Source organism: Fictibacillus halophilus, from assembly GCF_042680145.1.
GTDB classification, from domain to species: domain Bacteria; phylum Bacillota; class Bacilli; order Bacillales; family Fictibacillaceae; genus Fictibacillus; species Fictibacillus halophilus_A.
Genome location: NZ_JBHTNQ010000001.1, coordinates 1,892,848 through 1,950,259, shown reverse-complemented (window position 1 = coordinate 1,950,259; position 57,412 = coordinate 1,892,848). Strand labels below are relative to the sequence as shown.

General features: G+C 38.5%; 62 protein-coding genes (2 of these 62 running past the window's edge). 53 read left to right on the top strand and 9 right to left on the bottom strand.

The features are described 5' to 3' along the window. A protein-coding gene (locus ACFQ4X_RS10120; RefSeq protein ID WP_379834861.1) for a DNA internalization-related competence protein ComEC/Rec2 crosses the window boundary here: on the top strand, positions 1-297 show its final stretch. It extends 1,992 nt beyond the left edge of the window; only the last 297 of its 2,289 coding nucleotides appear in the window; its start codon lies beyond the left edge, outside the window; its stop codon occupies positions 295-297. A 39-nt stretch (positions 298-336) separates the two neighbouring features. Here ACFQ4X_RS10120 and ACFQ4X_RS10115 read toward each other — a convergent pair whose 3' ends face one another. After that, positions 337-468: a YqzM family protein gene (locus ACFQ4X_RS10115; RefSeq protein ID WP_379834860.1), complete on the bottom strand. Its 132-nt coding sequence runs from the start codon at positions 466-468 to the stop codon at positions 337-339. 283 nt (positions 469-751) lie between these two features. Here ACFQ4X_RS10115 and holA point away from each other — a divergent pair, with 283 nt between their 5' ends. Beyond that, the gene (gene holA / locus ACFQ4X_RS10110; protein ID WP_379834858.1) at positions 752-1,795 is read left to right on the top strand and encodes a DNA polymerase III subunit delta; all 1,044 of its coding nucleotides are present in this window, start codon (positions 752-754) and stop codon (positions 1,793-1,795) included. Positions 1,796-2,106: 311 nt separating this feature from the next. Here holA and rpsT read toward each other — a convergent pair whose 3' ends face one another. Then, positions 2,107-2,373: a 30S ribosomal protein S20 gene (gene rpsT / locus ACFQ4X_RS10105; protein ID WP_066291124.1), complete on the bottom strand. Its 267-nt coding sequence runs from the start codon at positions 2,371-2,373 to the stop codon at positions 2,107-2,109. A gap of 158 nt (positions 2,374-2,531) precedes the next feature. Here rpsT and gpr point away from each other — a divergent pair, with 158 nt between their 5' ends. From gpr to ACFQ4X_RS09920, 37 genes are all read left to right on the top strand, one after another. After that, the gene (gene gpr, locus ACFQ4X_RS10100; RefSeq protein WP_379834857.1) at positions 2,532-3,641 is read left to right on the top strand and encodes a GPR endopeptidase; all 1,110 of its coding nucleotides are present in this window, start codon (positions 2,532-2,534) and stop codon (positions 3,639-3,641) included. Between the two features lie 195 nt (positions 3,642-3,836). After that, complete coding sequence (locus ACFQ4X_RS10095) at positions 3,837-4,184, top strand: DUF3679 domain-containing protein (protein WP_379834855.1); 348 nt, start codon at positions 3,837-3,839, stop codon at positions 4,182-4,184. Between the two features lie 138 nt (positions 4,185-4,322). Continuing rightward, the gene (gene lepA / locus ACFQ4X_RS10090) at positions 4,323-6,158 is read left to right on the top strand and encodes a translation elongation factor 4 (protein WP_066291112.1); all 1,836 of its coding nucleotides are present in this window, start codon (positions 4,323-4,325) and stop codon (positions 6,156-6,158) included. Positions 6,159-6,231: 73 nt separating this feature from the next. Next, positions 6,232-7,377 (top strand): radical SAM family heme chaperone HemW, encoded by a 1,146-nt coding sequence (gene hemW, locus ACFQ4X_RS10085; RefSeq protein ID WP_379834853.1) that lies wholly within the window; start codon positions 6,232-6,234, stop codon positions 7,375-7,377. An 80-nt stretch (positions 7,378-7,457) separates the two neighbouring features. Then, positions 7,458-8,483, top strand: a complete 1,026-nt coding sequence (gene hrcA, locus ACFQ4X_RS10080) for a heat-inducible transcriptional repressor HrcA (RefSeq protein ID WP_077359110.1) — start codon at positions 7,458-7,460, stop codon at positions 8,481-8,483. A 22-nt stretch (positions 8,484-8,505) separates the two neighbouring features. Continuing rightward, positions 8,506-9,090: a nucleotide exchange factor GrpE gene (gene grpE / locus ACFQ4X_RS10075; protein WP_379834851.1), complete on the top strand. Its 585-nt coding sequence runs from the start codon at positions 8,506-8,508 to the stop codon at positions 9,088-9,090. Positions 9,091-9,120: 30 nt separating this feature from the next. Beyond that, on the top strand, positions 9,121-10,944 hold the full coding sequence (gene dnaK / locus ACFQ4X_RS10070) for a molecular chaperone DnaK (RefSeq protein WP_379834849.1): 1,824 nt from the start codon (positions 9,121-9,123) through the stop codon (positions 10,942-10,944). Between the two features lie 402 nt (positions 10,945-11,346). Beyond that, a complete protein-coding gene (gene dnaJ, locus ACFQ4X_RS10065) occupies positions 11,347-12,459 on the top strand; it encodes a molecular chaperone DnaJ (protein WP_379834848.1) in 1,113 nt (370 codons plus the stop codon). Between the two features lie 36 nt (positions 12,460-12,495). Beyond that, on the top strand, positions 12,496-13,437 hold the full coding sequence (gene prmA, locus ACFQ4X_RS10060) for a 50S ribosomal protein L11 methyltransferase (RefSeq protein ID WP_379837126.1): 942 nt from the start codon (positions 12,496-12,498) through the stop codon (positions 13,435-13,437). A gap of 18 nt (positions 13,438-13,455) precedes the next feature. Beyond that, positions 13,456-14,208, top strand: a complete 753-nt coding sequence (locus ACFQ4X_RS10055) for a 16S rRNA (uracil(1498)-N(3))-methyltransferase (RefSeq protein ID WP_379834846.1) — start codon at positions 13,456-13,458, stop codon at positions 14,206-14,208. 5 nt (positions 14,209-14,213) lie between these two features. Then, on the top strand, positions 14,214-15,566 hold the full coding sequence (gene mtaB, locus ACFQ4X_RS10050; RefSeq protein WP_379834845.1) for a tRNA (N(6)-L-threonylcarbamoyladenosine(37)-C(2))-methylthiotransferase MtaB: 1,353 nt from the start codon (positions 14,214-14,216) through the stop codon (positions 15,564-15,566). Positions 15,567-15,676: 110 nt separating this feature from the next. Further along, positions 15,677-16,351: a deoxyribose-phosphate aldolase gene (deoC, locus tag ACFQ4X_RS10045; RefSeq protein WP_379834843.1), complete on the top strand. Its 675-nt coding sequence runs from the start codon at positions 15,677-15,679 to the stop codon at positions 16,349-16,351. A 145-nt stretch (positions 16,352-16,496) separates the two neighbouring features. Continuing rightward, positions 16,497-16,670, top strand: a complete 174-nt coding sequence (rpsU, locus tag ACFQ4X_RS10040) for a 30S ribosomal protein S21 (protein WP_066237650.1) — start codon at positions 16,497-16,499, stop codon at positions 16,668-16,670. Positions 16,671-16,687: 17 nt separating this feature from the next. Continuing rightward, positions 16,688-17,131 carry a GatB/YqeY domain-containing protein gene (locus ACFQ4X_RS10035; protein ID WP_379834842.1) on the top strand — a complete coding sequence of 148 codons (444 nt, stop codon included), beginning with the start codon at positions 16,688-16,690 and terminating at the stop codon, positions 17,129-17,131. A 96-nt stretch (positions 17,132-17,227) separates the two neighbouring features. Continuing rightward, entirely contained in the window at positions 17,228-18,562 is a 1,335-nt protein-coding gene (locus ACFQ4X_RS10030) for an NfeD family protein (protein WP_379837124.1), read from the top strand. 16 nt (positions 18,563-18,578) lie between these two features. Continuing rightward, a complete protein-coding gene (gene floA, locus ACFQ4X_RS10025) occupies positions 18,579-19,586 on the top strand; it encodes a flotillin-like protein FloA (RefSeq protein WP_066291082.1) in 1,008 nt (335 codons plus the stop codon). Between the two features lie 2 nt (positions 19,587-19,588). Next, positions 19,589-20,011 (top strand): hypothetical protein, encoded by a 423-nt coding sequence (locus tag ACFQ4X_RS10020; protein ID WP_379834840.1) that lies wholly within the window; start codon positions 19,589-19,591, stop codon positions 20,009-20,011. Positions 20,012-20,084: 73 nt separating this feature from the next. Beyond that, positions 20,085-20,366, top strand: a complete 282-nt coding sequence (gene yqfC / locus ACFQ4X_RS10015) for a sporulation protein YqfC (protein WP_379834838.1) — start codon at positions 20,085-20,087, stop codon at positions 20,364-20,366. Positions 20,367-20,392: 26 nt separating this feature from the next. After that, the gene (yqfD, locus tag ACFQ4X_RS10010; protein ID WP_379834836.1) at positions 20,393-21,586 is read left to right on the top strand and encodes a sporulation protein YqfD; all 1,194 of its coding nucleotides are present in this window, start codon (positions 20,393-20,395) and stop codon (positions 21,584-21,586) included. Positions 21,587-21,591: 5 nt separating this feature from the next. Further along, positions 21,592-22,554 carry a PhoH family protein gene (locus ACFQ4X_RS10005; protein WP_379834835.1) on the top strand — a complete coding sequence of 321 codons (963 nt, stop codon included), beginning with the start codon at positions 21,592-21,594 and terminating at the stop codon, positions 22,552-22,554. A 103-nt stretch (positions 22,555-22,657) separates the two neighbouring features. Then, positions 22,658-24,778 carry an HD family phosphohydrolase gene (locus tag ACFQ4X_RS10000; RefSeq protein WP_379834833.1) on the top strand — a complete coding sequence of 707 codons (2,121 nt, stop codon included), beginning with the start codon at positions 22,658-22,660 and terminating at the stop codon, positions 24,776-24,778. Next, entirely contained in the window at positions 24,775-25,242 is a 468-nt protein-coding gene (gene ybeY, locus ACFQ4X_RS09995; RefSeq protein ID WP_379834831.1) for an rRNA maturation RNase YbeY, read from the top strand. Before ACFQ4X_RS10000 ends, ybeY begins: the two co-directional genes overlap by 4 nt. Then, positions 25,239-25,610 (top strand): diacylglycerol kinase family protein, encoded by a 372-nt coding sequence (locus tag ACFQ4X_RS09990; RefSeq protein ID WP_379834830.1) that lies wholly within the window; start codon positions 25,239-25,241, stop codon positions 25,608-25,610. Before ybeY ends, ACFQ4X_RS09990 begins: the two co-directional genes overlap by 4 nt. A 16-nt stretch (positions 25,611-25,626) precedes the next feature. Then, positions 25,627-26,025 (top strand): cytidine deaminase, encoded by a 399-nt coding sequence (locus ACFQ4X_RS09985; RefSeq protein WP_379834828.1) that lies wholly within the window; start codon positions 25,627-25,629, stop codon positions 26,023-26,025. Further along, complete coding sequence (gene era / locus ACFQ4X_RS09980; protein WP_379834826.1) at positions 26,018-26,926, top strand: GTPase Era; 909 nt, start codon at positions 26,018-26,020, stop codon at positions 26,924-26,926. The genes ACFQ4X_RS09985 and era overlap by 8 nt, the downstream gene beginning before the upstream one ends. Before the next feature lie 98 nt (positions 26,927-27,024). Continuing rightward, positions 27,025-27,168 carry a YqzL family protein gene (locus ACFQ4X_RS09975; RefSeq protein ID WP_379834825.1) on the top strand — a complete coding sequence of 48 codons (144 nt, stop codon included), beginning with the start codon at positions 27,025-27,027 and terminating at the stop codon, positions 27,166-27,168. Between the two features lie 40 nt (positions 27,169-27,208). Next, positions 27,209-27,952: a DNA repair protein RecO gene (recO, locus tag ACFQ4X_RS09970; RefSeq protein ID WP_379834823.1), complete on the top strand. Its 744-nt coding sequence runs from the start codon at positions 27,209-27,211 to the stop codon at positions 27,950-27,952. Positions 27,953-28,054: 102 nt separating this feature from the next. Beyond that, the gene (locus ACFQ4X_RS09965; RefSeq protein WP_066291053.1) at positions 28,055-28,702 is read left to right on the top strand and encodes a helix-turn-helix transcriptional regulator; all 648 of its coding nucleotides are present in this window, start codon (positions 28,055-28,057) and stop codon (positions 28,700-28,702) included. A 17-nt stretch (positions 28,703-28,719) separates the two neighbouring features. After that, positions 28,720-29,535 carry a pyruvate, water dikinase regulatory protein gene (locus ACFQ4X_RS09960; RefSeq protein ID WP_379834821.1) on the top strand — a complete coding sequence of 272 codons (816 nt, stop codon included), beginning with the start codon at positions 28,720-28,722 and terminating at the stop codon, positions 29,533-29,535. A gap of 187 nt (positions 29,536-29,722) precedes the next feature. Then, positions 29,723-30,190, top strand: a complete 468-nt coding sequence (locus ACFQ4X_RS09955) for a YaiI/YqxD family protein (protein ID WP_379834820.1) — start codon at positions 29,723-29,725, stop codon at positions 30,188-30,190. Between the two features lie 58 nt (positions 30,191-30,248). After that, positions 30,249-32,057 carry a DNA primase gene (dnaG, locus tag ACFQ4X_RS09950; protein ID WP_379834818.1) on the top strand — a complete coding sequence of 603 codons (1,809 nt, stop codon included), beginning with the start codon at positions 30,249-30,251 and terminating at the stop codon, positions 32,055-32,057. Between the two features lie 42 nt (positions 32,058-32,099). Next, on the top strand, positions 32,100-33,230 hold the full coding sequence (rpoD, locus tag ACFQ4X_RS09945; RefSeq protein WP_066291044.1) for an RNA polymerase sigma factor RpoD: 1,131 nt from the start codon (positions 32,100-32,102) through the stop codon (positions 33,228-33,230). Between the two features lie 252 nt (positions 33,231-33,482). Then, positions 33,483-34,622 carry an acyl-CoA dehydrogenase family protein gene (locus ACFQ4X_RS09940; protein ID WP_379834816.1) on the top strand — a complete coding sequence of 380 codons (1,140 nt, stop codon included), beginning with the start codon at positions 33,483-33,485 and terminating at the stop codon, positions 34,620-34,622. Between the two features lie 30 nt (positions 34,623-34,652). After that, positions 34,653-36,269, top strand: coding sequence for an AMP-binding protein (locus tag ACFQ4X_RS09935; protein WP_379834814.1), 1,617 nt, complete (start codon positions 34,653-34,655; stop codon positions 36,267-36,269). Between the two features lie 300 nt (positions 36,270-36,569). Beyond that, positions 36,570-36,914: a cytochrome c550 gene (gene cccA, locus ACFQ4X_RS09930; RefSeq protein WP_066291035.1), complete on the top strand. Its 345-nt coding sequence runs from the start codon at positions 36,570-36,572 to the stop codon at positions 36,912-36,914. Positions 36,915-37,027: 113 nt separating this feature from the next. Further along, a complete protein-coding gene (locus tag ACFQ4X_RS09925; protein ID WP_379834812.1) occupies positions 37,028-37,732 on the top strand; it encodes a tRNA (adenine(22)-N(1))-methyltransferase in 705 nt (234 codons plus the stop codon). After that, positions 37,729-38,850, top strand: coding sequence for a Nif3-like dinuclear metal center hexameric protein (locus tag ACFQ4X_RS09920; protein ID WP_379834810.1), 1,122 nt, complete (start codon positions 37,729-37,731; stop codon positions 38,848-38,850). The genes ACFQ4X_RS09925 and ACFQ4X_RS09920 overlap by 4 nt, the downstream gene beginning before the upstream one ends. Before the next feature lie 324 nt (positions 38,851-39,174). Here ACFQ4X_RS09920 and ACFQ4X_RS09915 read toward each other — a convergent pair whose 3' ends face one another. Together ACFQ4X_RS09915 and vrrA are read right to left on the bottom strand one after the other, a co-directional pair. Further along, on the bottom strand, positions 39,175-40,119 hold the full coding sequence (locus ACFQ4X_RS09915; protein ID WP_379834809.1) for a 4-hydroxy-3-methylbut-2-enyl diphosphate reductase: 945 nt from the start codon (positions 40,117-40,119) through the stop codon (positions 39,175-39,177). 117 nt (positions 40,120-40,236) lie between these two features. Then, positions 40,237-40,839 (bottom strand): VrrA/YqfQ family protein, encoded by a 603-nt coding sequence (gene vrrA, locus ACFQ4X_RS09910; protein ID WP_379834807.1) that lies wholly within the window; start codon positions 40,837-40,839, stop codon positions 40,237-40,239. A gap of 179 nt (positions 40,840-41,018) precedes the next feature. Between vrrA and ACFQ4X_RS09905 the strand changes: the two genes are divergently transcribed. Both ACFQ4X_RS09905 and ACFQ4X_RS09900 read left to right on the top strand, forming a co-directional pair. After that, complete coding sequence (locus ACFQ4X_RS09905; protein ID WP_379834805.1) at positions 41,019-42,302, top strand: DEAD/DEAH box helicase; 1,284 nt, start codon at positions 41,019-41,021, stop codon at positions 42,300-42,302. A 29-nt stretch (positions 42,303-42,331) separates the two neighbouring features. Next, positions 42,332-43,225, top strand: a complete 894-nt coding sequence (locus tag ACFQ4X_RS09900; RefSeq protein WP_379834804.1) for a deoxyribonuclease IV — start codon at positions 42,332-42,334, stop codon at positions 43,223-43,225. 459 nt (positions 43,226-43,684) lie between these two features. Here ACFQ4X_RS09900 and ACFQ4X_RS09895 read toward each other — a convergent pair whose 3' ends face one another. After that, positions 43,685-43,945, bottom strand: a complete 261-nt coding sequence (locus ACFQ4X_RS09895) for a DUF2624 family protein (protein ID WP_379834802.1) — start codon at positions 43,943-43,945, stop codon at positions 43,685-43,687. A 98-nt stretch (positions 43,946-44,043) separates the two neighbouring features. Beyond that, positions 44,044-45,303 (bottom strand): NCS2 family permease, encoded by a 1,260-nt coding sequence (locus tag ACFQ4X_RS09890; protein WP_379834800.1) that lies wholly within the window; start codon positions 45,301-45,303, stop codon positions 44,044-44,046. 293 nt (positions 45,304-45,596) lie between these two features. Here ACFQ4X_RS09890 and ACFQ4X_RS09885 point away from each other — a divergent pair, with 293 nt between their 5' ends. The 9 genes from ACFQ4X_RS09885 (at position 45,597) to ACFQ4X_RS09845 (ending at position 51,896) form a co-directional block, all read left to right on the top strand. Continuing rightward, positions 45,597-46,346, top strand: a complete 750-nt coding sequence (locus ACFQ4X_RS09885; protein WP_379834798.1) for a metal ABC transporter ATP-binding protein — start codon at positions 45,597-45,599, stop codon at positions 46,344-46,346. Then, entirely contained in the window at positions 46,343-47,212 is an 870-nt protein-coding gene (locus ACFQ4X_RS09880) for a metal ABC transporter permease (protein ID WP_379834796.1), read from the top strand. The genes ACFQ4X_RS09885 and ACFQ4X_RS09880 overlap by 4 nt, the downstream gene beginning before the upstream one ends. 15 nt (positions 47,213-47,227) lie before the next feature. Beyond that, entirely contained in the window at positions 47,228-48,148 is a 921-nt protein-coding gene (locus ACFQ4X_RS09875) for a metal ABC transporter substrate-binding protein (protein ID WP_379834795.1), read from the top strand. Between the two features lie 127 nt (positions 48,149-48,275). Further along, positions 48,276-48,935, top strand: a complete 660-nt coding sequence (locus tag ACFQ4X_RS09870) for an HAD family hydrolase (RefSeq protein ID WP_379834793.1) — start codon at positions 48,276-48,278, stop codon at positions 48,933-48,935. Between the two features lie 132 nt (positions 48,936-49,067). After that, positions 49,068-49,844 carry a metal ABC transporter ATP-binding protein gene (locus tag ACFQ4X_RS09865; protein ID WP_379834791.1) on the top strand — a complete coding sequence of 259 codons (777 nt, stop codon included), beginning with the start codon at positions 49,068-49,070 and terminating at the stop codon, positions 49,842-49,844. A 12-nt stretch (positions 49,845-49,856) separates the two neighbouring features. Continuing rightward, a complete protein-coding gene (locus ACFQ4X_RS09860; RefSeq protein WP_379834789.1) occupies positions 49,857-50,699 on the top strand; it encodes a metal ABC transporter permease in 843 nt (280 codons plus the stop codon). Positions 50,700-50,731: 32 nt separating this feature from the next. Beyond that, complete coding sequence (locus tag ACFQ4X_RS09855; protein WP_379837122.1) at positions 50,732-51,127, top strand: Fur family transcriptional regulator; 396 nt, start codon at positions 50,732-50,734, stop codon at positions 51,125-51,127. A gap of 67 nt (positions 51,128-51,194) precedes the next feature. Further along, entirely contained in the window at positions 51,195-51,407 is a 213-nt protein-coding gene (locus tag ACFQ4X_RS09850; protein WP_379834787.1) for a DUF1540 domain-containing protein, read from the top strand. Positions 51,408-51,530: 123 nt separating this feature from the next. Then, positions 51,531-51,896 carry a DUF4190 domain-containing protein gene (locus ACFQ4X_RS09845; RefSeq protein ID WP_379834785.1) on the top strand — a complete coding sequence of 122 codons (366 nt, stop codon included), beginning with the start codon at positions 51,531-51,533 and terminating at the stop codon, positions 51,894-51,896. A 234-nt stretch (positions 51,897-52,130) separates the two neighbouring features. Here the strand turns inward: ACFQ4X_RS09845 and ispG are convergent, their stop codons facing one another. Together ispG and ACFQ4X_RS09835 are read right to left on the bottom strand one after the other, a co-directional pair. Then, complete coding sequence (gene ispG / locus ACFQ4X_RS09840; protein WP_379834783.1) at positions 52,131-53,231, bottom strand: flavodoxin-dependent (E)-4-hydroxy-3-methylbut-2-enyl-diphosphate synthase; 1,101 nt, start codon at positions 53,229-53,231, stop codon at positions 52,131-52,133. 93 nt (positions 53,232-53,324) lie between these two features. Then, entirely contained in the window at positions 53,325-53,645 is a 321-nt protein-coding gene (locus ACFQ4X_RS09835; RefSeq protein WP_379834781.1) for a hypothetical protein, read from the bottom strand. 168 nt (positions 53,646-53,813) lie between these two features. Here ACFQ4X_RS09835 and ACFQ4X_RS09830 point away from each other — a divergent pair, with 168 nt between their 5' ends. Then, positions 53,814-54,689 carry a DUF1002 domain-containing protein gene (locus ACFQ4X_RS09830; RefSeq protein ID WP_379834779.1) on the top strand — a complete coding sequence of 292 codons (876 nt, stop codon included), beginning with the start codon at positions 53,814-53,816 and terminating at the stop codon, positions 54,687-54,689. 31 nt (positions 54,690-54,720) lie between these two features. Here the strand turns inward: ACFQ4X_RS09830 and ACFQ4X_RS09825 are convergent, their stop codons facing one another. Further along, on the bottom strand, positions 54,721-55,260 hold the full coding sequence (locus tag ACFQ4X_RS09825) for a DUF1189 family protein (RefSeq protein WP_379834777.1): 540 nt from the start codon (positions 55,258-55,260) through the stop codon (positions 54,721-54,723). A gap of 187 nt (positions 55,261-55,447) precedes the next feature. Between ACFQ4X_RS09825 and ACFQ4X_RS09820 the strand changes: the two genes are divergently transcribed. Further along, the gene (locus tag ACFQ4X_RS09820) at positions 55,448-57,052 is read left to right on the top strand and encodes a Na/Pi cotransporter family protein (RefSeq protein WP_379837120.1); all 1,605 of its coding nucleotides are present in this window, start codon (positions 55,448-55,450) and stop codon (positions 57,050-57,052) included. Positions 57,053-57,120: 68 nt separating this feature from the next. Continuing rightward, positions 57,121-57,412 carry the 5' portion of a DUF456 domain-containing protein gene (locus tag ACFQ4X_RS09815; RefSeq protein ID WP_379834775.1) on the top strand. It continues 191 nt past the right edge of the window, so 292 of the gene's 483 nt are visible here — the first part of the coding sequence; the start codon lies at positions 57,121-57,123; its stop codon lies off the right edge, out of view.

Genomic DNA, 57,412 nt, shown 5'->3' with positions numbered 1-57,412 from the left:
GACATAGAAAAGGAAGCAGAACACGAAATCATTAATAATTTTTCGCAGCTAAAAGCTGACGTGTTGAAAGTTGCACATCATGGAAGCGGTACTTCTACAACGGAACAATTTTTAGAGCTTGCAGCGCCTGAATTTGCAGTCATAAGCTCTGGGAGAAATAACATTTATGGACATCCTGCAAAAGATGTTATTACCAGATTAAAAGAGAAAAAAGTGACTATTTACAGGACAGATAAAAACGGAGATATTATTTTTGAAGCTGCAAAAAGAGGTTTGAAGATAACTACAGTTCAATAAAAAAGAGCCGAATACGAGTATTTGGCTCTTTTTTATGTATTATGCAATAGCTTTAAGAATGACTCCGATGGCAAAAATAACTGTAAAAAATCCAAACGCTACAACAAAGCCAACTCCGGAATCTATAAGGTCGTTACGCTTGCTCTGTACATCTTTTTCGAAATGGTTCATGTGACAACCCTCCTAATCCATCCTTAGTATACGTTATCATTTTCAAAAAATCCATACTGAAAATGCTTTCTTTCACTCTTTTATCAAAAACATGCCAGGGTTGCTATTCGCTGTAACCAATAAAAATTTTGCGCATAGGATATCCTAATTAAAGCCGGCTCGTGAGCTGTAAAAGTTCAGGTGTTGGTGTTTATCATAAATGAAGGAACGGGCTTGTGCTCTGTTCCTTCTTTTGCTTGCAAAACACTTCTATTCACCATAGGATTAAAGGGAGGTGAAAAAGGTGCTTACAGTCGATGCATTGAAAAAAAACATAAAAAATAAAAACACATCTCCTATTTACTTAATATGGGGAACCGAACTTTACTTAGCTGAGGAAGCCATACAAGCGATTTCTTCCTTGTTGGCTCCAGATGAAAGAGACTTCAATCTAAGTATACATAATCTGGATGAAATTTCGGTGCAGGAGGTTATGGAAGACGCCGAGACGATGCCTTTTTTAGGTGACCGCCGGATTGTTGTCATGAAAAATGCTGCTTTTCTTACAGCGGCTAAAGATAAGGCTAAATTAGAACATGATTATAAAGTGTTCGAACAATACATACAAAATCCAGCAGAATATACAACGCTTGTGATCGTTGTCCCTTATGAAAAACTTGATGAACGAAAAAAAATAGTCAAACAATTAAAATCACAGGCTGAAATCATTCAAGTATCTCAATTAAGCAATGAGACTGCAGAAAAGTGGCTCTTTAAGGAAGCTCAATCCTTGAATGTTTCAATTGAAACGGATGCAATTGAACTTCTTCTTTCAAGATTGGGCACGAAAATGTCTGTTTTAGCAAAAGAAATTGAGAAAATGGCCTTGTTTGTCGGGGTGAACGGTAACATTACAAAAGAAACTGTGGATGAGCTAGTTGTTAGAACTTTAGAAGATGATGTTTTCGGGCTCGTGGATCACGTTGTACATAAACGTACAGAGCATGCGTTAAGAAGTTTTTATGATCTAATGAAACAAAATCAGGAACCTATTCAAATACATGCTTTAATTACGCGTCAGTTCCGAATAATCAATGGAGTGAAAGAGCTTCAAAAAAAGGGTTATGGAGAGAAGCAGATTGCTTCTGCACTCAAACTGCATCCATACGCAGTAAAATTAGCAGGTAAGCATGCCAGTCAATTTGATGAAAGATTTTTAAGAAATTGCCTCGATGATTTTGCAGAAACAGATTATAAGATGAAAACAGGACAAATGGATAAGACACTGCTGTTAGAAATGGAAATTATCAAACTCTCACAAGCGCAAAAAACCAGCTCCCTCGTGTAAGGGGGCTGGTTTTTTGTACTTAATATAAAATAAAAGGCTCTTTTCTAAAAGGTTGTTGCTATTAATTATTTTGTTACTTTTCCTCATTGATAAGTTGATTGGAGCGCAAGGTGCGAGACTCCTTCGGGACAAGCGGTCAGGTGAGACCCCGCAGGCTCATGAGCCGAGGAGGCTCACCGCCTGCCCCGCGGAAAGCGAGCATCCTGGAGCGGAAATCAACCACTTACAAAAACATCAAAGGTTTCGAAAAAAAGCCAAATAAAAAAACGACCTATTGGTGTAAGGCCGTTTTTCAGGTTTCATCCTTAAATTTATGCGTTAACACCGTTTAAAGCCTTCGCTAGACGAGACTTTTGGCGAGAAGCTGCATTTTTGTGGATAAGTCCTTTGTTTGCTGCTTTGTCAATCTTCTTAGAAGCAGTAACAAATGCCGCTTGAGCACCTTCTGCATTGTTTGAAGCTGCAAGTGCTTCAAAGTTTTTGATCGCAGTACGCATGCCAGACTTTAGTGAAGCGTTGTGAGCACGACGCTTTTCGTTTGTTTTTACACGTTTAATCGCTGATTTAATATTAGCCAATCCATTCACCTCCCTAAATGAACCATGATGCAACAAAATTGCTATCCGTTGCAAAAAATAGGACACAAAGTATTCTATCAAAATCGTGATTTAAATGCAATACAAGAATGAAAAGGAACAGTTGCGGCAAAAATAAGAGAAAAGGACGGTGGCAGATTATGGGTAAAGATTTAGATCTTCAGGCTTATTCAGTACGTACGGATTTAGCTATTGAAGCACACGATATGTTATTAAAAGAAGATGAAGTTGTAAATAAAAGTACTCTTGAAGGTGTCATTATAAATGAAACAAACAAAGATGGAATTAAGTGTGTGAGAGTAGAAATCAATGAAAAAGGCGCAGAAACTACAGGGAAAAAACCAGGATTATATTTAACTTTTGAAGTTCAGGGAATCCGTGAAAAAGACTCAAAACTTCAGCAGCAAGTACAGGAAGTATTCGCAAGAGATTTTCATCAATTTTTAAAAGAAGAAGGCGTGAAACAGGACGATACATGTTTAGTAGTTGGATTAGGAAACTGGAATGTAACGCCGGATTCACTTGGACCGCTCGTGGTAGAAAACTTAACGATTACTAAGCATCTTTTCGAGCTGGCGCCTGAGAATGTTGAAGAAGGTTTCAGGCCAGTCTGTGCAATCTCTCCGGGTGTTATGGGAATCACAGGAATCGAAACTAGTGATATCATCGACGGGATTGTAAAAAGGGTTAATCCAGACTTTGTAATTGCAATTGACGCATTAGCTTCGCGGTCAATTGAAAGAGTGAATGCAACGATTCAAGTATCGAATACTGGTATTCACCCAGGTTCCGGAGTCGGAAATAAGCGTAAAGAATTGAGTAAAGAGACTCTCGGTATCCCTGTGATTTCAATTGGAATCCCTACGGTTGTTGATGCGGCTACCATTACAAGTGATACAATCGATTTTATTTTAAAGCACTTTGGCCGGGAAATGAACGAAAAAGACAAGCCGTCTAAGTCCCTCCTTCCTGCTGGTATGACATTTGGAGAAAAGAAAGTCTTAACAGATGAGGATATGCCAAAAGATGAACACAGAAAGTCGTTTCTAGGAATTGTCGGGGTGTTGGAGGATGATGAAAAGCTGCGTTTAATACGTGAGGTATTGGCGCCGATCGGGCATAATCTGATGGTTACTCCTAAAGAAGTAGATGTGTTTATTGAAGATATGGCGAACGTTTTAGCAAACGGTCTGAATACTGCACTTCACGGGCAGATAGATCAAGGAAACACTTCTTCGTATACGCATTAAAAAAGCCTAGTTTCTAAAAGATTATTTTTTGTTTTGTGAAGCCTCCGTTGACAAGTTGATGGGAGCGGAAAGTGAGCATCCTGCAGTGGAAATCAACCGCTCCTAATAGCAACAGAGTTTAAATAAACAGTCATGTTTGGACAAGCTGCTGCATAAATTTGAATCGTACATCCTCGTATACAAGGGGGAAAACCAATGACGAAATTTATGTTAAAGTGTTTTGGAATTACAGCCTTACTTTTGTTCGGTGTTTTATTTGGTATTCAAAAAGCACATTTCGAAATGAATGAACTAAAAGGTGCTTCAAATAAAGAGAGCATAGAATCTATGAATGATAGCTTTTCTTCAGAAAATGAAGGTGTTGATAAAACATCTAGCCATGATATAAAAGCGAAACAGGAAACTTTAAATAAGATTGATTCGTTTAATGTTTTTTCTGCTTTAGGACAAAAGCTCACTTCATGGATCTCATCAGCTTTCAGTGTCATGATTTCAGTGCTAGGCATCATTATTCAAGAGATGCTTGATGTATTCTCTCCATAAGAACCTTTAAAGGGCAGATCTTTAAAGGTTCTTTTTTGTTCAAATCCCTATTTTTACAGGTTGTGATTGAAAGAGGTATCTTGTATTGCTATAATCAAAGCTAGTGACTTTTCCTAAAATTGTAGGAGTGAACGTATAATGAACAGAGAAGAAAAATTAAAAAGACAAGCTAAGATCAGAAACTTTTCCATCATTGCACATATTGACCATGGGAAATCTACTTTAGCTGACAGAATTTTGGAAGAAACAAGTGCTCTAACACAGCGTGAGATGAAAGAACAGCTGTTAGACTCAATGGACTTAGAACGTGAACGTGGAATAACGATTAAATTAAATGCCGTTCAGCTTCAATATAAAGCAAAAGATGGTGAGATTTATACGTTCCACTTGATTGATACCCCAGGACACGTAGACTTTACATACGAGGTGTCTAGAAGCTTAGCAGCTTGTGAGGGAGCGTTGCTTATCGTAGATGCTGCTCAAGGAATTGAAGCACAAACGTTAGCGAACGTGTATTTAGCTCTTGAGAATGACCTAGAGATATTGCCAGTTATTAACAAAATTGACCTCCCGAGTGCTGAGCCAGAGCGAGTACGCCAGGAGATTGAAGATGTTATCGGACTGGATGCATCAGAAGCAGTACTTGCTTCAGCGAAAGCAGGCATTGGTATTCAAGACATTCTAGAGCAGATTGTAGCAAAAGTGCCAGCTCCTCAAGGTGATCCTGAAGGTCCGCTTAAAGCGCTTATCTTCGACTCTTTATATGATCCATATAGAGGGGTAGTTACGTATATTCGAGTGGCAGAAGGAACTGTTAAGGTCGGCGATAAGATCAAAATGATGGCAACTGGTAAAGAGTTTGAAGTACTTGAACTGGGGGTGTTTACTCCAAAAGCTGTTCAGAAAGACTTTTTAACGGTTGGTGATGTTGGTTTCTTAACGGCATCCATCAAAAACGTTGGGGATACACAAGTCGGTGATACGATTACTAGTGCCGTAAAAGGGGCAACAGAACCACTTCCAGGTTATAGAAAGATGAACCCAATGGTATATTGCGGACTATATCCAGTAGACACGGCAAAGTACAACGATCTTCGTGAAGCGTTAGAACGACTTGTATTGAATGATTCTGCTCTTCAATATGAGCCAGAGACATCTCAAGCCCTTGGATTTGGATTCCGATGCGGATTCTTAGGACTTCTTCATATGGAGATCATTCAAGAGCGTATTGAACGTGAGTTTAACATCGATCTAATCGCGACAGCACCAAGCGTTATTTATAACGTTACGATGACGGATGGGGAAAAAATAGTCGTCGATAACCCTGCAAATATGCCTGAAGCACAGAAGATTTCTGTCGTTGAAGAACCATATGTAAAAGCTTCAATCATGACACCGAACGATTATGTCGGAACGATTATGGAGATCTGCCAAAAGAAACGCGGTATCTTCATGACGATGGATTATTTAGAAAACAATCGCGTAAACGTTCTTTACGAGATTCCGCTTTCTGAGATCGTGTATGATTTCTTTGATCAGTTAAAATCAAGTACAAAAGGGTACGCATCTCTTGACTATGAGTTGATTGGTTATAAACCTTCAAAGCTGGTTAAAATGGAAATATTGCTGAACAATGAAAAGATTGATGCATTGTCTGTTATTGTTCATAAAGACTTCGCATATGAGCGTGGTAAAGTTGTCGTTGAAAAGCTAAAAGAACTGATTCCGCGTCAACAGTTTGAAGTGCCAATCCAAGCTGCAATTGGTCAGAAGATTGTCGCTCGTTCTAACATCAAGGCATTAAGAAAGAACGTTTTAGCAAAATGTTATGGCGGGGATATCTCACGTAAACGTAAGCTATTAGATAAGCAAAAAGAAGGTAAGAAGCGAATGAAGACAATTGGTCGAGTGGATGTACCGCAAGAAGCGTTTATGGCCGTTCTTCGTATGGATGATACTAATAACAATAAATAAAAACCATTATAAGACCGCGAAGGCAATTTTAGCGGTCTTTCCTAATTTATGAGAATAAAAGGCGGTGAACATCGTGCTTAAAGCGGCATATCTTCATATACCATTTTGTGTCCAAATTTGTCACTATTGTGATTTTAACAAGATTTTCATTCATCAGCAGCCAGTAGATGAGTATTTAGCGTCCATGAAAAAAGAGATGCTGAATACGACGTCCAGGTTTAAGAGCTATGAAATGGAGACGATTTTTGTAGGAGGGGGCACCCCCACTTCTTTAAGTGAAAATCAACTGAATACCTTTTTAAATGATGTAAACGAAGTGTTAGGAAACAAATCCGTAAAAGAATTCACTGTTGAGGCGAATCCTGAACAAACAACAAAAGAAAAAATTGCAGTTCTAAAAGATAACGGGGTTAACAGACTGAGTATAGGCGTACAAGCATTTCAATCATCTTTGTTAAAAAAATTAGGTCGAACACATAACAGGGAAGATGTGTATTCAACTGTTGCTGAAGCTAAAGCAGCAGGAATACACGATATGTCGATTGATTTGATGTTTGGTTTACCTGGACAAACGATGGATATGTTCAAGGAGTCAGTGGACGAAGCGCTAGCCTTAGATGTTCCGCACATATCGTCTTACTCATTGCAGATTGAAAAGAAAACCGTATTCTATAATTTAGCCCAAAAAGGTAAGCTTATCTTGCCAGAGCAAGAGCTTGAAGCCGCTATGTACGAATATTTAATTGAAACTCTTGATAAAAAGGGATACAAGCAATATGAGATCAGCAATTTTGCGATTCCCGGGTTTGAGAGCAAGCATAATCTCCAATACTGGAACAATAACGAATATTTTGGGATTGGAGCAGGAGCACACAGTTATGTGGAGGGTATTAGAAGAAGGAACGCAGGTCCTTTAAAGCAGTATATGAATTTGATAGAGGAACAAGGCTTTCCTTATATAGAAGAGCATCCTGTTCCGATTACAGAAAAGATGGAAGAAGAAATGTTTATGGGCCTTCGTAAACAAGAAGGAGTCTCAGATCAAGATTTTATTAATCGGTATGGCCGTTCGATGTTCGATATATATAAAGAACCCATTCAAAGAATGATTCAAAAAGGCTGGCTTGAAAAACATGATGGAAGGCTCTTCCTCACAAAAGATGGTAGACCTCTCGGGAATGAAGTATTCCAAGAATTTATTGGTGTAGTTTTAGATTGACAACGAAGACTACCTTTTGGTAACTTATATTATAGATTTAGCACTCGCTTCTGATGAGTGCTAACAAATGGGGTGATGGGATGTTATCGGAACGCCAACTCTATATCTTGCGTGTTTTAATAGATGATTACATTAAGCATGTTGAGCCTGTAGGTTCCCGTACAATCTCCAAAAGAGAAGACATTACCTACAGTCCTGCCACGATTCGCAATGAACTGGCAGATCTTGAGGATCTTGGATTCTTAGAGAAAACCCATACTTCTTCTGGAAGGATTCCGTCTGAAAAAGGATATCGATTCTATGTGGATCACCTGCTGCCTTCATTGTCTGTTTCACCGAACGAAATGGACAGAACTGAACTTTTATCTACTGAAAAGGTTCAAGAAGCTGAAGTATTATTTGACCAATCAGCAAAAATCTTATCAGATTTAACAAACTATACTTCTGTTGTTCTAGGTCCAAACGCTCTTGATATGAAACTTCGGCACATGCAGATCATTCCTTTGTCATCCCAGATGGCAGTAGCGATATTTGTAACGAACACCGGTCATGTTGAAAATAGACAGATTGTGCTGCCCAATTCTATCGAGCCGTCTGATTTGGAGAAGCTTGTTAATATTCTGAATGAAAGACTTGCAGGTGTCCGATTAATAGAACTGAACAGCAGAATACAGATGGAACTGTCAGCTGTATTTAAAAAACATCTGAAGGATTATCAAAATATGAGCGTTTTCCTGGATCAGCTTCTTTTGTGGAGCAAAAAGGAAAAGCTGTTTTACGGCGGGAAAACAAATATGCTTTCCCAGCCAGAGTTTAGAGATCTTGATAAGGTACGGCCGCTTCTAGACTTTTTGGAAACACGCGACTTGATGGAGAAGCTTGTTTCTTCGACCGAAAAAGGTGTAACGGTTAAAATCGGGACGGAGAACGAGCATGAAGCGATGAAGAATTGCAGTGTCATTAATGCTTCATACACGATGCACGGCAAACATATCGGTACGATCTCTTTAATCGGTCCGACAAGAATGGAATACAAAAGAGTGATATCTTTGCTTGATTCCTTATCCAGGGAAATGACGAACCGTTTAAATGATTTTTCTAAGTAAAGCATTTTAGGGAGGTGAAAGCATGAACAAAGAGGAAATGACACAGAACAAAACAGAGACTGATCTGAATGAAGAAACAGTAGATACTGCAGTTGAAGAAGAAGTTCAAGAAGATAATATTCCTGAAGAAACTGTTGAAGAAACATTAACAGAAGAGCAGTTGCGAATTCAGGAGCTTGAATTAAAGCTTGAAGAAGCGAGTCAAAAGAACCTTCGTCTGCAAGCGGATTACGATAATTTCCGCCGCCGTACAAGAGAAGAACAGGCTGCAAGCCTAAAATATAAATCCCAAAGTTTGCTTGAACAACTATTACCTGCTCTAGATAACTTTGAGCGTGCTTTGAAAACTGAAGCTACGAACGAACAAGCCAAAACCTTGATTCAAGGAATGGAAATGGTATATCGCCAGTTAGCTGATGCGTTAAAGCAAGAAGGTCTTAAAGAAGTACCAACAATTGGTGAAAAGTTTGATCCAAATATGCACCAAGCTGTAATGCAAGTGGAAGATTCAGAATACGAGTCCAACACTGTTATTGAAGAATTGCAAAAAGGCTATATGTTAAAGGACCGTGTTATACGTCCTGCTATGGTAAAAGTAAACGCATAAAACTACATAATTTTTATGGAGGGAAAAAACATGAGTAAAATCATCGGAATTGACTTAGGTACAACAAACTCTTGTATTGCTGTTATGGAAGGTGGAGAAGCGGTAGTTATTCCTAACCCGGAAGGAAACCGTACAACACCATCTGTTGTAGCTTTTAAAGATGGAGATCGTTCTGTTGGGGAAGTAGCGAAGCGTCAAGCTGTTACAAATCCAAACACAATCATGTCTATCAAGCGTTATATGGGTACAGACCACAAAGAAACGGTTGAAGGAAAAGATTATACTCCTCAAGAGATTTCAGCTATCATCCTTCAAAAACTTAAATCACATGCAGAAGATTATCTTGGTGAAAAAGTTGAGAAAGCTGTTATTACAGTTCCAGCTTATTTCAACGATGCTCAACGTCAAGCTACTAAAGATGCTGGACAGATTGCTGGTCTTCAAGTTGAGCGTATTGTTAATGAGCCTACTGCTGCAGCGCTAGCTTATGGTCTTGAAAAAGATGAAGACCAAACAATTCTTGTATTTGACCTTGGAGGAGGTACTTTCGACGTATCAATCCTTGAACTAGGTGATGGTTTCTTCGAAGTAAAGTCAACTTCAGGCGACAACAAACTTGGTGGAGATGATTTTGACCAAGTAATCATTGATTATTTAGTAAGTGAATTCAAGAAAGAGAACGGTATTGATCTTTCTCAAGATAAAATGGCTCTTCAACGTTTAAAAGATGCTGCTGAAAAAGCGAAAAAAGATCTTTCTGGTGTAAATTCTACACAGATCTCTTTACCGTTTATCACAGCTGATGCATCTGGACCGAAGCACTTAGAGTTAAACTTATCACGTGCTAAATTTGAAGACTTATCTTCTGATCTAGTTGAGCGTACGATGGCACCTACACGCCAGGCATTAAACGATGCGGGAATGTCGCCATCTGACATTGATAAAGTTATTCTAGTAGGTGGATCAACTCGTATCCCTGCAGTTCAAGAAGCGATCAAAAAGTTTACTGGCAAAGAGCCGCATAAAGGTGTTAACCCTGATGAGGTAGTAGCACTTGGAGCTGCGATTCAAGGTGGAGTTCTAGCAGGAGATGTTAAAGATGTAGTTCTTCTTGACGTTACACCGCTTTCACTTGGTATCGAAACGATGGGTGGCGTATTCACAAGATTGATTGACAGAAACACAACGATCCCTACATCGAAATCACAAGTATTTTCAACAGCTGCAGACAACCAGACATCTGTAGACATCCATGTCCTACAAGGTGAGCGTGAGATGGCTGCGCACAACAAGACTCTTGGAAGATTCCAATTATCTGAGATTCCTCCGGCACCACGCGGAGTACCTCAAATCGAAGTAAGCTTTGATATCGATGCAAATGGTATCGTTAACGTACGTGCGAAAGATCTTGGTACGAATAAAGAGCAATCAATCACGATTAAGTCTTCTACAGGACTTTCAGATGATGAGATTGAACGCATGGTAAAAGACGCTGAGGAAAATGCTGAAGCTGACAAGAAGAAACGTGAAGAGATTGACACAAGAAACGAAGCAGATCAGCTTGTATTTACAGTTGATAAAACATTGAAAGACCTTGAAGGTAAAGTAGATGAAGCTGAGGTTAAAAAGGCAGAAGAAGCTAAAGAGAGCTTGAAGAAAGCACTTGAAGGCAGCGACATCGAAGCAATTAAGAAAGAAAAAGAAGCATTAAGTGAAATCGTACAGCAGCTATCTGTTAAACTTTATGAGCAAGCGGCACAACAAGCACAAGCTCAACAAGGCGATGCAGAAGGCAAAAATGATGATAATATCGTAGATGCTGATTATGAAGAAGTAAACGACGATAAAAAATAAGAACTAGCAATAAAAAGTCAAAGTCAGGATATCTTGACTTTGACTTTTTTTCTGAAAAAGCTGTTTTCGCAAACTTTGATGCTCTTGAAAGTGGTTGATTTCCGTTACAGGATGCTCGCTTTCCGCGGGGCGTGCGGTGAGCCTTCTCGGCGCTTTGCGCCATTAGAAGTCTCACCTGTCCCGCTAATCCCGCAGGAGGCTCGCACCTTGCACTCCAATCAACTTGTCAATGAAGAGAAAAAAATGAGCCGAAAGCAACAATCTTTTTAGAGAAGAGCCTTCTGAAAAGCAATGATTTTTTTTTACAGACTCTTGACTCGCTGGTGTTTGCAGTTTCGTCTTGAGTCAGGTGGTATTCAATGGTAAGATAACTTTTATGTGAGAATTCGGGAGTGTCCTATTATGAGTAAAAGAGATTATTACGAAGTACTTGGATTAGATAAGAACGCCTCCAATGATGAGGTGAAAAAAGCATACCGTAAGCTTGCCAGACAGTATCACCCTGATGTGAATAAAGAGGCAGATGCGGAAACAAAGTTTAAAGAAGTAAAAGAAGCATATGAAACGTTAAGCGATCCACAGAAAAAAGCACACTACGACCAGTTTGGACATACTGACCCTAATCAGGGATTCGGTGGAGCGGGAGCTGGCTTTGAAGGATTCGGTGATATATTTGATATGTTCTTTGGCGGTGGCGGCGGAAGACGTAATCCAAACGCACCGCGACAAGGAAACGACCTTCAATATGGGCTACGCCTTTCATTTGAAGAAGCGGTATTTGGTAAGGAAACTGAGATTCAGATTCCAACTGAAGAAACTTGCGGTACATGTCATGGTTCTGGGGCTAAGTCAGGCACAAAACCAGAAACATGTTCACACTGTAATGGCAGCGGCCAGCTGAATGTTGAGCAAAACACTCCATTTGGACGCATCGTTAACAGAAGAGTATGTAATCATTGCAGCGGTAAAGGGAAAATTATTAAAGAAAAATGTAATACATGTCACGGAGCAGGAAAAGTACGCAAGAATAAAAAGCTTTCCGTAAAAGTTCCTGCTGGTGTAGATAATGGTCAGCAGATCCGTATGTCAGGACATGGTGAACCTGGAGTGAATGGAGGTCCTGCTGGTGACCTTTATGTTGTTTTCCAAGTGGCTGAGCACGAATTTTTCGAGCGTGACGGGGACGATATCTATTGTGAAATGCCTTTAACTTTTGTTCAGGCAGCATTAGGTGATGAAATAGAAGTGCCTACTCTGTACGGTAAAGTAAAGTTGAAGATTCCTGCTGGAACACAAACTGGAACACACTTCAGGCTGAGAGGAAAAGGCGTGAAGAATGTTCATGGACGCGGTCAGGGAGATCAGCACATACAAGTAAAAGTTGTTACACCGAAAAATTTAACAGAAAAACAAAAGCAGCTGCTTAGAGATTTCTCTGAAATAAGCGGAAGTCTGCCCGATGAACAGCAAGATGGATTTTTTGATAAAGTCAAACGTGCTTTTAAAGGTGAGTAAAAAAACCTTCTTAATCTTAAAAACGGAGTTGATATGATGAAATGGTCAGAAATTAGCATCCACACTACTCAGGAAGCTGTTGAACCAGTATCAAATATTTTACATGAAGCAGGAGCAAGCGGAGTTGTGATTGAGGATGTGGATGACCTCTCAAAAGAGCGCCAATCCGTGTTTGGTGAAATCTATCAGCTTAATCCGTCTGACTATCCTTCTGAAGGTGTCATTTTAAAAGCATACCTTCCTGTAAATAGTTTTTTAGGAGAGACCGTTGAAGAGATTAAGCAGGCTATTACAAATCTTGTAAAATACGATATCGATATTGGTGCGAATACCATTTCAATTTCTGAAGTTAACGAAGAAGAATGGGCGACAGCATGGAAAAAATACTATAAGCCAGTCAAAATATCGAAGCGAATTACTATTACTCCGACTTGGGAGGAGTACGTACCTGTCCATTCTGACGAGTTAATTATTGAATTGGATCCTGGAATGGCGTTTGGAACCGGAACTCATCCCACTACCGTCATGAGCTTGCAGGCAATCGAAAAATATATTCAAGAAGGCGATACTGTTATTGACGTAGGAACAGGATCCGGAGTATTAAGCATTGCATCTGCAATGCTCGGTGCAGGCAAGGTAGATGCCTATGATCTGGATGAAGTAGCAGTTAACAGTGCCCGTTTAAATGTAAAGCTGAATAAAGTGCATAATAAAGTTCATGTTGATCAAAATGATTTACTGAAAGGAATATCAGGTCCTGCAGACCTTATTGTCGGCAATCTTCTTGCAGAAATCATTCTCCTATTCGTCGATGATGCAGCCAAAGTGTTAAAACCAGGCGGCTATTTCATTACTTCAGGCATAATACAAGGAAAGAAACGTGATGTTAAAGCAAAGTTAGAACAGCAAGGATTTACGATTATTGAAATCTTGGAGATGGAAGATTGGGTGGCGATCGTCGCTCAAAATCAGAAATAAGAACAGGAAGTGCTCGAAATGCAAAGGTATTTTGTTCCCGCTGAAAGCTGGGAAAATGACCGTGTTTTCATAAAAGATGAAGATGCAAAACACATTTCTAAGGTTATGAGAATGCAGCCGGGAGACAACATTATATGCTGTGACAATAATGGCAGGTCTGCGGTTTGTGAGATACTTGACCTAGGCGGGAACGTTGTAGAAGCAAAGGCTGTAAATGAGCTGGAATCAGATTCAGAGATGCCTATTACGGTCACCATTGCACAAGGCCTTCCAAAAGCAGATAAGCTTGAATACATTGTTCAAAAAGGAACCGAGCTTGGAGCTTCAGCTTTCTTTCCTTTTTCTGCTGACCGCTCAGTTGCGAAATGGGACGATAAAAAAGCAGCTAAAAAGAAGGAACGTTTAGAAAAAATCGCTAAAGAAGCAGCTGAACAATCGCATAGAAACAAGATTCCAGTGATTATGAATCCTGGGTCTTTTTCTGATTTGCTAAAAGTAGCAGAACAGTATAATATAAAAATCGTTGCATATGAAGAGGAAGCTAAACTGCAAGAATACAGCCGTTTTTCTTCTGCTTTAAAGAAGATTGCAAAAGGAGATAATCTTCTTTGCGTTATAGGTCCAGAAGGCGGGATAAGCGAAAAAGAAGCGATGGTCCTTAAAGAACATGGATTTGAATTATGCGGACTGGGTCCAAGAATTTTAAGGACCGAAACAGCTCCATTATATATTTTATCTGCTATTTCTTTTCATTTTGAATTAAAGGGGTGATGAAAATGCCATCTGTTGCTTTTCATACTTTAGGCTGTAAAGTCAATCATTACGAAACAGAAGCGATCTGGCAGCTTTTTCAGTCTGAAGGATACGAAAGAACTGACTTTGACAGCACAGCGGACGTTTATGTAATTAATACATGTACTGTAACAAATACAGGGGATAAAAAAAGCCGGCAGGTAATTAGACGTGCAATACGAAAAAATCCTGATGCAGTTATTTGTGTTACAGGATGCTATGCTCAAACCTCACCTGCTGAGATTATGGCTATTCCTGGAGTAGATGTTGTAGTCGGTACACAAGATCGGTCCAAGATGCTTACGTACATTCAGCAATATCAGGAAGAAAGAATGCCTATTAATGGTGTATCCAACATCATGAAGGCTAGAGTATATGAAGAATTAGACGTACCAGCTTTTACTGACAGAACTAGAGCATCTTTAAAGATTCAGGAAGGCTGCAATAATTTCTGTACATTCTGTATCATTCCTTGGGCAAGAGGGTTATTGCGTTCAAGAAAACCAGAAGATGTTCTGTCTCAAGCACAGCAATTAGTGGATTCAGGCTATAAAGAAATCGTTCTGACGGGGATTCACACTGCTGGTTATGGTGAAGATATGAAAGATTATTCTTTTGCCAAATTGCTCCGTGATTTAGATGAAAATATTACAGGACTTAAACGTATACGTATATCATCTATTGAGGCGAGCCAGATTTCAGATGAAGTAATTGAGGTTATGGGTAATTCTGAAAAAATCGTTCCTCACCTCCATATTCCTTTACAATCAGGTTCAAATACGGTTCTTCAGCGCATGAGAAGAAAGTATTCTATGGAAATGTTCGGTGAACGTCTTGACCGGTTAAAAGAAGCTTTGCCAGGACTTGCAATTACATCTGATGTCATTGTAGGTTTTCCAGGAGAGACAGAAGAAGAATTTATGGAAACGTATCATTTCATTAAAAACCATAAATTTATGGAACTTCATGTGTTCCCTTATTCAAAACGTACTGGTACACCTGCTGCCAAGATGGAAAATCAGGTTCCTGAAGATATAAAGAACGAACGAGTTCATAAATTGATCTCTCTATCTGATCAATTAGCAAAAGAATATGCATCAGATTATGAAGATACAGTAGTTGAGGTAATTCCGGAAGAAGAGTTTAAGGATGAACCAGGCAAGAATTTATTTGTTGGTTACACGACAAACTACCTAAAGGTTGTCTTTGAAGGAAATGAAGACATGATAGGTAAATTAGTAAAAGTGAAAATCACAAAAGCTGGGTATCCTTATAGTAATGGTGTATTTGTTAAACAAGAAATGGAAGAAATCCTGAAGCAAGCTGTTTCAAGCTAACATCCTGGAGTTCATACCAGGATGTTTTTTGTGAGTAGCTCGATTTATTTCGATTAATTTGGTATGATACTACGGTATTTAATTTTTAAGTTTAGAAAGGATTGTTTTTTATGAGCAATTTAAATGTAGCAAGAATGATTGATCACACAGCTTTAAAAGCAGAAACTACAAAGAAAGAGATCTTGACTCTTTGTGAAGAAGCTAAAAAATATAATTTCTTTTCTGTATGTGTAAACCCTACTTGGGTATATACAGCATTTGAACAGTTGAAAGATTCGGACGTAGCAGTTTGTACTGTAATCGGGTTCCCTCTAGGTGCGAACACTCCGGAAGTAAAAGCATTTGAAACAAAGAATGCAATTGAAAACGGTGCTACTGAAGTTGATATGGTTATTAACATCGGAGCTTTAAAAGATGGCAACTATGAACTAGTTGAACAAGATGTTCGTGCAGTTGTTGAAGCAGCAAAAGGCAAAGCACTCACAAAGATCATCATCGAAACGTCTCTATTAACGAATGAAGAAAAAGTAAAAGCATGTGAAATTGCTGTAAAAGCTGGAATTGACTTCGTTAAGACATCAACAGGTTTCTCTACTGGAGGAGCAACTGTTGAAGATGTTAAGCTAATGCGTGAAACTGTTGGACCAAACATCGGTGTAAAGGCTTCTGGAGCAGTTAGAGACCGTGAGACAGCTTTAGCTATGATCGAAGCTGGTGCGACACGTATTGGTGCAAGTGCAGGAATCGCAATTGTTGAAGGCGGAACATCTACTTCAGATTATTAATTTTTATTCTAGAATAATTACCTTTTCTCTCCGACCAACTTGTTTAAATTAAGTTGACCGTATTGCAAGGATATATTATAATGGCAAAAGATATGTGACGCATCTTTACTTTATGTAAGGATGGTCTGGAGGGAGGGAAATACAAATGGCAGAAACACGTATTCGCAAGAATGAATCCATTGATGATGCTCTTCGTCGTTTTAAAAGATCCGTTTCCAAAGATGGAACATTGGCTGAAGTTAAAAAGCGCAAGCATTATGAAAAGCCAAGCGTAAAGCGTAAGAAGAAGGCTGAGGCAGCAAGAAAGCGTAAGTTCTAAGGCGGGGTGTAAGTAATATGAGTCTTCTTAATGATTTAAACCAAGATATGAAACAAGCGATGAAGGACAAGAACAAGCAAAAGCTTTCTGTTATTCGCATGCTAAAGGCATCTCTTCAAAATGAGGCTATTAAGCAAGGCCGCGAATTAAATGAGGAAGAAGAGCTTACCGTTCTTGTACGCGAAATGAAACAAAGAAAAGACTCCCTCCAAGAATTCGAAAAAGCTGGCCGCGATGATTTAGTCGCAGGTCTTCAAGATGAAATTGCTGTTCTTACGCCATATCTTCCTAAACAGCTGAATGAAGAAGAACTTTCTGAAATTGTTGCTCAAACAATTTCAGAAACTGGGGCTGCTTCTAAAGCTGACATGGGTAAAGTTATGGGTGCACTTATGCCTAAAGTTAAAGGGAAAGCCGATGGCGGTCTCGTTAACCGTATAGTGCAGCAACAATTATCATGATTGAAATTGACAAACGCTCTGTATTTATACAGGGCGTTTTCTTATTTTATTGAAACTTTTCCCACAAATTAACGTAAAATAGAAGGAGAAGGGGGGATTTTCGTGAAAAGGACCCGATTGCTGATCTATACCTTATGTTTTATATGGGGAATTTACGGTTTATTATCAACTCAGCAAGTTTTTTCAGCTGGTCAAGGGAAAACCGTAACATTTATTCCAGTTGAGCACGAAGTTGAAAGAGGTCTTGAGGCTTTTTTAGAAAGAAATATTAAAGAAGCTGAAGAGGATGGTACTGACCATATCGTACTCGAGATCTATACTCCAGGCGGACGGGTAGACGCAGCAATACATATAGCAAAACTGATGAGGGAAACAGATATACCAATTACTGCGTACATTGTGAAAAATGCTTTTTCTGCAGGTGCTTATATAGCTTTAAATGCAGATGACATCGTTATGAAACCTTCTACTACGATTGGTTCAGCCGCTGTTATAGACAGCCAGGGAAATACAGCAGGACAAAAGGCAGAATCAGCATGGAAGGCAGAGATGCTGGCGGCAGCAGAACTTAACGATCGTGATCCATTATATGCAGAGGCTATGGTCGATCCTGATGTTGAAATTCCTGAGCTTGAGTTAAAGAAAGGCGATCTTCTTACATTAACTGCAAGTGAAGCTTTAAAAGTGGGCTATGCTGAAAAGATTGCTGAGGATCGACAGGAACTATTAGCCTATTTAGACCTGGAAGATGCTAAGATTTTAGAATCGGAACCTACTTTTGCTGATAAAATAGCCCGTTTTGTAACAAATCCAGTTATCGTGCCGATACTGCTTTCTTTAGGAAGCTTAGGGCTTGTTCTTGAGTTATATACACCAGGGTTTGGTATTGCAGGATCTGTAGGGGCACTGTCATTATTTTTGTTTTTCTATGGTCATATGATAGCTGGTTTAGCAGGCTGGGAAGCAATCATTTTGTTCGTGATAGGATTTATTTTAATCATAATGGAGATATTTTTGCCCGGAGGTATTATGGGCATAATTGGGGTGGTGGCCATGTTAACTGGTTTGATACTCGCAGGTGGTTCTTTATCAGGAATTCTTATCGCAATTGCGATAGCCATTATTGTAACAATCATTGGCTCATACTTCTTCATCCGCTCGTTTGGTTATAATGGTCCGCTAAAACGTTTAGTGCTCTTCGATTCAACAAGTTCTGAAAAAGGGTACCTTTCGCACAGTGAGCGTATTGATCTAACCGGAAAGACTGGGATTACTGCTACCCCGTTACGGCCTGCTGGCAGTGTGAAAATTGATGACGAGTATATTGATGTAGTATCTGAAGGCGCTTTTATCGGAAAAGATGAAAAAGTTAAAATTGTAAAAGTGAGCGGAGGCCGTGTCGTAGTGAGGCTGGCCGAAAATAAAGAATGAATGGAGTGTGTTGTTAATGTTAGAACTTAGCTCGATTGCAAGTATTGTAATCATTGGTCTTATAGTAATTGCTTTAGCAGTATTGTTTACTTTTGTCCCCGTAATGCTTTGGATTTCTGCACTGGCTGCAGGAGTAAGAGTAGGCATCTTTACATTAGTAGGAATGAGATTAAGAAGGGTTATTCCAAACCGTGTCGTAAATCCATTGATTAAAGCAGTAAAAGCGGGTTTAGAATTAAGTACAAATCAGCTTGAGAGCCACTATCTCGCAGGAGGAAACGTTGACCGTGTAGTAAATGCATTGATTGCTGCACACCGAGCTAACATCGAACTTAGCTTTGAAAGAGCGGCAGCAATCGACCTTGCAGGCCGTGATGTACTTGAAGCAGTCCAGATGAGTGTTAATCCAAAAGTGATAGAAACTCCTTTTATCGCTGGTGTAGCTTTGGATGGTATTGAAGTGAAAGCAAAAGCTAGAATCACGGTACGTGCCAACATAGACCGGCTTGTAGGTGGAGCTGGTGAAGAAACAATCATCGCTCGTGTTGGTGAAGGAATAGTTAGTACAATCGGTTCTTCTGAAACACATAAAAAAGTACTTGAAAATCCCGATATGATTTCTCAAACAGTCCTTTCAAAAGGTCTAGATGCAGGAACAGCTTTCGAAATTCTTTCGATTGATATTGCAGATATTGATATTGGCAAAAATATTGGTGCAGAACTGCAAACAGACCAAGCAATGGCAGATAAGAATATTGCACAGGCAAAAGCAGAAGAAAGACGTGCGATGGCAGTAGCGAACGAACAAGAAATGAAAGCAAGAGTCCAGGAAATGAGAGCAAAAGTTGTAGAGGCAGAAGCAGAGGTACCTATGGCATTAGCCGAAGCTCTGCGTTCAGGTAATATGGGCTTTATGGATTACATGAACATGAAGAACATTATGGCAGATACAACTATGAGAGAATCAATTAGTAAGTCTTCTAATCCAGATAAAGAGAACGATGATAAAGGACGGAAAATGTAATCATGAATATCATTGAAGCGATTATTGATATCCTGATTGCAAATATCGCTTTTGTCGTTATTATCGCTGGCGGGTTATACAGCTTCTTTAAAAGATTGAACGATACAAAGAATGCGAATAGACCTGCACCTGCAAAGCGGACGAATGAGCAGCCTAAACAAAAAGCTTCTCCATTTGGAGTTCCGCGCGAAGCTGTTAGTCAGCCCGAAAGAGAGATTACGATTTCACCGGAAAAGAGCCCCGATAGAAAAGAAGCACTCACTAAGCGGTATGAGGATTTAAAGCATAAAAGCAACTCGAATCGTTATCAGGATAAAGAAGAAGCTATCCTGGGCAGCTTCAAAGCAGATCAAAAAGAACTTCAAAAAGCAGTTATATGGTCAGAAATTCTTTCGAAGCCTAAAGCACTGCAAAAACGAATGTAACTGAAAGCTAACAAAGAAATAATGTGATAGTTTGCCCCCTTCTCTCATAAAAATGGAGAGAGGGGGTTTTTTTATGGGAAAATTGCGGCAGCAAGTAAGCAAATGGATGATGCAGAACCTTGAATTACCAGCAGATGTAGTAATGGATTTACCCCGGATAACGATGATTGGACAACTACACATTTATATAGAAAATCACAGGGGCGTAAAAGCTTTTTCCAATGAACAGCTCAAGCTCAAATTGAAACAAGGCACTCTCGTCATTTCGGGCAGGGAATTTGTCATTAAAACCATTCTTCCAGAAGAGATTCTATTAGAAGGAAACATCTCTTCAGTGGATTTTGAAAACGATTAAAAGTTTTTAGGATATGGAGGGACAAAATGAAAAGCAAATGGAATAATAATTTTAAAGGATATGTGAGAATTGAAATTATTGGACAAGAGTCCAGCTCTTTCATCAACACTTGTATCCAGTCTGGAATACAAATTTGGGACATCAAACCCCTCGATGGTGAGCGTGTGCATGTGTCAATTTCAGTTCCTGATATCCAGAGAGTGAAAGCTATTTTAAAACAAAATAAGCTGAAAATTAGAATTAAGGAAAAAAAGGGAACGCCGTTTCTGCTTAAAAAAATGTGGAAAAGAAATGGTTTTATACTTGGCATGGTCTCATTTATTTTCATTCTGTTTTTATTATCTAATATGATTTGGAATATTAATGTCATCGGCGCAAATCCTAAAACTGAATATGAGCTTAGAAAAGCTGCATTAGAAATAGGAGTAAAAAAAGGAAAGTTTATTTTTTTACTGCCGAATGTAAGAGAGGTCCAGAGACAGCTAACAAAAAAAATGGGAAATGTCACTTGGATAGGCGTTACACAGCATGGAACATCGTATCGATTTGAAGTCGTAGAAAAAGAGATACCAAAGGAAAAACCAATTACAGGTCCGAAACATCTCGTCGCTACAAAACAAGCAGTTATCCATTCTTTATTCGTTGAAAAAGGACAACCAGTAGTAACTGTAAATGATTATGTACAAAAGGGAACTTTATTGGTATCCGGATATATCGGCAAAGAAAAAAAACCGGAACTTGTAAGTGCAAAAGGTGAAATCTTAGGTGAAGTTTGGTATGAAACCAAGGTGGAAATCCCTTTAAATACTTCTTTTCAAACGTACACAGGAAAGTTTGAAAATAGACATTATGTTTCTTTGTTTGGATTAAATATTCCGATTTATGGATTTACTGATGGAGAATTTCAGGATAAAACGGAAACACTAAACGAAAGTCCTCTTTATCTGGCAAAGTGGAAGATGCCCGTTTCTTATATAAAAATAGAGATCCGGGAAACAGACGGAGTAAAACGGACTTACACGAAAGCAGAAGCTATAGAGGTTGGGAAAAAGATGGCTAAAAAAGAATTGCTTAAAAAACTCCCTGAAGATGCAAAAATTAAAGGTGAAAAAGTTTGGCAACAAAAGGTCTCGAATGGTAAAGTAAAATTAACGATGCTCTACCAAGTAATTGAAAATATTGCATCTGAACAACCTATACCTATCCAACAAGGAGAATGAGTAGTTTGTCAGAAACGAAAAGACTTAATTCATTACAACTCGAAAATACAACGGAAGCCGCATCACTCTTTGGGCCGAACGACGCCTTTTTAAAGGTTATTGAACACAAGCTCAACATAGGTATAGTCACCCGCGGAGAAGAAATCTTAGTGACAGGGGAACTAGCGAAAGCTGAAATGGTCGAGGAGACGCTCTCCGTGTTATTGAAATTAGTGCGCAAAGGCATAAAAATATCTGAGAGGGATATTGTTTATGCAGTTCAGCTCGCAGAAAAGAACATGCTGGATGAATTAAGTGAGTTATATGAAGAAGATATAGCAGTTACAGCTAAAGGTAAGCCAATTCGTGTTAAAACGCTGGGGCAGAGACATTACGTTCAATCCATGAGAAAGCGTGATCTTGTGTTCGGCATTGGACCAGCGGGAACGGGTAAAACCTATCTTGCAGTCGTCATGGCAGTAAATGCCTTAAAAGACGGCCGGATTAAAAAAATTGTACTAACACGTCCTGCAGTGGAAGCTGGTGAAAGCTTAGGTTTCTTGCCAGGAGATTTAAAAGAAAAAGTTGATCCGTATTTACGCCCGCTTTACGATGCGCTGCATGATCTTCTTGGTGCAGAACATACTGAGAGACTTATCGAACGGGGAACGATTGAAATTGCCCCATTAGCGTACATGAGAGGCCGTACCCTGGATGAAAGCTTCGTAATTCTTGATGAAGCTCAAAATACATCACCCGAACAAATGAAAATGTTCCTGACACGTCTCGGATTTGGATCGAAAATGGTGATCACTGGTGACCTTACACAGATTGATCTGCCTAGAGGAAAAGAGTCCGGATTAAAAGTTACCGAAAAAAGACTAGAAGGCGTTAATGGAATTGATTTTATATACTTAAAACAATTAGATGTTGTAAGACATCCGCTGGTTCAGCGGATTATTGAAGCATATGAAACATATGATAAATAAGGACTCCTGTTTCAGGAGCCCTTTTTTACTTTATATAAGTACCATATTTGTCCAACTTTTGCTAAGATTAGTATAGGATTCACAGTTTAGGGAGTGGTAGCGTTTGGCCAACTTGAGGCACATCCTTTCAAATTATTTTCGTTTAAGCGTAGCAACCGTATCATTTATCGTAATGGGGATTATTTTATTTGCTATATTAGTCAGCAATGTAACTCCTAATGTCGTCGACGTAAACGTCTATGAACGTGCTCCTCGTGATATACAATCTCCAATTACGATCCCTTTGGAAGAACAGACTGAGGCAAGAAAAAGGCTTGCTGAAGAAAATGTAAAAAATGAATACACTTTTAATAACGACATCGCATTTGAGCAGGCTGATGCGATGAAAATACTGATCAATACAATCATTTCAATAAATAAAACAGAAGAAAAGAAAAAAGATGATGAACCACTATTAACACGTGAACAAAAGATTGATCAATTAGAAGATTACATAGATACTTCAGAGATTTCTGATGAGACATTTGATACATTATTTCGGGCGAGTGAGACTGAACTGACAAATGTAAGAAATCTTGGACCTGATGTTGTAAACAGTGTACTTGAAGAACCTATCATGGTTGAAGAGGTTGATGGAAAAAAAGATGAAGCGGTTCGATTAATCCGCGAAAACGGAAATTTATCTTACTCCCTCAGGAACGCGACAGAGGAAATAACAAGAACTTTTATCATTGCAAACCGGACACTCGATACAGAAAAAACAAGACAAAAACGTAAAGAAGCTAGTGAAAAAGTTGAAGAAGTATTTATAAGAGAAGGGGAAGTTTTAGTTAAAAGCGGTTCAGTTATCACGCCTGAAATCTATGAAAGATTAAAGATGGTCGGCCTGCTTGATCAAGAAATGAAAACATATCCTTACTATGGGCTGTTCTTATTTGTTTTACTTGTAATGGCAGGGCTTTATTATTTTATGAAAGAAGAACGGAAGAAAGAGCATTTTAGAAAATATGTGACCATTTATGCACTGCTGTTTACACTGACACTTGTTGTGATGAAGCTGATAAGTATCAGCACTGAAATTGGATTGAACAGTTTAATGTATTTAGTTCCAGTGGCAGCTGGTGCGATGATGATTAAGATGCTGTTTAATGAGGAACTTGCTGTCGTTTCATCTGTGATTTTTGCACTCAGTGCTGCACTGATTTTTAATGAACAAACAACAGGTAACTTTAATTTCATAATGAGTTTGTATGTATTATTTAACGCAATTTCCGGGATCGTATTCTTAGGGAAAACACAGCAGCGTTCTAAAATTCTTCAAGCAGGATTTTTCGTTTCTTTTATAGCCATCCTAACAGTAGCAAGTGTGCTTTTGCTTCAAAACGGGAAATTTACATCTTGGCAGATTGGGTTAGATCTTGGCTGTGCTGCTTTATCTGGTTTTATATCAGCAGTACTTACACTAGGATTGCTGCCGGTGATTGAATCATCTTTTAATATTTTATCTGTTACGAAACTGATCGAGCTGTCAAATCCGAATCACCCAATCTTGCGAAAAGTCCTTATGGAAGCTCCAGGTACTTATCATCATAGCATTATGGTAGCAAACCTATCTGAAGCTGCATGTGAATCGATTGGTGCTAATGGGCTCCTGGCAAGGGTGGGTTCTTACTATCATGATGTCGGAAAGACAAAACGGCCGCATTTTTTCATTGAAAACCAAATGAATATGGAGAATCCGCATGATAAGATTGCACCTCAGTTAAGCAAAACGATCATTACGGCTCATCCTTATGATGGAGCGGACATGCTTCGTGCAGACAAAATACCTAAAGAGATTATCGATATAGCGGAGCAGCATCATGGGACGACGCTGCTGAAATTTTTCTATCATAAGGCTACTCAGTTAACGGAAAAAGAAGTTGCTGAATCAGATTTCCGTTACCCTGGACCAAAAGCTCAAACGAAGGAAGTAGCAATCATAGGTATTTCAGATGCAGTAGAAGCTGCCGTTAGATCTTTATCAAAACCTACACCAGTAAAAATTGACCAAATCATTCGAAAAATAATTAATGACAGACTTGAAGATGGCCAGTTTGATGAATGCGATCTTACACTTAAAGAGTTGGATACCGTAGCGAAAACTTTAACAGAAACACTTCAAGGAATATTTCATTCCAGAATTGAGTATCCAGAAGAAACGAAAAAGGTGGAAAAACAATGACATTACATGTTGAGTATTTAAATGAAATTAACGAAAACAGTGAAGAGTTCCAAGAGTTGTTAGCTAATGTGCTGCAGAAGGCAGCAGAGATGGAAAAAACGGGATCGGCAGAGGTATCTGTGACGATCGTTACGAAAGAAAGAATTCAAGAAATTAATAGCGAATACAGACAAAAAGATGCCGTGACAGATGTAATTTCTTTTGCCATGGAAGAGATGGGCGAAGATGAAACAGAGATTATCGGCGGTGAAGAAACAAGGTTCTTAGGGGACATCATCATCTGTTTAGACGTTGCAAAAGAACAAGCAGAAGAATATGGACATTCAATTGAGAGGGAAATGGGATTCCTTGCCGTTCACGGATTCCTTCATCTTTTAGGTTATGATCATATGAATGAAGCAGATGAAAAAGCTATGTTTGGCAGACAAGAAGAAATTTTGGAGCAGTACGGATTGAAAAGATGATCGCATGGAAAAAGTTATTCAATAGCTTTACATTTGCTTATACAGGGATAATAAAAACATTTAAGAGCGAGCAAAATTTCAAAATACACATTATGATAAGTGTAATCGTTATCTTAACAGCGGTTACACTTGATTTTTCAGTCTTGCGCATGGCAGTTTTGCTGATTGTTATCGGGATTGTGCTTGGCTTAGAACTCATGAATACTGCTGTTGAAAAAACAGTTGATTTAATGACTTTGGAACGTCATCCTTTGGCAAAGGAAGCAAAAGATGCTGCTGCAGGTGCAGTTTTGGTTTTTTCGATATTTGCTGTTATAATCGGTATACTGCTCTTTATAGAACCTCTATTAAGAAGCATAGAAAGTTAAGAAGGTGAAATGTATTATGAACAAAGATCAATTAATGGAACAAGCAAAGAAAGCAAGAGAAAGAGCTTATGTACCTTATTCAAAATTTAAGGTAGGTGCGGCATTGCTTTCTTCTGAAGGAAAAGTTTATCATGGTGCAAATATTGAGAATGCAGCTTACAGCTTAACTTGCTGTGCTGAAAGAACCGCTTTATTTAAAGCGTATACAGAAGGCGATATTAAATTCAGTGCAATAGCTGTCGTTGCCGATACAAAACGCCCTGTCCCGCCTTGTGGTGCATGCCGCCAGGTTATTTCAGAATTATGTCCTCCTGACATGCCGGTTTACTTAACAAACCTGAATGGAGATGTTCAGGAAATTGCGGTTAAGGACCTGTTGCCAGGTGCTTTTTCACCGGAGGATTTAAATGACTAAAGATGGGTATAAATCAGGATTTGTAACCATAATTGGCCGTCCAAATGTAGGCAAATCCACTTTGTTAAATCAGGTTATCGGACAAAAAATCGCTATTATGAGTGATAAGCCGCAGACCACTAGAAATAAAATTCAGGCTGTCTATACAACAGAAGAAGCACAAGTAATTTTTATTGATACGCCTGGTATCCATAAGCCTAAGCATAAGCTTGGGGATTTTATGACAAAAACGGCACAGCAGACATTAAACGAGGTAGATCTTATTCTTTTTGTAATCAATGCTGAGGAAGGCTACGGCAGGGGTGATCAATTTATCATAGACAGACTGCAGCATGTGCAGAACCCTGTTTTTTTAGTAGTAAACAAAATTGATAAAGTCCATCCAGATGATTTGCTGCCGCTGATTGATATGTATCGAAATAAGGTAGATGTTGCAGAAGTTGTTCCAATTTCCGCTTTAAAGGGAAACAATGTTGATACATTATTGAATCAGATTGTTTCTTATATGGAAGAAGGGCCGCAGTTCTATCCGGAAGATCAAGTAACGGATCATCCTGAACGATTTATTACAGCAGAATTAATCCGTGAGAAAGTTCTGCATCTAACACGGGAGGAAATTCCTCATTCTGTTGCTGTGGTAATTGAAGAAATGAAAGTGCGGGAAGAGAAGAACGTTGTGTTTGTAAATGCTACTATAATTGTTGAACGATCATCTCAAAAAGGCATTATCATAGGGAAACAAGGGAAAATGCTAAAAGAGGTCGGAAAAAGAGCGAGAGCCGATATCGAAACTCTTTTAGGATCAAGAGTATTTTTGGAACTCTATGTAAAAGTTCAAACTGACTGGAGAAACCGTCAGAAACAGCTTGCTGAATTTGGCTTTAATGAGGACGATTATTAATAGTAAAAAACTGTTAATATTTCCTTCACATGAAAACAATGTTTAAGGTGAACCTAGTTATATCAGGAGAAAAACAAATAGAAAGGTGTGTCCAAACCATGAAAGAATTTACTTGGAAAGTATTCTGTGAAACGGGCAATATTGATACCTATTTGTTATACAAAGAACTTGACCTTGAAATAACAGCATTATCAGCAGTTATTCCTTATGAAGAGTCTCTAGAGGAACCTCCATTTCATTAATTAACTAAGTGCCTTCTTGACGAGAGGGTGGTGATATACCTTGCTATATAAAGTGGAAGGAATAGTCATAAAAACCATTCCGTATGGAGAATCAAATACGATTATTACTCTGTACACAAAGGAACTTGGAAAAATTGGCGTAATGGCAAGAGGAGCGAAAAAGCCTAAAAGCCGCTTCACCTCCATTACGCAGCTTTTTACATACGGAATATTTGTGTTTCAAAGAGGAAGAGGACTGGGAACTTTGCAGCAAGGAGAAGCATTGTCTTCCTTCAGGCATATACGCGAAGACTTGGTTAAGACTGCCTATGCAGCTTATTTGGCAGAGCTTCTTGATCGGTTTACATCCGAAGAAGAAATGAAACCCGACTTGTTTGGCTGGCTGAAGCAGGCTTTAGAATATATCAACCATGGAATTGATCCAGAGGTTATTACCTTTTTATTCGAGATGAAAATGATGAAAACAGCCGGCATAGTACCAGAACTAAGCAGATGCGTCTCGTGTCATGCAGCTGAAGGGAATTTTTCTTTTTCGATTCGAGAAGGCGGTTTTCTCTGTGAAAGATGTGCCTATAAAGATCCTTATAGAATGAATATCTCTAAAGGAACTGCACGGCTGTTAAATATGTTTTATCATCTCGATCTCGCGAGACTTGGAAACGTATCATTAAAAAAGGAAACAAAAAGAGAATTGAGAATGCTGTTTGATGCCTACATGGAAGAGTATTCGGGTGTATTTATAAAATCAAAGAAATTTTTAAAACAACTTGATGACTTAACGTGAATTCAACTGTGAAGACTATCTTTACAGTTTTTTTGTTCGCATTTTCTCCTTAATGAGTTATAATAATGAAAAATAAGTATAACACATTGGATGCAGCAAAAGGTGGTGTACAAAATCGAACTAAACAAAAGGCAGCAGAAGATTATTGAGATCGTCAAGGATCACGGACCTATAACAGGAGAACAAATTGCTGACCAGCTTGATTTAACTCGGGCGACACTTCGTCCAGATCTTGCAATTTTAACGATGGCGGGTTACTTGGATGCCAGACCGAGAGTGGGCTATTTTTATACGGGCAAAACAGGTTCACAGTTACTGACAGAAAAAGTTAAGAAAATTAAAGTAGCTGAATTTACTTCTATGCCGGTAGTCGTACAAGACTCTGCAACAGTATACGAAGCAATCTGTACCATGTTCTTAGAAGATGTAGGAACACTGTTCATTATTAATAAAAACGGACATCTTGCTGGAGTTGCTTCACGAAAAGATTTGTTGAGGGCAAGTATGGGAAAACAAGAGATAAATAGTATCCCTATAAATATTATCATGACAAGAATGCCTAATATCACGTATTGTTATAAAGAAGACTTTCTGCTGGATATTGCCCACATTCTGATCGAAAAGCAAATTGACGGGCTTCCGGTAGTTAAACGTTCTCAGAATGAGAGCGGACTAGAGGTAGTTGGAAGAATTACTAAAACCAATATTACTAAGGCTTTTGTGGAACTTGCTCACGACGAAATACTTTAATAAATGGGGAGGCCAATATGACAGGACGTCCAATCGTATATGTCGTTTCAGATTCAGTTGGAGAAACGGCAGAACTGGTTGTAAAAGCGGCTGCGAGCCAATTTAATTCAAACGGAATAGAGATAAAGAGGGTTCCCTACGTAGAAGACAAAGAAACAATCGATGAAGTCATTTCCTTAGCAAAGGATCACAATGGAATCATTGCATATACTTTGGTTGTTCCCGAAATCAGCGAATATGTAGCTAAGCAGGCAGCTGCTAACGGAATACCAACAGTGGATATTATGGGACCTATTATGAATCAGCTTCAATCCAGACTTAATCAGGTACCGAGGTATGAACCTGGAGTCGTACATAAACTCGATGATGAATACTTTAGAAAAGTTGAAGCTATAGAATTTGCAGTCAAGTATGATGACGGAAGAGATCCACGGGGAATATTAAAAGCCGATGTTGTACTAATTGGTGTTTCAAGAACTTCAAAAACACCGCTCTCTCAATATCTTGCGCATAAGCGCCTAAAAGTAGCTAACGTACCTATTGTTCCGGAAGTAGAACCGCCTGAAGAATTATTTAAAGTTTCGCCAAATAAGTGTTTTGGGCTTAAAATAACTCCGGAAAAGTTAAATGATATTCGCAGAGAGCGCTTGAAAGCATTAGGGCTGAATTCAGAAGCAAACTATGCAAACATGGAAAGAATAAAACAAGAACTCGTTTATTTTAATAAGATTGTAGACCGAATCGGATGCAGAGTTGTAGAGGTATCAAATAAGGCTGTTGAGGAATCAGCGAACGTTATATACAATCTTTTTCAAGGGAAATCCTATAAATAAAAGCGCAAATTTCTGCGCTTTTTTAATTTCAATCTTTTTACTGGTAAAATCATTCCGTTTTTATTATAATATTACATTGTGATTAAAAATAAAAAGTTTGACTAAAATAGTGATACATTCAGAATGCAATTTTTATGTAAATGCCAGCAAATGAAGGAGAATCAATGGAAAAGTAGAACATAAAAATATGGAAAAATTCAAAGCGGATATATACGTAGATGCAGATGCTTGTCCTGTAATGATAAAAGAAGAGATTAATAAATATTCAAAAATGTATTGGTTCGAACCTATTTTTGTGACTTCATTTGCACATGCAAGCAACACAGACCAACCTGGACGCTGGATTCTTGTTGATGCCAGACCAGAGGAAGTTGACATGTACATACATAATCATTCTAAGAAAAATGACATTGTGGTAACCCAGGATCATGCTCTTGCGAGTCTGCTTATCCCAAAAGGGGTTTATGTTATCACCCCAAGAGGGAAACATTTTCAAGAGAATGAAATGGAAAGAGTGCTTCATGAACGCTATCTGTCTGCAAAAGCAAGGCGCTCAGGAAAACATTCTAAAGGACCTGCTAAATTCACAAAGGAGGATGCAGAAAGATTCAGTTCAGTTTTTTGTGAAATCCTGTCGAATGTTGAAGGAAAATAGACTTGCGGCACGAATATATATCTAGTGTCAATAGAAACAGAGATTTTGTGGTGGTAATATGGAACGCATACCAGAGGATTTAATTGAAAAAGTCAGGTCATCAAACGATATTGTAGATGTGATAAGTGATTATGTTCCCTTAAAAAAGCAAGGACGAAATTATTTTGGTTTATGCCCATTTCATGGCGAGAAATCACCTTCATTTTCTGTATCACCGGAAAAACAAATCTACCACTGTTTCGGATGTGGAGCAGGCGGGAATGTTTTTTCATTTTTAATGAATATCGAAGGATATTCATTCATTGAAGCCGTAACTCAACTCGGGAAAAAGAGTTCGATCGAACTGCCTCAAATGCATCAGCAAAATTACTCCTTAAAAAGTACTGACGAAAAAAGAAAAATGGCTGAGATTCATGAGTTGCTGGCTAAGCTGTATCATCATTGCCTTCTCCATACTAAGCAGGGTAGACCAGCACTGGACTATTTGGAAAACAGAGGATTTACAAGAGAGTCTATCGAACGCTTTCAAATAGGGTTTGCTCCTGATTCATGGGAAACCGCTTCGCAATTTATTCAAAAGCGGGAATTGGATATTACTCTTGCTGAGAAAGCGGGGTTGATCGGAAAGCGGCAATCAGATGGAAAACCTTATGACCGTTTTCGAAACAGAATCATGTTCCCGATATGGGACCGTACTGGTACTGTTGTTGCCTTTGGAGGAAGAGTTTTAGATGGGAACGATGAACCGAAGTACTTAAACAGCCCTGAATCAAAAATCTTTCAAAAAGGGAAAACCCTCTACGCTTTGAACCTATCCAGAGCAGATATCAGACAAAAACAGCATGCTGTTGTTTTTGAAGGCTATGTAGATACCATTGCTGCTTTCAGAGCGGGTGTTACAAATGGAGTTGCGACGCTAGGTACTTCATTAACAGAGGATCATGCTGCAATATTGAGAAGAAATGTTCAATCTGTCACAATCTGTTATGATTCTGACCGAGCAGGTGTTGAAGCCGCTTTTCGTGCATCAGAAATACTGACGAAACAAGGCTGTACAGTTAAAATCTCGCAGATGCCAGACGGAATGGACCCCGATGACTATATCTCCAAATTTGGAGGCGAATCATTCCAAAAGGATATAATAGGGGCTAGTCTTACAGTTATGGCATTTAAAATACAATACTATAGACGCGGTAAAAACCTTCGTGATGAAGGAGAACGGATGATCTATATCGAAGAGATTATCAGCGAAATAGCGCGTCTTCCAAAAGCGGTTGAAAGAGATCATTATCTCCGTCAGATCGCTTCAGAGTTTAATTTGTCATTAGATGCATTAAAACAGCAGCAAATACAGACTTTCAAGCAGCAGCAAAAGTCAAAGGATAACGGCCCAAAAAAGCGGGATAATAATTTTAGAATACAAACACTTTTGCAGAAGTCTTTATTGCCAAAAAATTTAAATGCTGAAAGAATTGTTCTAGCTCACATGCTTAAAAGCGAGGAAACCGCTTTTCTAATTCAGGAAAAGCTTGAAACGGGCTTTAATGTAGAAGAACATAATGCAATCGCTGCGTACTTGTATGCCTTTTATGAAGAAGGAAATAAACCCAATGTAGGGTTGTTCATGCAGCGAATTGACGATGACAAATTAAGAAAACTAGCATCAGAATTAGCAATGCTCACGATCAGTGATGAAATGAATGAAGTTGAGCTTGCAGATTATATTCGAATTATTTCTAGCTATCCATTATTGCGGGAGATACAAGAAAAAGAGAAACAGCAGGAAAACGCAATAAGAAGGAATGAAATAAAACTGGCAGCCCAAATTGCCCAAGAAATTATGAGAATGAAAAGATCTCTAAAATAATCGGGACGCAGGATGGTTGAAGTTTTGGAAGGAGGGGATCGAATGGCTGAGAAACCAAACCGTCAAGGGACGGAAGGCGAATTAACCATCGATCAAGTTAAAGAACAATTAGTTGAAGCCGGTAAAAAGCGAGGACGGCTGACATATACAGAAATCACAGGTAAACTTGCTCCATTTGAACAAGATTCAGATCAAATGGATGAATTCTATCATTATCTTGAAGAACAAGGGGTTGAGGTAGCAGAAGCCTCAGAAGATTCAGATGATGAAGATGATCCAAAGTTCGAAATGGAAAAAGACGAGGAAGAATTTGATTTAAATGATCTTAGTGTTCCTCCAGGAGTCAAAATTAATGACCCAGTACGTATGTACCTAAAAGAAATCGGCCGGGTTGACCTGCTTTCTGCAGATGAAGAAATTGAACTCGCGAAAAGAATTGAAAATGGCGATGAAGAAGCAAAACGCCGTTTGGCAGAAGCAAACTTGCGACTGGTTGTAAGTATTGCAAAACGTTATGTCGGACGCGGAATGCTGTTTCTGGATCTGATCCAAGAAGGAAACATGGGATTGATCAAAGCCGTTGAAAAATTCGATTACGATAAAGGGTTTAAATTCAGTACGTATGCAACATGGTGGATAAGACAAGCTATCACACGTGCAATCGCTGACCAAGCTCGTACAATTCGTATCCCAGTTCATATGGTTGAGACAATCAACAAATTAATCCGTGTTCAGCGCCAGCTTCTTCAAGACTTAGGCCGAGAACCTTCTCCTGAAGAAATTGGAGCAGAAATGGAACTTACACCAGAAAAAGTTCGTGAAATCTTAAAGATTGCCCAAGAGCCAGTTTCATTAGAAACACCAATTGGTGAAGAAGATGACTCCCACTTAGGTGATTTTATTGAAGATCAGGATGCACTTGCTCCATCTGAAGCAGCGGCGTATGAGTTATTAAAAGAACAGCTAGAGGATGTTCTCGACACTCTTACAGACCGTGAAGAAAACGTTCTTCGACTTCGTTTTGGTCTAGATGATGGACGCACACGCACTCTTGAAGAAGTAGGTAAAGTTTTCGGAGTTACGCGTGAGCGTATCCGTCAGATCGAAGCAAAAGCACTTCGTAAGCTCCGCCATCCAAGCAGAAGCAAACGTTTAAAAGATTTTCTAGAATAGAAAGCTTGCCATTTATGGCAGGCTTTTTTATTTGATTTTATTTTACTGATTATTCCACTTCAATGCAAACACCCCAAAATCTCAATTAATACTTCATTTTGCTCGCAATAACTAACATTTCCTTATGTATTCTGCTAATTATTAAATTTAAAATCGTTTAAATCTTGTAAAAATTCAGCCTTTATATCTATAATAAATATGAAAGCGTATACAATAGAGAGTAAATTAATTTTAAAAGGGTGGGAAACAGCCATGAATTTTACTTTAACAGAAGAGCAATTAATGATTCAGAAAATGATGCGGGAATTTGCTGACGAAGTGGTAGCACCGGGTGCAGAGGCAAGGGACAAAAATAAAGAGTTCCCAGTGGAGATTTTTCAAAAGCTTTCTAAGCTTGGTATGATGGGACTTCCTTTTCCTGAGGAATATGGCGGCGGCGGAGCTGATACGATCAGTTTTGCGATCGCTGTTGAAGAATTAAGCCGTGCTTGCGGCTCTACAGGTATTACATATTCTGCACACGTTTCTTTAGGGGGAGCACCTTTAAATTTATTTGGTACACATGAACAAAAGGAAAAATATTTAACACCGATTTGTACAGGTGAATCGTTCGGTGCATTCGGACTGACAGAGCCAAACGCTGGATCTGATGCAGGAGGTACTGAAACTACAGCTGTACAGGAAAATGGTGAATGGATAATTAACGGAAGCAAGTGCTATATAACGAATGCAAGCTATGCGAAACATTTGGCATTAACGGCAATTACTAATAGAAATGGCAGTGATAAAGAAATCTCTGCGATTATCGTTCCTACGGATGCAAAAGGCTTTAAAGTGATAGACAACTACGAAAAAATGGGACTTCATTCTTCTAACACTACAGAACTTTTTATGGAAGATGTAAGAGTACCTGAAGAAAACTTATTAGGAAAGCGCGGAGATGGCTTTAAACAGTTCCTGGTAACTCTTGATGGGGGAAGAATTGGTATTGGTGCTATGGCGGTAGGAATTGCTCAAGCAGCCTATGAGAAGGCGCTGGCATATGCAAAGGAACGCAAGCAGTTTGGAAGATCGATCTCAAAGTTTCAGGCGATTCAATTCAAGCTGGCTGATATGGCTATGAAAATTGAACTGGCAAGAATGATGGTGTATAAAGCTGCATGGCTGAAAGACCAAGGTAAGAAGTTTTCAAAAGAAGCATCTATGGCGAAATTATATGCTTCTGAAGCTTGTATGCAGATTTGTTCCGAATCGGTACAAATACATGGCGGAAATGGATATATGAGAGATTATCATGTTGAACGCTATTTCAGAGATGCTAAGCTTCTTGAAATCGGAGAGGGAACATCAGAGGTTCAGCGTATCGTAATTGCGAGAGAGATTGGCTGCTGATTTTCATAATTGTATATGATGGGGTGAATTATGGCTGAGTTAATGAAGGTAACTGTTGGAGAGTGTTTAAAGAAACAGGCGCACAAGAACAAGGCCCGAGAAGCCATTGTTTACAGTAAACTTGGAATTCGCTACACCTATCAAGAATTTTATGAATTAACATCAAAAGTTGCAAAAGGCTTAATGGCTATGGGAATCAAAAAAGGTGACCATATCGCTGTGTGGGCTACAAATGTTCCGGAATGGCTGCTACTGCAATTTGGTTCTGCAAGGGCTGGAGCTGTTTTAGTTACGGTGAACACAAATTATCAAAGTGCAGAACTGGACTACCTGCTAAAACAATCTGACACAAAAGCTTTATTTTTTATAGAAGAATTCCGATCAACTTCCTACAGAAAAATGGTTGACTCTGTTAAAGAAAGAATGAAAGAGTTTCCGCATTTGAAACATTTTGTTCAAATCGATAATATTAAATCTTCAACTTACGATACGTTTCAGGAAATGTTAGCGGCAGGTGAAGCTATTTCTGATGAAGAGCTTAAGGAAAGAGAGGACTCTCTTCACTATGATGACGTTATAAATATGCAATATACCTCTGGAACAACAGGATTTCCTAAAGGTGTAATGCTTACACATAACAACATAGTGAACAACGCGCGCCAGATTGCTGAGAGCATGAATTTAACAAATGCTGACAGATTGTGTATACCCGTTCCGTTCTTCCATTGTTTTGGATGTGTTCTTGGAACAATGGCAGCAGTATCAGTTGGTGCAGCGATGGTGCCTATCGTTCAATTCGATCCAAAAGAAGTTTTAGAGACTGTAGAAAAAGAAAAATGTACAGGATTGCATGGGGTTCCTACGATGTTCATAGCAGAACTGAACCTCCCTGACTTCGATACTTATAATCTGAGTACACTAAGAACTGGAATAATGGCCGGGTCGCCTTGTCCGATAGAAGTGATGAAGAAAGTGATCAATAAAATGGGTATGAGTGAGATAACAATTGCATATGGTCAAACTGAATCTTCTCCTGTTATCACACAAACAAGAACGGATGATCCAATCGAACGAAGAGTAGAAACTGTAGGTAAGAAGCATGCACAAGTAGAAGCAAAAATCGTTAACCCGATTTCTAACGATGAAGTAAAAGCAGGTGAACAAGGTGAGCTTTGCACAAGAGGCTATCACGTCATGAAAGGTTATTACAAAATGCCTGAAGCGACGAAAGAAGCCATAGACAGTGATGGGTGGCTGCATACAGGGGATTTAGCCACCGTAGATAAAGATGGCTATTACAGAATCACCGGGCGCTTAAAAGACATGATTATCCGGGGAGGAGAAAATGTCTATCCAAGGGAAGTTGAAGAATTTCTTTATTCTCACCCTGCAATCTTAGATGTGCAAGTCATTGGAGTACCCGATAAAAAGTTTGGTGAAAAAGTAGCTGCTTGTATACAGTTAAAAGAAGGTCAATCACTATCATCTGATGAACTGAAAAATTACTGCAAAGGCCAAATAGCTAATTTTAAGATACCTGAATACTTTTTATTTGTTGATGAGTATCCGATGACAGCTTCGGGAAAAATACAAAAATACAAACTTAGAGAACAAGCATTAGAGGCTCTATCTGTAACCCATGAATAGCCACCAGTTGTGTGGCTATTTTTACTTTAGGGAGTATATTTTCAAAGTGATTGATCAACGGCGAAGCAAAGATGATAGAGATAAAGTATAAGTCCAACTAATGCTAACGGATAGGACACTGCATCAGGGAAGTTTTCTTTATAATTTCTGTAATATCTTGTGACAAAACTGGGAAAAATATAGTTTGCCCTTCCCAAGTAAACGCTTTTAAAGTACAATAGGTTATGGATTGTTAACCAATACATAGTAAGTTTTGAAGACAAACAACAAATGTGCTGTACAGAAGAAGGAGGAATTTGAATGAAACGTAATCCACTCATTCCTTTTGCCATTATAGGAGTTATTGGAATTGTTCTTATGCTAACAATGGGCGGATATGGTATCAACAAGATTCATCAAGCAAGCCAGGATAAAGAAAAGGCTGCTATGGATCCTGAAGCTATTTTCAAACAGAACTGTGCTTCATGCCACGGGCAAAATCTTGAAGGCGCATCGGGTCCGGCACTTGATAAAATTGGCGGAAAATACTCAGAAGAAGAGATTGCCGATATCGTAAAAAATGGTAAGCCTGGTGGAATGCCTGCTGGTGTTGTTAAAGGTGAAGAAGCAAAAATAGTAGTGAAATGGCTCGCAGAAAAAAAATAAAATAAAAAAAGGGCTTCTTGTTTTTTGGACAAGAAGCTTTTTTCATTCAGCTTTGCAATAAATGCTGAGGAAAACAAATACTATACTATCGAAAATTAAAGCGGTGATAAAATATGAATTCTGAAAAACTATCTCAAAGGCTTGAGAAAGTCTCAAATTATGTATTGCAGGGGTCCGTACTTGCTGATATCGGATCAGATCACGCCTACCTGCCTTGTTATTTAGGTCTGAAAAAAAAGATCAAAAAAGGAATTGCGGGCGAGATTACAGAAGGTCCATATTTATCAGCAAAAGAGCAAGTAGTACTAGATGGATTATCCGATATTATTGAAGTAAGAAAAGGGGATGGACTTTCCGTTCTTAAAGAAAATGAAGCAGAAGTTGTAACAATTTGCGGCATGGGCGGATCTCTTATTACTTCTATCCTCGAGAAAGGAAAGGATAAACTAGGGAGTGCAAAACGATTAATTCTGCAGCCAAACGTAGGGGCTAAGACCGTAAGAAATTGGCTTTTAAAAGAAAATTGGGTTCTTTCTGCTGAAGAAATAATAAAAGAAGATGGTAAAATTTACGAAGTTCTCGTTGCAGACCGGTCTGGTGAACAGCCTTATTCGAATCATAATATCGAAGCGGAACTGCTATTTGGCCCGTTCTTATTAAAAGTTCAAAATGAAGCGTTTAAGGAAAAATGGGCTGGGGAAGTCAAGCAATGGAAGGCAATTTTGGACCAAATGGAAAAAAGCCAGGGGACAGCTGCTGAAGCAAAAAGAAAAGAACTTTTAGACAATATCAATCTTGCAGAGGAGTGGATCGATTGAGCAAAGCAACAAACGGACAGTTTGTTATTTCACTTTTAGAAGGCTTCGCACCTAAAAAGCTGGCAGTCGAAGGCGACCCAATCGGATTGCAAGTTGGGTCATTAAACCGTCCGGTCAAAAAAGTAATGATAGCGCTGGATGTTCTTGAAAATGTAGTAGATGAAGCAATTGAAAATGAAGTAGATCTGATTATAGCTCATCACCCCTTGCTGTATAGACCATTAAAGAAAATTGATACCAGTACGTCAAAAGGAAGAGTAATTGAAAAGCTGATCAAGAACGATATTACAGTTTATGCTGCTCATACGAACCTCGATGTAACAGCTTCAGGAGTTAACGAATGGCTCTCAGAGCGATTAGAACTTAGTCAAACTGAGGTGTTAGCACCTACACATGAAGAACAACTAGTTAAGCTTTCCGTTTTTGTCCCATCGTCACATGAAGAAGCTGTGAGACAAGCTCTGGGCGATGCGGGTGCAGGCCATATCGGAAACTACAGTCATTGTAGCTTTTCATCAAGCGGATGGGGGACCTTTACACCGCTAGAAGGTACAAATCCATACATTGGAGAGCAAGGTAAACTAGAGCGAACAGAAGAAGTGAAAATCGAATCTGTTTTTCCGGTTTCCATCCAGAATTCAGTTTTATCAGCAATGAAAAAAGCTCACCCATACGAAGAAGTAGCTTTTGATCTTTATCCGCTGCTAAACAAAGGAAACGAACTTGGAATTGGTAAGATCGGAAAGCTGAATAAAGAGATGAAAATTGAAGAATTTGTTCAGCATGTTAAAAACGTTTTTGGAATTTCGGGGGTTCGGGTGATTAAAGGGCACAATCATCTTATAAAAAAAGTCGCGGTTGTTGGCGGAGATGGCAACAAATACATTTATCCTGCTGTCAGAAAAGGGGCAGATGTTTTAGTGACGGGAGATATTTATTACCATAACGCTCATGATGCGCAAGCAGAGGGGCTGACCATAATTGATGCTGGTCATCATATTGAAGAAATAATGAAAAGAGAACTAAAAATCGTGCTTGAGAAGGAACTTTCAGAGAGAAAGTACGATACAGTTGTTATAGAATCCACTATTCAAACAGAGCCTTTTACGTTTATGTAAAAGGCTGTTTTCACAACTTTGTTGATAGTGGAAGTAGTTGATTTCCGTTCCAGGATGCTCGCTTTCCGCGGGGCGTGCGGTGAGCCTCCTCAGCGCATAGCGCCTGCGGGGTCTCACCTTCAAGGAAGTTTGTGTGCTCCTGCGTCTACAAGCAAATCCCGACGAAGCGTGTTCCTCGTCGCATGCCTCGCAAGAAGTATATTCAGGTGGTTGGCACGCAGGAGTCTCGCACCTTGCGCTCCTATCAACTTGTCAATGAAGTGTTTTCACAGAATAAAGCTATGTAAAAAAGCAAAGCTGTATTAAACCAGCTTTGCTTTTTTGTTATTTTTTCTCTTTTACTTTTGGAAGGATACGGTTTAACTGAACCTTGCGTTCTTTTTTCCAAGTTTCTTGATTGTTTTCATCATAATTTTTAAGGAAATCGATGACTTCTTTAGTAATCGGTGTTGGCGTAGACGCACCAGACGTAACCCCAACTTTTTCAACTCCCTCTAACCACGCTAAATCAATCTCAGATACATCAGAAATTCGATAAGCTTTTGTCCCAGCAATTTCTTCTGAGACTTGGGCGAGACGATTAGAGTTATTGCTTCGAGGGTCACCAACTACAAGAACTAAGTCACAGTCACCAGCTTGATTTGCCACTGCCTCTTGACGGACTTGTGTAGCTAAGCAGATTTCTTTATGCACTTCAGCTTTAGGATAACGAATTAACAGCTGTTTGATAAGATCTACAACATCCCATTGGCTCATAGTTGTTTGATTGGTAATAAGGATTTTTTCACTTTGTACATTTAATGATTCCAAGTCTTCCTGATTTTCAACAAGATGAACGATATGAGGTGCAATTCCTATTGCCCCTTCAGGCTCAGGGTGTCCTTTTTTGCCGATATAAATAATTTCATAGCCTTCTTTTTCTTTTTCTCTGATCAGGTCATGCGTTTTTGTAACATCCGGACATGTTGCATCTATTTCATAGAGTCCTTTTTCGTGAGCGATGCGTCTGACTTCTGGAGAGACACCGTGCGCCGTATAAATTACCGTTCCTGATTCAATGTTACGAATGATATCTAATCGATTGTTTCCATCGAGTGTAATGATTCCTTCGTCTTCAAAGGCATCTGTTACGTGTTTGTTATGGACAATCATACCAAGAATATAAATGGGTCTTGGCAGAGTTGGATCGTTTGCTGCCTGACGAGCCATTACCATAGCATCTACGACTCCATAACAATATCCACGGGGAGATATTTTAATAATTTCCATATTGGACCTCTCCTTTATTCATATAAAAGACAGCACAGATGTCTATGCTGTCTTGGGAGATTTACTTCTGTATTCCTTTATTATAAAGGAGAGAACATAAGAACTCAAACACTATACTTATACGTATAGCTTCGGTCCTGAGAGGTGATAACCTTTAGGCATATTTGTTTTTGGCGCTGCAGGTACTAATTTGGTATTAGCCGGTGCCTTTTTTAATTTTTGAGCTTGCGGCTGCTTAGTAGTTTTTGAGGATATTGGACCTGACACAGTTACTTTTTCTTCTGTATCTTTCTTTCTTTTTTCCTTCTTTTTTGGTTCTGTATTTTCATTCACTTCAGCATTTTTTTCATTTTTATCCGCTTTCTTGGAGGTGTCTGCCTCAGCACTGTTCTCGGCTTTAGTTTCAGAACCACCGCTTTGAAAGTCTTTTAATGCTGACATTATGGATGGCAGGTTTCTCATTGCAGGTCCATACTGTTTAATCATAGGTCCCATAGTTTCAGCAACTTTTAAAACCTTTTGGACATTATTTAACATCGTGAAAATACTTGTTCCGCCAGTTATACTTCCTCCGCTGCCAATGGTCCCTAAGAAACGGTCAACAGACCCTGCATGACGCGGCATTTCATGCATGCCATTCATATTTTGCATATGAGGATTTACCTGAAATGGCTGCATTGGATGCTGAGGCTGAGTTGGGTATCTGTAAAAAGGCTGCATAATTCCCCCTCCTTTCCAAAATAATACGCTCATAAACAGAATATGAATTCAAGAAAACATGTGTGATATTTATCCCTGTTTTCTTAACGAAAATCAAGGATGATTGGCGGAAATACAAAACTTACTCTATAATACTAAAAGTGAATAGATTTATATTTGAAAAAAGAAAAGGTGAGCGTATGAAATCTCCGTTTGAACGGTTAAAAATAAATGAATCGCTCCAAGCTGCATTAAGTGGTATTGGATTTGAAAAACCAACTGATATTCAAGAACGTGTAATACCAGGAATCATTAATGGACAAGACATGATCGGGCAATCCCAAACTGGATCTGGGAAAACATTTGCATTCTTGCTTCCGTTAATGCACAGGATCGATATCCAAAAAGAAGAGGTTCAAGCTGTAATTACAGCACCTACACGTGAATTGGCACAGCAGATCTATAATGAATTCTTGAAAATTTCAGAGCATATGCCTGAAGATAAACAGATTAAAGCTAAAGCAATAGTTGGTGGTACCGATAGAAAAAGGATGGCAGAAAAGCTTAAGACAGTTCCTCAGCTTGTTATAGGTACGCCAGGACGGATTAAAGACCTGGTGAACGCACAAGAACTAGTTGTTTATACTGCAAACATGCTCGTAGTAGACGAGGCTGACCAGATGCTGGACATGGGCTTTATTGAAGATGTTGATATGATCGCATCCCGCATGGCAAATGAACTTCAGATGATGGTTTTCTCAGCAACAGTGCCAGAGAAGCTGCAGCCTTTCTTGAAGAAATACATGAAAAATCCAAAACATGTTCATGTTGAACCTCAGCATATTACAGCTAAAGATATAAAGCATGTTCTTATCCAGACAAAACATAATGATAAGCTTCCTATGCTGATTAAAACTGCAAAGAACTATAATCCGTATTTTGCGATTATTTTTGCCAACACCAAAAAAACAGTAGATGAAATTGCAGATGCGATGGCTGCTGAAGGATTGAGCGTAGAGCGTTTACATGGTGATATACCACCTCGAACGAGAAAGAACATCATGAAGCGAGTACAAAAGGCTGAATTTCAATTCTTAGTTGCAACTGACCTAGCTGCACGGGGAATTGATATTAAAGGTGTCAGCCACATTATTAACTATGAGTTTCCAAAGGATCTTGATTTTTATATCCATAGAGCCGGACGTACTGGCCGTGCAGGCATGTCAGGTATCTGTGCCTCTCTGTTTGAACAAACGGATCAGCATTCTGTACAAAAACTGAAAGAGAAAAAAATCAGTTTTACGTATGAACAATATAAGAATGGTGAGTGGGTAGCTGTAAAGCAAAGAGAAAAGACTACAGTTTCCAAGGAGCAGGATGGTATTTATGTACCTAAACCTCGTAAAGTTAAACCGGGCTATAAAAAGAAGATGGATGAGCAAAAGAAAAAGTTAATGAAAAAGAAAAGAAGAAATCAAAGATAGAGATTCTTTCGTGGAGAAGAGGGGAAAGTATGATTAAAATCGGTTCACACGTCTCAATGAGCGGCAAGAAAATGCTCTTAGCTGCCAGTGAAGAGGCTGTTTCTTATGGTGCAAACACTTTCATGATCTATACAGGAGCACCTCAAAACACGAGACGAAAAAAGATTGAAGACCTTAATATCGAAGCTGGCACGAAACACATGATTGAAAACGGCATCGCTGATATTGTCGTTCATGCACCTTATATTATTAATATAGGGAATGCAGTAAAGCCTGAAACTTTTGAACTGGGTGTTGACTTCTTAAGAAGAGAGATTGAACGAACAGAAGCCTTAGGTGCAAGACAGATTGTTTTGCATCCGGGTGCACATGTAGGGGAAGGCTCCGAAATTGGAATTAAAAAGATTATTGAAGGTCTCAATGAAGTGTTAACTAAAGAACAAAACGTTCAAATCGCATTGGAAACGATGGCAGGCAAAGGATCCGAATGCGGAAGAACATTTGAAGAATTAGCACAGATTATTGATGGGGTTACCCTTAACGAGAAACTTTCTATTTGTTTCGATACATGTCATACACATGATGCAGGGTATGATATCGAAAACGATTTTGATGGGGTAATAAATAAATTCGATAAAATTATCGGCAAGGACCGGATTAAAGTCTTCCATATTAACGACAGCAAAAATATTTGCGGTGCATCAAAAGACAGACATGAAAACATTGGATTTGGCCATATCGGTTTTGATGCTTTAAGTTATATTGTCCATCATGAATCGTTTAAGGATATTCCAAAAATCCTTGAAACACCATATGTTGGTACAGATAAGAATAATAAGAAACCACCTTATCAATTAGAAATTGAGATGATTAAAGCAAAAGAGTTTGATCCTGATCTTCAGAACAAACTTCTTGCTTTATAACTTTACGTAAACTTTGTAGCTCTTGAATGTGGTTGATTTCCGCTCCAGGATGCTCGCTTTCCGCGGGGCGGGCGGTGAGCCACCTCGGGCGCTATGCGCCATTAGGTGTCTCACCTGTCCCACTGATCCCGCTGGAGTCTCGCACCTTGCACTCCAATCAACCTGCAATGAAGTAAGATTACGGAAATTCTTCGAGAGCCTTTCGTAATCTCTCGGTTGCCTTTGAAAGTAGTTGATATCCGTTACAGGATGTTCGCTTTCCGCGGGGCGTGCGGTGAGCCTCTTCGGCGTCATGCGTCATTAGGAGATTCACCTGTCACTCTGTTCCCGCTGGAGTCTGGAACATGCCGTTCCAATCAACTAGTCATGGAAGCTTACTCCACAAAAAATGTTCATAAGCACAATCTTTTTGAAATAAGTAATAAAAAAGACCGCACAGCTGTAGCTGTGCGGTCTTTTTTATCTGTCAATGTATGTCTGGATTAAGTACTGAATGTAGTTCGCTTTTTCAGGGCTGACTTCTTTTGCGATCGTTGCAATAATTTGTTTACGCTGACTAAGATTTTTTATATCAATTGTCTGCCGGCGTAATATGTTTACGATTTGAACGCCTTCGCTTTGTGAAATGGGAAGCTGATATTGTGCTGCAAGAGATATTAATTCGTTTGGACTGATTGTATTCAGTTTTTGGTTAACAAAGTGCACAATAATTGGATTCATAAGGAACTCCCTCCTGACTTTTTCATTGTATGAGCCAGGAGCGAAGAAAGTGCTAAAAAAGACTCTGGAAAATATCCAGAGTCTTAAAAATTCACTATTTAAATAATGGTGTGAAGTACAAAGTTCATAAAAAATAAGAACGCTATTACATACATTGTAGCGGGAACTTGCTTTTTCTGGCCAGACATCCATTTAATCAAAGGATAGGCAATAAATCCAAAAGCAAGACCATCAACTATACTGTATGTTAAAGGAATCAAAGCAATAATTAAAAATGATGGAAACATTTCAGTGAAGTCCGCTAATGGAATATGTTGAATCTGCTGAACCATAAGGCCGCCAATTATGATTAAAACCGGCGCAATGGCACCATCGGGAATATAAGCAATGAATGGAGCTGCAAAAATGGATCCAATAAATAAGACAGCAACCGTAATGCTTGTTATTCCAGTTCTTCCGCCTTCCGTTATTCCAGATGCACTTTCTACCGTCGAAATAGTTGGACTTGTACCAAATAATCCAGATACGATAGAAGAGGCAGCATTGGCTTGAAACGCTTTAGGAAACTTTTTCTGGTCTGGCAGCAATCCGTATAACAATCCCATATTTTCAAAAGTAATGATCATGGTGAGTGAAAAGGTAGCGATCCAGAAAGATAATTCAGTAATTCCAGAGAAATCAAAAGCGAACAGCAATTCACCAAAAGGCTTGAATGAAAATCCTTCAGACATTCTTTTAACTTCTTGAGTATGTCCCATCATGAAACCAATCAAAGTTGTTAAAGCAATACCAATCAGGAAACTTCCTTTAACATTTTTTAAGAACAAAGCAAGCGTTATTGCCAGGCCAGCCATTGTGAGAATAGCATCAGGACGGTCTAAATGTCCTAATTTAACAAAAGTAGCAGAGCTTGCTTCAATAATACCGCCTTTTTGAAGTCCGATAAACGTCAAGAATAAACCAATACCTACAGTAATGCTATGCTTTAAAGATTGAGGGATACTTTTGGAAAGTATGTCCTTTAAAGGGGTAGAAGCAACAATTAAAAATAAAATACCTGATAAAACAACAGCGGCGAGTGCTTCTTGCCAGCTTAAATTCATTCCTTGAACAATCGTATAGGTGAAAAATGCGTTCACACCCATACCTGGTGTCAGAATTATAGGAGCATTTGCATACAGCCCCATAATTAAACACCCAACTACAGAAGTAAAAATTGTCGCTAATACAACACCTTCATAAGGCATTCCAGCATCGGCTAAAATTAATGGGTTAACAATAATTATATAAGCGATCGTGAAAAATGATGTTATACCTGCGAGCACTTCTTTTTTGATTGAAACTTGATCTTGTTTCATGTATTCCTCTCTTAAAAACTAAAAACAAACCCTCTCCCACCCAGCAGTTGCCTGCCAGAGATGATTATATAGCAAATGTAGAAATATGGCTAGAAAAAATCATTTACAATTTTGTGTCCACACTATATAATTTGACTTAAGTAAAAAAGTTGCCTAAAGGAAACATTTACTTTCATTCAAATTTAGTCACTTTCATCCTTTTCGAAACATACAGTGTGAAGGGATTATTTTTTTAATTAAAAGTTGCACGAAGGCAAAAGAGGTTGCCAAGCGAAAAAGGAGGTCTTTTTTCTATGGAACATGCATTAGAGATCGAGCGATTGTTCGTCTCATATTTAGGAAATCAAGTTGTAAAAGACATTACGTTTTCTGTGAAAAAAGGAAGTCTTGTCGGTATTATCGGACCAAATGGGGCAGGTAAATCCACCTTGATGAAGGCGGCTTTAAACTTAATTTCAAAAGATAAAGGCGATATAAAAATATTTGGTGAACCGTTAAAGAAGTGGAAAAAGAACATTGCTTATGTTCCTCAGCGTTCAGATATTGACTGGGATTTTCCTATCACTGTAATCGATGTAGTGCTGCTGGGCACTTATCCTAAACTAGGTCTGTTTAAACGGCCTTCCAAAAGTGATAGAGAGTGGGCTCAAGAATGTCTGAAAACGGTCGGGATGGAAAATTTCAGCGGCCGTCAGATTGGAGAACTTTCAGGAGGACAGCAGCAAAGGGTTTTTCTGGCGAGAGCTCTTGCTCAAAAAGCAGAATTATTTTTTCTCGATGAACCTTTTGTTGGTATTGATGTGGCTAGTGAAGAAACCATTATTAATATTCTTAGAGATTTAAAAAAGGAAGGAAAGACAATTCTTGTCGTACACCATGATTTAAGCAAAGCGGAATCTTATTTTGATCATCTGCTTTTATTAAATCAGCATATGATCCACTATGGTGCATCTGAAGAAGTGCTTCAGCCGGAAGTGATTACGAAAGCGTACGCAAATCAATTTTCATTTCTTCAGCCAAAAGGGGTGAATGTTACATCATGAATATGATCGATTTTTTTGAAGCGCTATTTCAGTATGAATTTCTTCAAAAAGCGTTATTTACTTCAGTAATGGTCGGTGTTATATGCGGAATCGTAGGATGTTTTATCATTTTAAGAGGCATGTCATTAATGGGGGATGCAATCTCCCACGCTGTTTTACCTGGAGTTGCAATCAGTTATATGCTTGGAATCAGCTTTTTCTTCGGAGCAGTTATTACTGGAGTATTAACTGCCATTGGGATAGGTTATGTCAGTCAAAACAGCCGAATTAAGCATGATATGGCGATTGGTATCATGTTCACGAGTATGTTCGCAGTAGGGATCGTAATCATCACTCTCATGAAGAGCAGTGCAGATTTGTATCATATCTTGTTTGGAAATGTTCTGGCTGTTCGGATGAGTGACATGTGGATAACAGTTGGAATTGGTGTATTAGTAATAGGCCTTGTTACCTTATTTTATAAGGAACTGCTTGTTTCGACATTTGATCCGACAATGGCTCAGAGCTATGGACTTCCGAATAAATGGATTCATTATGCACTTATGGTGGTCCTTACAATGGTCACAGTAGCTTCTCTTCAAACAGTAGGTATCGTTTTGGTAGTGGCAATGTTAATTACTCCGGCAGCAACCGCTTATCTGCTTACAAATAGATTGTCAGTCATGATTTATCTTGCGGCATTCTTTGGGATAATCGCTTCTGTGCTCGGATTGTACTTTAGTTTTATTTATAATCTTGCATCAGGTGCTACGATCGTTTTGGTTTCTGCATTTATGTTTGCAATGGCATTCTTCTTTTCTCCTTCTCAAGGATTAGTGTGGAAAGCACTAAAAGCGAGAAAGAACAGAGCCGGGCTGATGCAATAAAAGGGAGGCATATAAATGTTTAAAAAAGCTGCAAGTATTATTTTAGCTGGAGCATTATTAGCGGCATCGGCAGGATGCAGTTCAGGGAAAGGTGAATCTGAAAAGGTAGAAGTAGTTACGACCTATTCCATTATCTATGATTTAGTAAAAAATGTAGGCGGAGATAAAGTAGATGTACACAGTATGGTACCGATTGGATCTAATCCGCATGAATATGATCCGCTTCCTGAAGACGTTTTAAAAACCACTGATGCGGATGTTGTATTCTATAACGGGCTGAATCTTGAAGAAGGTAATTCGTGGTTTGAAAAGCTTTTAAAGACTGCAGATAAAGATGGGAAAGATGCCCCTGTTTATCGGGTAAGTGAAGGCGTAAAAGCCATTCATCTTGAATCAAAAGGGTTGGAGAAAGAACCTGATCCTCATGCATGGATGAATATCGATAATGGAATCATCTATGTTGAAAACATTAGAGATGCACTCATAAAAGAGGATCCAGAAAACAAAAAATATTACGAACAAAACGCAGAAAAATATATTTCAGAATTAAAGAAACTGCATGATGAAACTTTAACTGAAATTGCTAAGATTCCAGAAGAAAAACGTGTTCTGATAACGAGTGAAGGTGCTTTTAAGTATTTTGGAGAAGCATACAATATGAACACAGCATACGTTTGGGAGATAAACTCTGAAAACCAAGGTACGCCGCAGCAAATCAAAAGTCTGGTTGACTTTATTAAACAAGGAAATGTTTCCGCTCTATTTGTAGAAACAAGTGTTGATCCAAGAAGTATGGAAACCGTATCTAAAGAAACTGGAGTACCTATAAAAGGAAAAGTCTTTACTGATTCTTTAGGTAAGCCAGGTGAAGATGGAGATTCATACAAAGAAATGATGGAATGGAACACGAAGACTGTTATTGAGGGAATACAATAAATAGTTTTTAAACAGAAGCTGAATCAAATTTCAGCTTCTGTTTATTTATTCTCGGACATTTTGTTCTATAATAATAAAATATGTCTTATTGAATATTGGATTTATACATAAAAGGCAGGTTGGAAATATGAGTATTAAAGCAGTTTGTTTTGATATGGATGGTGTTGTTGTCCATACTATGCCGCACCATGTAGAAGCATGGCGCTTTGCATTCAAAGAAAAAGGATACGATCATAATGAGCTTGAGTTTTATTTAAGAGAAGGGATGCCTGGCCGAAAGACGATAATGGATATTTTCAAATCCTCTCAACTCCCAGTTACCGAAGAAGATATTGAAGATATTTATGTAATAAAAAGAAATTATTTTAAGGAAAACGCAAATTATACATTTATTAAAGAGACCTTATCTCTTTTAGAGTACCTATATAAAAAAGAAATACCAATTTCTTTAGTAACAGGAAGCAGAAGAGAGTTTGTCGATGAAGTGCTTGAAAAGCTTCCTGTAGAATTTAATTCTGTTATAACAGGTGACGATGTAACAGAGGGGAAACCATCACCTGAACCATATTTGAAGGCAATGAGTAATCTTTCCTTTGCTCCTTCAGAATGGCTAGTAATTGAAAACGCTCCGCTTGGAATAAAATCGGCAAAACAAGCTGGGGTTTTTTGTCTCGCTGTTGAAACAACACTTGAAGAAAAATATTTAACGAAGGCTGATGTGATTGTTTCACCGTCACAATTAGAGCAAACGGTGAAAGGTTTATTAAGTGCAGATTCAGGACTCTAAAGGATTATGAAAGTGATGCAGCATGCAGATTGATCAGGCATGTTGTTTTACTTTCTATTTTTTTCGTGTATACTATGAGACAGTTTTAAATCGTACTCATTACTACTTATATTTTTTACAGGGAGGATTATTGTGGAGAAAAAAATAAATAATCCAGCGATTCTAGTGGATGATTTATCCTTCCATTATGGTGAGAAAAACGTTCTTGAACATGTAACGATGGAAGTTAAACAAGGTTCTTTCTTGGGACTTGTAGGCCCAAATGGATCAGGGAAGTCAACACTCATAAAATGTATTCTAGGGCTATTGAAACCGCAGCAAGGCAGCGTATCTCTTTTTGGCGAAAAAGTTCAAAAGTTTAATAAGTGGGAAAAGGTCGGATATGTTTCCCAAAAAGCTAATAGCTTTAATACCGCATTTCCAGCTACTGCATTTGAAGTTGTTTCAATGGGATTGTTTGGAAAGGTAGGCTTATTCCGCTTTTTAAAATCTTCTGATAAGCAGAAGGTATGGGATGCTTTAAAAGCTGTTAACATGGAAGATTTTGCGAATCGAAATATAGGAGAACTCTCAGGGGGCCAGCAGCAGCGCATCTTTATAGCTCGGGCTTTGGTCAGCGATCCTGAACTACTTATTTTAGATGAGCCTACAGTTGGTGTTGATATCGAATCTTCAGAGTCATTTTATAAAATGCTGAAGAATTTACATCGTGAAAATAAAATGACACTCGTTTTAGTTACACATGATGTTGGCGTTATGACTAACTATGTTACTGATGTAGCTTGTTTAAATAAGCAGATACATTTTCATGGGAATACAAAAGAATTTGAAGAAAGTTCTTCAGAAAACATGTCTGCTTTTTATGGGCATCATGTTCATGTTATTCATCATGACCATGATCACGAGTAAGGGGATGAACGGATGTTACCTTTTTTAAAATATGAGTTTTTACAAAATGCCTTTTTAACTGGGATTATGGTCGGTCTGTTAGCTCCTGTTTTAGGAGTGTTTATTGTCGTTAGACGTCAAGCCCTTATAGCAGATGCTCTTTCGCACATAACCCTGGCTGGAATAGCAGCAAACCTGTTACTTGGAAAGTGGTTTACAGTATTTGCAGGAGCTAATCCGGTATATATGGGTATGGCTTTCTCTGTTGGAGGTGCTGTTTTTATTGAACAGCTTCGAAAAGTTTATAAACATTATGAAGAATTAGCAATCCCGATTATCATGTCAGCTGGAATAGGTTTAAGTGTTATTTTTATTTCAATGGCAGACGGATTCAATACAGATCTGTTTAATTATTTATTCGGCAGCATTATAGCGGTTAAGCAATCGGATGTTTGGACAGTATTTGCAATATTAGTGGTAGTACTCGCATTTGTTTTCTTTATGTATAAGGAATTGTTTGTTCTGTCATTTGATGAAGAACAGGGTAAGCTTTCAGGAATCAGAAGCAACTGGATTTTAATTGCATTTATGGCTATTACAGCGTTAGTTATTGCTGCATCCATGAAAATTGTAGGAATCCTTTTGGTTTCTTCTCTCATGACTTTGCCCGTAGCGGCAAGCATTAGAATAGCTACTGGATTTAAACAAACGATATGGCTTTCAGTTCTTTTTGGCGAAACTGCGGTTATTGCTGGTATGTTTTTATCATATTATTTAGATCTTGCTTCTGGTGGTACAATTGTAGTATGCCTTATTATTATTTTGAGCTTGTCTATATTCTATAAGAAGCTTATGGGTTCACGGAAGGCGGGATAACTGTGAGATTCACATTAACAATTGAAGATGCAATGGTTTTGTTAAAAGAAAAAGGATACAAATACACAGAAAAACGAAAAGATCTTCTTACCCTCTTTGCACGTGAAAAAAGATATCTTTCAGCAAAAGATGTTCAGGAATCCCTAAAGAATCAATATCCTGGATTAAGTTTTGATACGATCTACAGAAACTTAACAACTTTCGTGGAACTTGGACTGCTTGAAGAAACAGAATGGGAAGGCGAACGAAAATTCCGGTTCACTTGTTCCCATAATGAGCATCATCATCATCTAATTTGTTTAACTTGCGGAAGCACAAAGTCCATTCATACGTGTCCGATGGAAGTGTTAAACAATGAATTGAATGGGTTTGATGTGACAGGTCATAAATTCGAGATCTATGGTTATTGCAAGGAATGCAAAAATTGAAATTATGATTTTTATAAGTATGTTCCTCCTTTAATTTAGCCAAGCTATAGTTAAAGGAGGTTTTTTTATGCCTGAAGTTAAATGTAATGTATCGAATTGCACCTATTGGGGCGAAGGAAACAACTGTATCGCTGATGCGATCCTTGTTGAAATTGACAGACATGCAAATAATTCTTATGACATGAGTGCCAATGGAGAATTAGTTGGAGATGCTTCTCACAAAGATCATGCACATGATCCAGCTGAAACGTGCTGTCATACTTTTAAATCAAAACATTAAGGAAGGGGCCTGCTATATAGGCCTTTCTTTTTTGAATCAATCCCCATAACTTAACATCTATGAAATGCCTCGATTAATGCCATAATAAGAACGCTCCTTAAGACTAAAAGAGGGGGAAACATGATGGCAGATGACAGATATGAACGTAATATAAATGAAGCTGACTATCGGGAAGAGATGGCAGCTGAAGCTGTACCAGTAAAAAGTGACATGGTTTATCCTGAAAGCGAACGTCCGCGTTATGCAGACAGGGACCATAGACGCGGGCATGAAGAAGAACGCGAAAGAGAAGGCGGAAAAGCGACAGGTGTTATCGCTTTAATCCTCTCTGTTCTTTCTTTGTTTATTGCTCCAGTTTTATTTGGGGGAGCAGGTATTATCGTTGGATTTGTGGCCAGAAGACAAGGTGCAAAAACCCTGGGAAATTGGGCAATTGGACTCGGTATCGTTTCCATAATTATTTCCTTATTTTTCGCACCATTCTTTTAATGTAAGAAGGAGCAAAGAAGAAGCTGCGGCTTCTTCTTTTTTATTATCATTGAGTTTCAGCGTTTGTCGAAAATTCGATAAATGCAATTTAACATGCGATTCTAGGTGCCTAACGTGGGATTGTTTAAATTAACGTGCGATTTTTTGGAATCTTAATTTAGCTCCTCAATTGCAAAGGAGTCCATATACTTTGTTAATTTACACAGAAAAAAGCCCCCGTAACGGGAGCTTTTTTTATGCTTGCTGTGCTTTTAATTTTTCTTCATGAGCTTTGGCTAAAATATCGACTTCTTTTTTCAGTTCATCCAGCAACTGATCCTCTGGAATCTTTCGTACGATTTCACCATGACGGAAAAGCAAACCTTCTCCGCGAGCACCGGCAATGCCGATATCCGCTTCTCTTGCTTCCCCAGGACCGTTAACTGCACATCCTAAAACGGCTACTTTAATCGGTGCGCGTACTTTTGAGATATACTCTTCGACTTCATTTGCGATTGAAATAAGATCTATTTCTATACGTCCGCATGTTGGACATGAAATTAAAGTTGCTGCATCTGAAAGAAGGCCAAAGGATTTTAATAATTCCCGGGCAACTTTAACTTCTTCGACAGGATCAGCACTTAGTGAAATGCGGACCGTATTTCCAATACCTTTATGGAGGATTACTCCCAGGCCTGCTGCACTTTTTACAGTTCCAGCGAAAAGTGTGCCTGATTCAGTTATTCCAAGGTGTAATGGGTAATTGAATGCTTTAGATGCTTTTTCATATGCTTCAATCGCTAAATTAACATCAGATGCTTTCATCGAAACGATAATATCGTGAAAGTCTAGTTCTTCTAAGATCCGGATGTGTTCGAGAGCACTTTCTACCATACCATCTGCTGTAGGGTAGCCGTATTTTTCAAGATACTTCTTTTCTAATGACCCAGCATTTACGCCAATGCGGATTGGAATACCTTTTGCTTTCGCAGCTTTAACAACGGCTTCAACTTTTTCCCGTCTTCCAATGTTCCCTGGATTAATTCTGATTTTATCAGCTCCGCCTTCAATTGCTTTTAGGGCAAGCTTATAATCAAAATGAATATCAACAACCAAAGGTATGCTGATCTGCTTTTTAATATCTGCAATTGCTTCAGCAGCACGCATATCCGGACATGCAACTCGGACAATCTGGCAGCCGGCTTCTTCTAAACGTTTTATTTCAGCGACTGTAGCTTCAACATCGTGTGTTTTTGTAGTCGTCATACTTTGTACGATAACCTGGTCAGATCCTCCAATTGTTAAAGGTCCGACTTTTACAGGTCTTGTTTTAGAACGGTGGGTGATTTCACTCATTTGGTGAATCGCTCCTTTTATCAAATTGACAGTATTATTCTGTCCTATCATCAGTTCATTTTAGCAGGGATTATTTTGTTTTGACAAGTATTGTTACCTTTCTGTCTTTTTATATATAGGAAATTTATATGTTTTTCCTAATTGAATGTTTTCAGGATTCACTCCTGGATTCAGGGATTTAAAGTCTTTTATCATTGTTGTGATGGTATACCCGCCATGAGAATTTAATGCCTCTACTACTGAAATCAATGTATCTCCAGGGCCAGCTTCATAAGTTTTATAATTATTATTTTTTTCTGTTGTTTGAATTTCAGCATTCACCGGCTGAGCTTGAGGGAGTGTACCAATTTTAAGATCGTAAGCAACCACATATAGAATTAGAAGAATTGAACAGCCTGTCAAAAAGCGTTTCATATTTTCCCTCTCCTTTCTCATATTGAACTATATGCTTGTCCTATTGTTTTATGACAAGTTAAAAGTGACTTTGATACGAGCATTGGTGTAAAATGGAAAGGTGTAATGGACACAAAATAAATTTTCATACGTATCAATGTAGTTGTACCGAGGGGAGAGGTTAACTGTATGAAAAAGGCAAAAATATTTGCATTGCTGTCAATCATGGCTGCTGCTCTATTTATAGCACCATTAAAGATGTTTGCAGATGCAGCTCCAGGAGACGTAATTGTCACGCTTGGACAAAATCTTACAGATGAACAGAAAAATTCTCTTTTAGAAGAGATGGAAGTATCAGCTGATGTCCAAACCGTAACGGTAACAAATGAAGAAGAACACAAGTACTTAGGTGATTATATATCGAAGGCTCAAATTGGTTCGAAAGCTATATCATCTTCTAAAATTACAGTAGGCGAAAAAGATCAGGGGCTCTCTGTTAAAACGAACAATATCAACTGGGTAACTGAAGAAATGTATATGAATGCATTGACTACTGCAGGTGTTACAGATGCTGAAATCTATGTAACAGCACCATTTGAAGTTTCAGGAACAGCTGCATTAACTGGGATTCTTAAAGCATACGAAACAACAGCACAAATCGAAATACCAGAAGCTCAAAAGCAAGTAGCGAATGAAGAAATGGTCAAAACTGCAGAACTTGGGGAAAGAATTGGTGCAAAAGAAGCAACTGAGCTTATGACTCGAGTAAAAGAAGAAATTGCAAAAAATCCGGTACAATCTGAAGACGATCTTCGAGCATTGATTGAAAAAGTTGCGAAGGACATGGGGATCGAACTTACCCAAGAAGAGCTAAACGGGCTGATTGCTTTGTTTAATAAAATGAAAGACTTAAATATTGATTGGGATCAAGTTCAAAACGATTTAAAGAACATCAGTGAAAATCTTGGTGATTTCTTAAATAAAGAAGAAACACAGTCTTTCTTCCAAAAGATAATTGATTTTCTAATCGCAATCATAGATGCGATCAAATCACTCTTTAAATAGGCATAAAAAAAGCGGCTCAGTAGCCGCTTTTTTATTTTTTTTGGGGTGTTTTTGTAATAGCAAGAATACAAATGAAAAAAGCTAACATCCAAAACCACATAAATGAATCAGGGATATGCAGATCCATCATAAAGAATATCGTCAATAAGACTGATGGCAAGGTGATGGAATAACAGGATAAAACCCAAAGATGTCTATAGGAAAGTCGTTTTCCAAAGATCTTAGTTACAGGAATCGAAAGTCCAGCTAATATTGAAGCGCCTGAAAACAAAATTCCTGAAAACAAGACGTACATTACTAAATATATGACCGCAATAATAATCGGGAAGATTCCATCCAATGTAGAAGCAAAGTTTTGCATTTGATCAGGATTTAATCCGAAATTTTCAAAATTATTTAACGGCTGTTTATCTGATATAAGATTGATTAAAAAAAGGATGAAAACAGGTAGCATGCATAAGAGGGTTAACAATAAAACGTACAGAATGGTGCTGCCCACACCTTGAAAACGAAAACTAGCGATGGATTTAATAGAATATAAACTTTTAATAAAACGAATATGTAATTTCATAAAAAACTCCTTTATTTGTTAGGCATAATTAGTGTACATGAACATATATCAATCGACAATAAGAATTGATTGTAAAGGTAATATTACAAAACTCATATTTTTATTTACATAAAGTTTATAAATAGAGATAATGGCAAAGGTTTACATAGATAGTAGTAGGGAGATGTAATGATTGGATTTTCAAGAAATGCTATTTCAATTTCTAGGTGGATTAGGGATCTTCTTATTCGGAATAAAATATATGGGAGATGGGCTCCAAAATTCCGCTGGAGACCGCTTACGTGAAATACTTGATAAATTAACAACTAATCCTTTTATGGGTGTTTTAGCTGGAATATTTGTAACAGTACTTATTCAGAGTAGTTCAGGGACAACAGTTCTGACGGTGGGGCTAGTAAATGCAGGATTTTTAACACTACGGCAAGCAATTGGTATTATTATGGGAGCGAACATTGGTACAACGGTAACTTCTTTCATAATTGGTATTGAAATTGGAGAATATGCACTGCCGATAATTGCTGTAGGATCTGTTCTTATTTTCTTCTTTAAAAATCCTAAATGGAATTATGTAGGACAAATTATCTTTGGGTTTGGATCACTTTTCCTTGGATTAAAACTAATGGGTGAAGGTATGCAGCCATTAAGCAATTTAGGAGCTTTTGAAGAGCTTACGGTATCTATGAGTGATAGTCCGATCCTCGGAGTAGTAATCGGTACATTATTTACATTAATCGTTCAGTCATCTAGTGCAACTATTGGTATTTTACAAGAATTATATGCTCAGGATTTAATTAGTCTAAAAGCGGCTTTGCCTGTTTTGTTTGGAGACAACATCGGTACAACGATTACTGCAGTCCTAGCAGCAATCGGAACCACGGTTGCCGCACGTCGCGCGGCTTTAACACATGTGATCTTCAATGTGTTAGGTACTATAATTTTTATGGTCTTTTTAGTGCCTTTCCAAAGATATATTGAATATTTAGCTGGAAAACTCAATCTGGAACCAGCGATGCAAATAGCATTTGCTCATGGAACGTTTAATCTAACCAATGTCTTAATTCAGTTTTGGTTTATTGGAGTGCTAGCTTTATTAGTAACAAAATTAATAAAAGGTGAAGATAATATAATCGAATATAAAGCGAAACATCTTGATGAAATCGTTTTAGCAACCTCACCGACCTTAGCCATAAGACAGGCGAAAAAGGAAATCATTCGAATGGCTAATTTTTCACAAGCAGGTTTAAAAGAGGCAATAGATTATTTAACTAAGATGGACAAAAAAAATTCGGTTCTAGCTCTTCAATACGAAGAAGCTATTAATAATCTCGACCGCCAAATAACATCATATCTTGTAAAACTGTCTGCTCATCCGTTAACACCACAAGAATCTAATGAACACTCGATGCTTTTAGACACAACTCGTGACATCGAAAGAATCGGGGATCATATGGAGAATATCATTGAGCTTGTTGATTATCAGTTGCGAAATAACGTGCGGCTGACTGCCATTGCTAAACAAGATTTAGATGAAATGTTCAATTTAACTGTTTCTACAGTAGATAAAGCTGTTAAGGCATTAGAACAAAATAATGTGGTACTTGCAACAGAAGTTCTTGGCATGGAAGACAAAATTGATAAGATGGAGCGAACACTCCGTAAACAGCATATTATGCGTATGAATGAAGGCGCCTGTGACGGAAATGCAGGTATTGTATTCGTTGATATCGTAAGTAACCTTGAAAGAATAGGTGACCATGCAGTTAACATTGCAGAAGCGGTATTAGAGAAGTAAAATGAAACCCAGGAGATTTTTATCTTCTGGGTTTTTGTTTGGCATTATTTTTGAAAGGTGATGGTGATTTGGAAACTGTTTATTGGGTCTTAATTGCTGTTGTATTTGTTATCAGTTTTTTAGCTTTGATTTACCCAATCCTGCCGGGTGTATTATTTTTAGCAGCCGGATTCTTAATTTATGGATTTGCTTTTTCTTTTGAACCATTTTCACCATTATTCATTATCATCCAGATTTTATTGTTAATCAGCTTATTTGTTGTAGATTATGCTGGTAATGCATATGCAGTGAAAAAGAAAGGAGGCTCTAAAGCAGCGTTGTGGGGGAGTACAATAGGACTGATCGCTGGTCCCTTCGTTA

Bases quoted from the DNA above. Each gene is read 5' to 3' on its own strand.
- ACFQ4X_RS09935 (WP_379834814.1), top strand. From the start codon at position 34,653: ATGGCTGAGTTAATGAAGGTAACTGTTGGAGAGTGTTTAAAGAAACAG.
- ACFQ4X_RS10020 (WP_379834840.1), top strand. From the start codon at position 19,589: ATGAATATCATTGAAGCGATTATTGATATCCTGATTGCAAATATCGCT.
- ACFQ4X_RS09870 (WP_379834793.1), top strand. From the start codon at position 48,276: ATGAGTATTAAAGCAGTTTGTTTTGATATGGATGGTGTTGTTGTCCAT.
- ACFQ4X_RS09835 (WP_379834781.1), bottom strand. From the start codon at position 53,645: ATGAAACGCTTTTTGACAGGCTGTTCAATTCTTCTAATTCTATATGTG.
- gpr (WP_379834857.1), top strand. From the start codon at position 2,532: ATGGGTAAAGATTTAGATCTTCAGGCTTATTCAGTACGTACGGATTTA.
- cccA (WP_066291035.1), top strand. From the start codon at position 36,570: ATGAAACGTAATCCACTCATTCCTTTTGCCATTATAGGAGTTATTGGA.
- ACFQ4X_RS09855 (WP_379837122.1), top strand. From the start codon at position 50,732: ATGGTTTTGTTAAAAGAAAAAGGATACAAATACACAGAAAAACGAAAA.
- ACFQ4X_RS09885 (WP_379834798.1), top strand. From the start codon at position 45,597: ATGGAACATGCATTAGAGATCGAGCGATTGTTCGTCTCATATTTAGGA.
- ACFQ4X_RS09850 (WP_379834787.1), top strand. From the start codon at position 51,195: ATGCCTGAAGTTAAATGTAATGTATCGAATTGCACCTATTGGGGCGAA.
- ACFQ4X_RS09940 (WP_379834816.1), top strand. From the start codon at position 33,483: ATGAATTTTACTTTAACAGAAGAGCAATTAATGATTCAGAAAATGATG.
- mtaB (WP_379834845.1), top strand. From the start codon at position 14,214: ATGCCATCTGTTGCTTTTCATACTTTAGGCTGTAAAGTCAATCATTAC.
- ACFQ4X_RS10035 (WP_379834842.1), top strand. From the start codon at position 16,688: ATGAGTCTTCTTAATGATTTAAACCAAGATATGAAACAAGCGATGAAG.
- ACFQ4X_RS09830 (WP_379834779.1), top strand. From the start codon at position 53,814: ATGAAAAAGGCAAAAATATTTGCATTGCTGTCAATCATGGCTGCTGCT.
- ybeY (WP_379834831.1), top strand. From the start codon at position 24,775: ATGACATTACATGTTGAGTATTTAAATGAAATTAACGAAAACAGTGAA.
- ACFQ4X_RS09955 (WP_379834820.1), top strand. From the start codon at position 29,723: ATGGAAAAATTCAAAGCGGATATATACGTAGATGCAGATGCTTGTCCT.
- hrcA (WP_077359110.1), top strand. From the start codon at position 7,458: ATGTTATCGGAACGCCAACTCTATATCTTGCGTGTTTTAATAGATGAT.
- ACFQ4X_RS09875 (WP_379834795.1), top strand. From the start codon at position 47,228: ATGTTTAAAAAAGCTGCAAGTATTATTTTAGCTGGAGCATTATTAGCG.
- yqfD (WP_379834836.1), top strand. From the start codon at position 20,393: ATGAAAAGCAAATGGAATAATAATTTTAAAGGATATGTGAGAATTGAA.
- dnaK (WP_379834849.1), top strand. From the start codon at position 9,121: ATGAGTAAAATCATCGGAATTGACTTAGGTACAACAAACTCTTGTATT.
- dnaJ (WP_379834848.1), top strand. From the start codon at position 11,347: ATGAGTAAAAGAGATTATTACGAAGTACTTGGATTAGATAAGAACGCC.
- ACFQ4X_RS09860 (WP_379834789.1), top strand. From the start codon at position 49,857: ATGTTACCTTTTTTAAAATATGAGTTTTTACAAAATGCCTTTTTAACT.
- deoC (WP_379834843.1), top strand. From the start codon at position 15,677: ATGAGCAATTTAAATGTAGCAAGAATGATTGATCACACAGCTTTAAAA.
- grpE (WP_379834851.1), top strand. From the start codon at position 8,506: ATGAACAAAGAGGAAATGACACAGAACAAAACAGAGACTGATCTGAAT.
- dnaG (WP_379834818.1), top strand. From the start codon at position 30,249: ATGGAACGCATACCAGAGGATTTAATTGAAAAAGTCAGGTCATCAAAC.
- ACFQ4X_RS10095 (WP_379834855.1), top strand. From the start codon at position 3,837: ATGACGAAATTTATGTTAAAGTGTTTTGGAATTACAGCCTTACTTTTG.
- floA (WP_066291082.1), top strand. From the start codon at position 18,579: ATGTTAGAACTTAGCTCGATTGCAAGTATTGTAATCATTGGTCTTATA.
- ACFQ4X_RS09960 (WP_379834821.1), top strand. From the start codon at position 28,720: ATGACAGGACGTCCAATCGTATATGTCGTTTCAGATTCAGTTGGAGAA.
- rpsU (WP_066237650.1), top strand. From the start codon at position 16,497: ATGGCAGAAACACGTATTCGCAAGAATGAATCCATTGATGATGCTCTT.
- ACFQ4X_RS10115 (WP_379834860.1), bottom strand. From the start codon at position 468: ATGAACCATTTCGAAAAAGATGTACAGAGCAAGCGTAACGACCTTATA.
- yqfC (WP_379834838.1), top strand. From the start codon at position 20,085: ATGGGAAAATTGCGGCAGCAAGTAAGCAAATGGATGATGCAGAACCTT.
- ACFQ4X_RS09900 (WP_379834804.1), top strand. From the start codon at position 42,332: ATGATTAAAATCGGTTCACACGTCTCAATGAGCGGCAAGAAAATGCTC.
- rpoD (WP_066291044.1), top strand. From the start codon at position 32,100: ATGGCTGAGAAACCAAACCGTCAAGGGACGGAAGGCGAATTAACCATC.
- prmA (WP_379837126.1), top strand. From the start codon at position 12,496: ATGAAATGGTCAGAAATTAGCATCCACACTACTCAGGAAGCTGTTGAA.
- ACFQ4X_RS09915 (WP_379834809.1), bottom strand. From the start codon at position 40,119: ATGGAAATTATTAAAATATCTCCCCGTGGATATTGTTATGGAGTCGTA.
- ACFQ4X_RS09925 (WP_379834812.1), top strand. From the start codon at position 37,028: ATGAATTCTGAAAAACTATCTCAAAGGCTTGAGAAAGTCTCAAATTAT.
- lepA (WP_066291112.1), top strand. From the start codon at position 4,323: ATGAACAGAGAAGAAAAATTAAAAAGACAAGCTAAGATCAGAAACTTT.
- vrrA (WP_379834807.1), bottom strand. From the start codon at position 40,839: ATGCAGCCTTTTTACAGATACCCAACTCAGCCTCAGCATCCAATGCAG.
- ACFQ4X_RS10055 (WP_379834846.1), top strand. From the start codon at position 13,456: ATGCAAAGGTATTTTGTTCCCGCTGAAAGCTGGGAAAATGACCGTGTT.
- ACFQ4X_RS09890 (WP_379834800.1), bottom strand. From the start codon at position 45,303: ATGAAACAAGATCAAGTTTCAATCAAAAAAGAAGTGCTCGCAGGTATA.
- ACFQ4X_RS09845 (WP_379834785.1), top strand. From the start codon at position 51,531: ATGGCAGATGACAGATATGAACGTAATATAAATGAAGCTGACTATCGG.
- ACFQ4X_RS09820 (WP_379837120.1), top strand. From the start codon at position 55,448: ATGCTATTTCAATTTCTAGGTGGATTAGGGATCTTCTTATTCGGAATA.
- era (WP_379834826.1), top strand. From the start codon at position 26,018: ATGACTAAAGATGGGTATAAATCAGGATTTGTAACCATAATTGGCCGT.
- ACFQ4X_RS09825 (WP_379834777.1), bottom strand. From the start codon at position 55,260: ATGAAATTACATATTCGTTTTATTAAAAGTTTATATTCTATTAAATCC.
- ACFQ4X_RS09975 (WP_379834825.1), top strand. From the start codon at position 27,025: ATGAAAGAATTTACTTGGAAAGTATTCTGTGAAACGGGCAATATTGAT.
- ACFQ4X_RS09880 (WP_379834796.1), top strand. From the start codon at position 46,343: ATGAATATGATCGATTTTTTTGAAGCGCTATTTCAGTATGAATTTCTT.
- ACFQ4X_RS09985 (WP_379834828.1), top strand. From the start codon at position 25,627: ATGAACAAAGATCAATTAATGGAACAAGCAAAGAAAGCAAGAGAAAGA.
- ACFQ4X_RS09990 (WP_379834830.1), top strand. From the start codon at position 25,239: ATGATCGCATGGAAAAAGTTATTCAATAGCTTTACATTTGCTTATACA.
- ACFQ4X_RS09895 (WP_379834802.1), bottom strand. From the start codon at position 43,945: ATGAATCCAATTATTGTGCACTTTGTTAACCAAAAACTGAATACAATC.
- ACFQ4X_RS09905 (WP_379834805.1), top strand. From the start codon at position 41,019: ATGAAATCTCCGTTTGAACGGTTAAAAATAAATGAATCGCTCCAAGCT.
- ispG (WP_379834783.1), bottom strand. From the start codon at position 53,231: ATGAGTGAAATCACCCACCGTTCTAAAACAAGACCTGTAAAAGTCGGA.